The 55859-nt window shown below is 42.1% G+C and carries 68 protein-coding genes (1 of these 68 running past the window's edge); 56 read left to right on the top strand and 12 right to left on the bottom strand.

Annotated features, from left to right (window positions below; all coding sequences use genetic code 11):
• Together gatA and gatC are read right to left on the bottom strand one after the other, a co-directional pair.
• On the bottom strand, positions 1–179 hold the beginning of the coding sequence (gatA, locus tag ACT3QQ_RS05410; RefSeq protein WP_444527199.1) for an Asp-tRNA(Asn)/Glu-tRNA(Gln) amidotransferase subunit GatA. The gene continues 1318 nt to the left of window position 1, outside the view; 179 of the gene's 1497 nt are visible here — the first part of the coding sequence; it begins with the start codon at positions 177–179; the stop codon falls past the left edge of the window.
• 80 nt (positions 180–259) lie between these two features.
• Positions 260–574, bottom strand: a complete 315-nt coding sequence (gatC, locus tag ACT3QQ_RS05405) for an Asp-tRNA(Asn)/Glu-tRNA(Gln) amidotransferase subunit GatC (protein WP_201569441.1) — start codon at positions 572–574, stop codon at positions 260–262.
• Positions 575–1248: 674 nt separating this feature from the next.
• On the opposite strand from gatC, the gene ACT3QQ_RS05400 reads away from it, so the two are divergent.
• The 33 genes from ACT3QQ_RS05400 to rplQ all read left to right on the top strand — a co-directional run bounded on the left by ACT3QQ_RS05400 (position 1249) and on the right by rplQ (position 21066).
• Entirely contained in the window at positions 1249–2286 is a 1038-nt protein-coding gene (locus ACT3QQ_RS05400; protein WP_444521394.1) for a rod shape-determining protein, read from the top strand.
• A 213-nt stretch (positions 2287–2499) separates the two neighbouring features.
• The gene (gene mreC / locus ACT3QQ_RS05395) at positions 2500–3357 is read left to right on the top strand and encodes a rod shape-determining protein MreC (RefSeq protein WP_444521367.1); all 858 of its coding nucleotides are present in this window, start codon (positions 2500–2502) and stop codon (positions 3355–3357) included.
• A gap of 160 nt (positions 3358–3517) precedes the next feature.
• The gene (gene mreD / locus ACT3QQ_RS05390) at positions 3518–4003 is read left to right on the top strand and encodes a rod shape-determining protein MreD (RefSeq protein ID WP_444527198.1); all 486 of its coding nucleotides are present in this window, start codon (positions 3518–3520) and stop codon (positions 4001–4003) included.
• Positions 4004–4099: 96 nt separating this feature from the next.
• Positions 4100–4780, top strand: a complete 681-nt coding sequence (locus tag ACT3QQ_RS05385) for a Maf family protein (RefSeq protein WP_444527197.1) — start codon at positions 4100–4102, stop codon at positions 4778–4780.
• Between the two features lie 123 nt (positions 4781–4903).
• Positions 4904–6505, top strand: coding sequence for an Rne/Rng family ribonuclease (locus ACT3QQ_RS05380; RefSeq protein ID WP_444521370.1), 1602 nt, complete (start codon positions 4904–4906; stop codon positions 6503–6505).
• A 409-nt stretch (positions 6506–6914) separates the two neighbouring features.
• Positions 6915–7226, top strand: a complete 312-nt coding sequence (gene rpsJ, locus ACT3QQ_RS05375; protein ID WP_010196670.1) for a 30S ribosomal protein S10 — start codon at positions 6915–6917, stop codon at positions 7224–7226.
• A gap of 49 nt (positions 7227–7275) precedes the next feature.
• Positions 7276–7914 carry a 50S ribosomal protein L3 gene (rplC, locus tag ACT3QQ_RS05370; RefSeq protein WP_444521371.1) on the top strand — a complete coding sequence of 213 codons (639 nt, stop codon included), beginning with the start codon at positions 7276–7278 and terminating at the stop codon, positions 7912–7914.
• Between the two features lie 14 nt (positions 7915–7928).
• Entirely contained in the window at positions 7929–8531 is a 603-nt protein-coding gene (rplD, locus tag ACT3QQ_RS05365; protein ID WP_444521372.1) for a 50S ribosomal protein L4, read from the top strand.
• The gene (gene rplW, locus ACT3QQ_RS05360) at positions 8528–8878 is read left to right on the top strand and encodes a 50S ribosomal protein L23 (RefSeq protein ID WP_444521373.1); all 351 of its coding nucleotides are present in this window, start codon (positions 8528–8530) and stop codon (positions 8876–8878) included. The genes rplD and rplW overlap by 4 nt, the downstream gene beginning before the upstream one ends.
• Positions 8879–8889: 11 nt before the next feature.
• Positions 8890–9717, top strand: coding sequence for a 50S ribosomal protein L2 (gene rplB, locus ACT3QQ_RS05355; RefSeq protein ID WP_444521374.1), 828 nt, complete (start codon positions 8890–8892; stop codon positions 9715–9717).
• A 12-nt stretch (positions 9718–9729) separates the two neighbouring features.
• Positions 9730–10005: a 30S ribosomal protein S19 gene (rpsS, locus tag ACT3QQ_RS05350; protein WP_010196682.1), complete on the top strand. Its 276-nt coding sequence runs from the start codon at positions 9730–9732 to the stop codon at positions 10003–10005.
• Positions 10006–10015: 10 nt separating this feature from the next.
• Complete coding sequence (gene rplV / locus ACT3QQ_RS05345; protein ID WP_021813373.1) at positions 10016–10345, top strand: 50S ribosomal protein L22; 330 nt, start codon at positions 10016–10018, stop codon at positions 10343–10345.
• Between the two features lie 3 nt (positions 10346–10348).
• Positions 10349–11071 (top strand): 30S ribosomal protein S3, encoded by a 723-nt coding sequence (gene rpsC, locus ACT3QQ_RS05340; RefSeq protein WP_057758704.1) that lies wholly within the window; start codon positions 10349–10351, stop codon positions 11069–11071.
• A gap of 3 nt (positions 11072–11074) precedes the next feature.
• Positions 11075–11488, top strand: a complete 414-nt coding sequence (gene rplP, locus ACT3QQ_RS05335) for a 50S ribosomal protein L16 (RefSeq protein ID WP_025644399.1) — start codon at positions 11075–11077, stop codon at positions 11486–11488.
• Complete coding sequence (gene rpmC, locus ACT3QQ_RS05330; RefSeq protein WP_025644397.1) at positions 11488–11685, top strand: 50S ribosomal protein L29; 198 nt, start codon at positions 11488–11490, stop codon at positions 11683–11685. The genes rplP and rpmC overlap by 1 nt, the downstream gene beginning before the upstream one ends.
• Entirely contained in the window at positions 11682–11957 is a 276-nt protein-coding gene (gene rpsQ / locus ACT3QQ_RS05325; protein WP_021813375.1) for a 30S ribosomal protein S17, read from the top strand. Before rpmC ends, rpsQ begins: the two co-directional genes overlap by 4 nt.
• A 182-nt stretch (positions 11958–12139) precedes the next feature.
• Entirely contained in the window at positions 12140–12508 is a 369-nt protein-coding gene (gene rplN, locus ACT3QQ_RS05320; protein WP_010196702.1) for a 50S ribosomal protein L14, read from the top strand.
• Positions 12509–12516: 8 nt separating this feature from the next.
• Positions 12517–12834 carry a 50S ribosomal protein L24 gene (gene rplX, locus ACT3QQ_RS05315; RefSeq protein ID WP_444522822.1) on the top strand — a complete coding sequence of 106 codons (318 nt, stop codon included), beginning with the start codon at positions 12517–12519 and terminating at the stop codon, positions 12832–12834.
• A 21-nt stretch (positions 12835–12855) separates the two neighbouring features.
• Positions 12856–13392: a 50S ribosomal protein L5 gene (rplE, locus tag ACT3QQ_RS05310; protein WP_444522821.1), complete on the top strand. Its 537-nt coding sequence runs from the start codon at positions 12856–12858 to the stop codon at positions 13390–13392.
• Positions 13393–13404: 12 nt separating this feature from the next.
• Complete coding sequence (gene rpsN, locus ACT3QQ_RS05305) at positions 13405–13710, top strand: 30S ribosomal protein S14 (RefSeq protein ID WP_193006033.1); 306 nt, start codon at positions 13405–13407, stop codon at positions 13708–13710.
• An 11-nt stretch (positions 13711–13721) separates the two neighbouring features.
• Complete coding sequence (gene rpsH, locus ACT3QQ_RS05300; protein WP_101204864.1) at positions 13722–14120, top strand: 30S ribosomal protein S8; 399 nt, start codon at positions 13722–13724, stop codon at positions 14118–14120.
• 222 nt (positions 14121–14342) lie between these two features.
• Positions 14343–14876: a 50S ribosomal protein L6 gene (gene rplF, locus ACT3QQ_RS05295; protein ID WP_444521377.1), complete on the top strand. Its 534-nt coding sequence runs from the start codon at positions 14343–14345 to the stop codon at positions 14874–14876.
• An 11-nt stretch (positions 14877–14887) separates the two neighbouring features.
• Positions 14888–15238 (top strand): 50S ribosomal protein L18, encoded by a 351-nt coding sequence (gene rplR / locus ACT3QQ_RS05290; protein ID WP_057758713.1) that lies wholly within the window; start codon positions 14888–14890, stop codon positions 15236–15238.
• Between the two features lie 2 nt (positions 15239–15240).
• Positions 15241–15756 carry a 30S ribosomal protein S5 gene (gene rpsE, locus ACT3QQ_RS05285; RefSeq protein ID WP_057758716.1) on the top strand — a complete coding sequence of 172 codons (516 nt, stop codon included), beginning with the start codon at positions 15241–15243 and terminating at the stop codon, positions 15754–15756.
• Between the two features lie 20 nt (positions 15757–15776).
• Positions 15777–15956 carry a 50S ribosomal protein L30 gene (gene rpmD / locus ACT3QQ_RS05280; RefSeq protein WP_057758718.1) on the top strand — a complete coding sequence of 60 codons (180 nt, stop codon included), beginning with the start codon at positions 15777–15779 and terminating at the stop codon, positions 15954–15956.
• On the top strand, positions 15956–16396 hold the full coding sequence (gene rplO, locus ACT3QQ_RS05275) for a 50S ribosomal protein L15 (protein WP_444521379.1): 441 nt from the start codon (positions 15956–15958) through the stop codon (positions 16394–16396). The genes rpmD and rplO overlap by 1 nt, the downstream gene beginning before the upstream one ends.
• A gap of 19 nt (positions 16397–16415) precedes the next feature.
• Positions 16416–17747 carry a preprotein translocase subunit SecY gene (gene secY / locus ACT3QQ_RS05270; protein WP_444522862.1) on the top strand — a complete coding sequence of 444 codons (1332 nt, stop codon included), beginning with the start codon at positions 16416–16418 and terminating at the stop codon, positions 17745–17747.
• Between the two features lie 31 nt (positions 17748–17778).
• Positions 17779–17895 carry a 50S ribosomal protein L36 gene (gene rpmJ, locus ACT3QQ_RS05265; protein ID WP_010196721.1) on the top strand — a complete coding sequence of 39 codons (117 nt, stop codon included), beginning with the start codon at positions 17779–17781 and terminating at the stop codon, positions 17893–17895.
• A 247-nt stretch (positions 17896–18142) separates the two neighbouring features.
• A complete protein-coding gene (gene rpsM, locus ACT3QQ_RS05260; protein ID WP_444521380.1) occupies positions 18143–18499 on the top strand; it encodes a 30S ribosomal protein S13 in 357 nt (118 codons plus the stop codon).
• A 20-nt stretch (positions 18500–18519) separates the two neighbouring features.
• Positions 18520–18909 carry a 30S ribosomal protein S11 gene (rpsK, locus tag ACT3QQ_RS05255; RefSeq protein ID WP_045454458.1) on the top strand — a complete coding sequence of 130 codons (390 nt, stop codon included), beginning with the start codon at positions 18520–18522 and terminating at the stop codon, positions 18907–18909.
• Positions 18910–18957: 48 nt separating this feature from the next.
• Positions 18958–19599, top strand: a complete 642-nt coding sequence (gene rpsD / locus ACT3QQ_RS05250) for a 30S ribosomal protein S4 (RefSeq protein WP_444521381.1) — start codon at positions 18958–18960, stop codon at positions 19597–19599.
• Between the two features lie 80 nt (positions 19600–19679).
• Positions 19680–20687: a DNA-directed RNA polymerase subunit alpha gene (locus ACT3QQ_RS05245; protein ID WP_021813386.1), complete on the top strand. Its 1008-nt coding sequence runs from the start codon at positions 19680–19682 to the stop codon at positions 20685–20687.
• Positions 20688–20706: 19 nt separating this feature from the next.
• Positions 20707–21066: a 50S ribosomal protein L17 gene (gene rplQ / locus ACT3QQ_RS05240; protein WP_021813387.1), complete on the top strand. Its 360-nt coding sequence runs from the start codon at positions 20707–20709 to the stop codon at positions 21064–21066.
• Positions 21067–21156: 90 nt separating this feature from the next.
• On the opposite strand, the gene ACT3QQ_RS05235 is transcribed toward rplQ, so the two are convergent.
• Both ACT3QQ_RS05235 and ACT3QQ_RS05230 read right to left on the bottom strand, forming a co-directional pair.
• The gene (locus tag ACT3QQ_RS05235; RefSeq protein WP_444527196.1) at positions 21157–21777 is read right to left on the bottom strand and encodes an L-threonylcarbamoyladenylate synthase; all 621 of its coding nucleotides are present in this window, start codon (positions 21775–21777) and stop codon (positions 21157–21159) included.
• A 237-nt stretch (positions 21778–22014) separates the two neighbouring features.
• On the bottom strand, positions 22015–22761 hold the full coding sequence (locus tag ACT3QQ_RS05230; protein WP_444527195.1) for an elongation factor P hydroxylase: 747 nt from the start codon (positions 22759–22761) through the stop codon (positions 22015–22017).
• A 182-nt stretch (positions 22762–22943) separates the two neighbouring features.
• On the opposite strand from ACT3QQ_RS05230, the gene ACT3QQ_RS05225 reads away from it, so the two are divergent.
• The 6 genes from ACT3QQ_RS05225 (at position 22944) to lysM (ending at position 27454) form a co-directional block, all read left to right on the top strand.
• Complete coding sequence (locus ACT3QQ_RS05225) at positions 22944–23537, top strand: YceD family protein (protein WP_444527194.1); 594 nt, start codon at positions 22944–22946, stop codon at positions 23535–23537.
• Positions 23538–23854: 317 nt separating this feature from the next.
• Entirely contained in the window at positions 23855–24037 is a 183-nt protein-coding gene (rpmF, locus tag ACT3QQ_RS05220) for a 50S ribosomal protein L32 (RefSeq protein ID WP_057758809.1), read from the top strand.
• A gap of 425 nt (positions 24038–24462) precedes the next feature.
• Positions 24463–25431, top strand: coding sequence for an ACP S-malonyltransferase (gene fabD / locus ACT3QQ_RS05215; protein ID WP_444527193.1), 969 nt, complete (start codon positions 24463–24465; stop codon positions 25429–25431).
• Positions 25428–26156, top strand: coding sequence for a 3-oxoacyl-ACP reductase FabG (gene fabG / locus ACT3QQ_RS05210; RefSeq protein WP_444521386.1), 729 nt, complete (start codon positions 25428–25430; stop codon positions 26154–26156). The genes fabD and fabG overlap by 4 nt, the downstream gene beginning before the upstream one ends.
• Before the next feature lie 271 nt (positions 26157–26427).
• Positions 26428–26664 (top strand): acyl carrier protein, encoded by a 237-nt coding sequence (gene acpP / locus ACT3QQ_RS05205; protein ID WP_444521387.1) that lies wholly within the window; start codon positions 26428–26430, stop codon positions 26662–26664.
• Between the two features lie 280 nt (positions 26665–26944).
• The gene (lysM, locus tag ACT3QQ_RS05200; RefSeq protein ID WP_444521388.1) at positions 26945–27454 is read left to right on the top strand and encodes a peptidoglycan-binding protein LysM; all 510 of its coding nucleotides are present in this window, start codon (positions 26945–26947) and stop codon (positions 27452–27454) included.
• Between the two features lie 146 nt (positions 27455–27600).
• Here the strand turns inward: lysM and queG are convergent, their stop codons facing one another.
• Positions 27601–28758 (bottom strand): tRNA epoxyqueuosine(34) reductase QueG, encoded by a 1158-nt coding sequence (queG, locus tag ACT3QQ_RS05195; protein ID WP_444527192.1) that lies wholly within the window; start codon positions 28756–28758, stop codon positions 27601–27603.
• A gap of 244 nt (positions 28759–29002) precedes the next feature.
• On the opposite strand from queG, the gene ACT3QQ_RS05190 reads away from it, so the two are divergent.
• Positions 29003–30826, top strand: a complete 1824-nt coding sequence (locus ACT3QQ_RS05190) for an NAD(P)H-hydrate dehydratase (RefSeq protein ID WP_444527191.1) — start codon at positions 29003–29005, stop codon at positions 30824–30826.
• A 22-nt stretch (positions 30827–30848) separates the two neighbouring features.
• Here the strand turns inward: ACT3QQ_RS05190 and ACT3QQ_RS05185 are convergent, their stop codons facing one another.
• A complete protein-coding gene (locus ACT3QQ_RS05185; RefSeq protein WP_444521391.1) occupies positions 30849–31346 on the bottom strand; it encodes a DUF4124 domain-containing protein in 498 nt (165 codons plus the stop codon).
• A 975-nt stretch (positions 31347–32321) separates the two neighbouring features.
• Here ACT3QQ_RS05185 and ACT3QQ_RS05180 point away from each other — a divergent pair.
• The 8 genes from ACT3QQ_RS05180 (at position 32322) to ACT3QQ_RS05145 (ending at position 40058) form a co-directional block, all read left to right on the top strand.
• Positions 32322–34034 (top strand): acetolactate synthase 3 large subunit, encoded by a 1713-nt coding sequence (locus ACT3QQ_RS05180; protein WP_444527220.1) that lies wholly within the window; start codon positions 32322–32324, stop codon positions 34032–34034.
• Positions 34034–34531, top strand: a complete 498-nt coding sequence (ilvN, locus tag ACT3QQ_RS05175; protein ID WP_444521770.1) for an acetolactate synthase small subunit — start codon at positions 34034–34036, stop codon at positions 34529–34531. Before ACT3QQ_RS05180 ends, ilvN begins: the two co-directional genes overlap by 1 nt.
• A 135-nt stretch (positions 34532–34666) precedes the next feature.
• Positions 34667–35683, top strand: a complete 1017-nt coding sequence (ilvC, locus tag ACT3QQ_RS05170; protein WP_444521769.1) for a ketol-acid reductoisomerase — start codon at positions 34667–34669, stop codon at positions 35681–35683.
• Positions 35684–35964: 281 nt separating this feature from the next.
• Positions 35965–36396, top strand: coding sequence for a hypothetical protein (locus tag ACT3QQ_RS05165; protein WP_444527190.1), 432 nt, complete (start codon positions 35965–35967; stop codon positions 36394–36396).
• Positions 36397–36759: 363 nt separating this feature from the next.
• Positions 36760–36972 (top strand): cold-shock protein, encoded by a 213-nt coding sequence (locus ACT3QQ_RS05160; RefSeq protein ID WP_057758834.1) that lies wholly within the window; start codon positions 36760–36762, stop codon positions 36970–36972.
• A gap of 251 nt (positions 36973–37223) precedes the next feature.
• Entirely contained in the window at positions 37224–37787 is a 564-nt protein-coding gene (locus ACT3QQ_RS05155; protein WP_444527189.1) for a DUF421 domain-containing protein, read from the top strand.
• Between the two features lie 454 nt (positions 37788–38241).
• Positions 38242–38991: an electron transfer flavoprotein subunit beta/FixA family protein gene (locus ACT3QQ_RS05150; protein ID WP_444527188.1), complete on the top strand. Its 750-nt coding sequence runs from the start codon at positions 38242–38244 to the stop codon at positions 38989–38991.
• 134 nt (positions 38992–39125) lie between these two features.
• A complete protein-coding gene (locus ACT3QQ_RS05145; RefSeq protein WP_444527187.1) occupies positions 39126–40058 on the top strand; it encodes an electron transfer flavoprotein subunit alpha/FixB family protein in 933 nt (310 codons plus the stop codon).
• A 210-nt stretch (positions 40059–40268) separates the two neighbouring features.
• Here ACT3QQ_RS05145 and ACT3QQ_RS05140 read toward each other — a convergent pair whose 3' ends face one another.
• Positions 40269–41063, bottom strand: a complete 795-nt coding sequence (locus tag ACT3QQ_RS05140; protein ID WP_444527186.1) for a TrmH family RNA methyltransferase — start codon at positions 41061–41063, stop codon at positions 40269–40271.
• Between the two features lie 105 nt (positions 41064–41168).
• Positions 41169–42152 carry a class 1 fructose-bisphosphatase gene (locus ACT3QQ_RS05135; protein WP_444527185.1) on the bottom strand — a complete coding sequence of 328 codons (984 nt, stop codon included), beginning with the start codon at positions 42150–42152 and terminating at the stop codon, positions 41169–41171.
• Positions 42153–42540: 388 nt separating this feature from the next.
• Here ACT3QQ_RS05135 and ACT3QQ_RS05130 point away from each other — a divergent pair, with 388 nt between their 5' ends.
• The 3 genes from ACT3QQ_RS05130 to ACT3QQ_RS05120 are packed head-to-tail and all read left to right on the top strand — an operon-like array spanning position 42541 to position 45424.
• Positions 42541–43614 (top strand): aspartate carbamoyltransferase catalytic subunit, encoded by a 1074-nt coding sequence (locus ACT3QQ_RS05130; RefSeq protein WP_444522810.1) that lies wholly within the window; start codon positions 42541–42543, stop codon positions 43612–43614.
• A 57-nt stretch (positions 43615–43671) separates the two neighbouring features.
• Positions 43672–44883: a dihydroorotase gene (locus tag ACT3QQ_RS05125; protein ID WP_444527184.1), complete on the top strand. Its 1212-nt coding sequence runs from the start codon at positions 43672–43674 to the stop codon at positions 44881–44883.
• Complete coding sequence (locus ACT3QQ_RS05120) at positions 44876–45424, top strand: DUF2127 domain-containing protein (protein WP_444527183.1); 549 nt, start codon at positions 44876–44878, stop codon at positions 45422–45424. The genes ACT3QQ_RS05125 and ACT3QQ_RS05120 overlap by 8 nt, the downstream gene beginning before the upstream one ends.
• Before the next feature lie 78 nt (positions 45425–45502).
• Here the strand turns inward: ACT3QQ_RS05120 and ACT3QQ_RS05115 are convergent, their stop codons facing one another.
• The 3 genes from ACT3QQ_RS05115 to ACT3QQ_RS05105 form a co-directional block, all read right to left on the bottom strand.
• A complete protein-coding gene (locus ACT3QQ_RS05115) occupies positions 45503–46777 on the bottom strand; it encodes a cation:proton antiporter (protein WP_444527182.1) in 1275 nt (424 codons plus the stop codon).
• 154 nt (positions 46778–46931) lie between these two features.
• Positions 46932–48548, bottom strand: a complete 1617-nt coding sequence (locus ACT3QQ_RS05110; protein ID WP_444527181.1) for a DUF2254 domain-containing protein — start codon at positions 48546–48548, stop codon at positions 46932–46934.
• Positions 48535–50124 carry a YihY/virulence factor BrkB family protein gene (locus ACT3QQ_RS05105; protein ID WP_444527180.1) on the bottom strand — a complete coding sequence of 530 codons (1590 nt, stop codon included), beginning with the start codon at positions 50122–50124 and terminating at the stop codon, positions 48535–48537. Before ACT3QQ_RS05105 ends, ACT3QQ_RS05110 begins: the two co-directional genes overlap by 14 nt.
• A 256-nt stretch (positions 50125–50380) precedes the next feature.
• Between ACT3QQ_RS05105 and wrbA the strand changes: the two genes are divergently transcribed.
• Both wrbA and ACT3QQ_RS05095 read left to right on the top strand, forming a co-directional pair.
• Positions 50381–50998, top strand: coding sequence for an NAD(P)H:quinone oxidoreductase (gene wrbA, locus ACT3QQ_RS05100; protein ID WP_444527179.1), 618 nt, complete (start codon positions 50381–50383; stop codon positions 50996–50998).
• A gap of 109 nt (positions 50999–51107) precedes the next feature.
• Positions 51108–51557, top strand: coding sequence for a hypothetical protein (locus ACT3QQ_RS05095; RefSeq protein ID WP_444527178.1), 450 nt, complete (start codon positions 51108–51110; stop codon positions 51555–51557).
• A 113-nt stretch (positions 51558–51670) separates the two neighbouring features.
• Here ACT3QQ_RS05095 and ACT3QQ_RS05090 read toward each other — a convergent pair whose 3' ends face one another.
• Positions 51671–52453 carry a DUF3108 domain-containing protein gene (locus ACT3QQ_RS05090; RefSeq protein ID WP_444527177.1) on the bottom strand — a complete coding sequence of 261 codons (783 nt, stop codon included), beginning with the start codon at positions 52451–52453 and terminating at the stop codon, positions 51671–51673.
• Between the two features lie 476 nt (positions 52454–52929).
• Between ACT3QQ_RS05090 and groES the strand changes: the two genes are divergently transcribed.
• The 3 genes from groES to ACT3QQ_RS05075 all read left to right on the top strand — a co-directional run bounded on the left by groES (position 52930) and on the right by ACT3QQ_RS05075 (position 55715).
• Positions 52930–53220, top strand: coding sequence for a co-chaperone GroES (gene groES / locus ACT3QQ_RS05085; RefSeq protein WP_057758860.1), 291 nt, complete (start codon positions 52930–52932; stop codon positions 53218–53220).
• A 123-nt stretch (positions 53221–53343) separates the two neighbouring features.
• Positions 53344–54996, top strand: a complete 1653-nt coding sequence (gene groL, locus ACT3QQ_RS05080; RefSeq protein WP_444521753.1) for a chaperonin GroEL — start codon at positions 53344–53346, stop codon at positions 54994–54996.
• A gap of 335 nt (positions 54997–55331) precedes the next feature.
• A complete protein-coding gene (locus ACT3QQ_RS05075) occupies positions 55332–55715 on the top strand; it encodes a hypothetical protein (protein ID WP_444521752.1) in 384 nt (127 codons plus the stop codon).
• The last annotated feature ends 144 nt before the right edge of the window (positions 55716–55859 follow it).

The following is a 55859-nucleotide window of genomic DNA, read 5'->3' as shown; positions in this document are numbered from 1 at the left end:
TCTGCTGCTTTTGCTTGTGCGCGTGCTGTCTCAGAAGTATGAGTGATAAAGCTGTTTATCTTGCCGTCTAGCGCGTCGATACGCTTAATGTAATGATCGGTTAATTCTGCGCTGCTAAATTGTTTGTCTTGCAAGCCAGTAATGAGCTGCTCGGTACTTAATAAATGAAGTTCAGACATAAGGTGTCGTCCGTCAAAATGTTAATAGCATAAAATAAAATAGGATAGTGACAAATACGTGATGTGTTATTTAAACACTATTATTCAATTACCTGAGGCACCAGATACAAACCTTCTTCTACGGCAGGTGCGACTGACTGATTACGCTCGCGATTGATATCGTGTTTTGCCACATCAGCACGCAATTCTTGGCATGCCTCATGGATATTAGCTAATGGTTTGATGTCTGTGGTATCAACGTTAGATAGCGTATTCATCAGTTTTAATACTTTACTGATATCATCAGCATAGCTATCGGCTGTGCTTTCATCGACACCTAAGCGCGCAAGGTTGGCAACTTCTAGGATTTCTTCACGGCTGACGTTGCTATCAGACGTTGTTGGTTGCTGAGACATAGTTTCTCCAGTTAAGGACAGTTTTTTAGAGTAGTTGGATACGAAAACGAAAATACGTAAGCGCTAAAATAGAAATAAATAGTAAGTGGGCTTATTATAAAGCATCTGGCTCAAGTTTACAGAGTATGACGCTTGATTGATGCACAATCCTAACCAAGCGGCTTAATCGACAAAGACGCAGTATTAAATAGGATATAGTGCCAGCCAAGTCATAATGCCAATTAAAGTATAGTGTTTTACGTAGATATTTACATAGAGTTGCAAAACTGACCCCTAATTCATCATTGTTCCTCAATTGCTCTCCAATTGGGCGTCAAAATACGTTACAGTATGCATCTGCTGTTAAGCAAAGCATTCCTTTGCCTGTAGAGCCTTGTTAGTTATCAAATTAAACGTTATTTCATTGAGTTGAATGATATTTATTATTAATTCAAACTTTGTAACAACTTTTGGCGTCTAAGACGAAAATCCTTACTTCCTGATGCAAATATCTATGTTTTTTTTGAGCTAAATCGGTATAATTTAGCCCAGTTTTTCATTTCATCGTTATTGTTCGGATTTTGACTTGTTGGGATGATAACTGTTGCCACAAGTAATGTTTAACGACGACCTGCTCAACACTGACGAGTAACACCTCAGTCAATCTCATTCGCCTCATTCGTAAGACGCTGGATATATTAGTCATGAACCTGTTTGGATTTTTATCAAATAATATCGCTATCGACCTCGGTACTGCGAACACCCTAATTTTTATTCCTAATAAAGGCGTCGTGCTTGACGAGCCTACGGTGGTCGCGTTACGAAGCAATCGTACTCAAAACCCGACCGTCGCTGCTGTTGGTATCGATGCCAAGCAGATGCTAGGGCGTACGCCTGCGAACATCACAGCAATTCGCCCATTGAAAGACGGTGTGATTGCTGATTTTGAAGTGACGCAAAAAATGCTTAAGCACTTTATCGCTAAAGTAAAAGCCAAGCGTTTTATGGCACAGCCTAACGTCGTGGTTTGTGTACCATGCAAGTCTACTTTGGTTGAGCGCAAGGCGATTCGTGAGGCAGTATCATCTGCAGGTGCGAGCAAGGTACTATTGCTAGAAGAGCCGATGGCTGCGGCTATTGGGGCTGGCATGCCTGTTCATGAAGCCAGTGGTTCTATGGTGGTTGATATTGGTGGCGGTACAACTGAGATTGCGGTTATCGCACTGTCTGGCTGTGTGTATTCTGAGTCGATTCGTATCGGTGGTGATATGTTTGATGAAGCTATCATTACCCATGTGCGCCGTACGCATGGCTGTGTCATCGGTGAAACGACTGCTGAGCGCATCAAAAAAGAAGTCGGCTCTGCATTGAATGAAGACAGCCAACTAGAAGTGGAAGTACGTGGCCGCAGCATGGCAGAAGGTGTACCAAAGACCTTTACCGTCAATTCAGAAGAAGTACAAAAAGCGTTAACTGATCCATTGAGCGGTATTGTTAGCGCTGTAAAAGTAGCACTTGAGCAGACACCACCAGAGTTGTCATCAGATATCGCTGAGCGCGGTATCGTATTGACAGGTGGCGGCGCACTATTGCGTGACCTAGACAAACTTATCTCTCAAGAGACAGGTTTGCCAGTGACGGTAGCAGAAGACCCATTAACTTGCGTTAGTCGCGGCGGTGGTATCGCGCTTGATTTCATCAACAACAAAAGTTTGAACATGATTTTTGTCTAAATCATCTTTATCCCTAATTGCCATATTCTATTGGTAATAGATGATAATAATGATTTATGTGACTGATAGATCTGTAAATATATAAAATTAAAGGTAGCCGATTGTGCTACCTTTAATTGCATTCAATTGTGCTAGAACCCAATATCCTCGATAAACACTCATACTGTAAATAAGTGCTATTGTTCCTTTTAGACCTCTCAAATCAGACGACTTATGATTCCAAGTATTTTTGCTCGCCAGCCGTTATCACTTCGTAAGACTGCTATTGTGTTGATAGTGGCCTTAGTTTTGATGTGGTTCGATAGCAAAAACTCCGAATGGTTTGAACCAGTACGTAGCACCAGTCATGCCGCCATGCAGCCTATCTATGAGTTGTCTCTATTGCCAAGCTATGCCAAGCATTGGGCTGGTGGTAGTCTGCAGTCAAAGGAAGCACTGCGTCGCGAAAACATGCAATTAAACTCACAACTGATACACGCGCAGGCCAAGCTACAACAGCAAGACTATATCTTGGCACAGAATGCACGCTTGCAAGGTATCTTATCTACTACTAAGCCTGAGCAATTTGATCTTAATTTGGCGCAAGTTATCGGTACAGATACCAATTTGCTCAGGCAGATTGTGGTGCTTAATAAAGGTGAACAAGACGGTGTACAAGTTGGACAAACGGTTATCGATGAAGATGGTGTATTGGGACAGATTATTAATGTCTATCCTAATACTAGCCGCCTATTATTGATTACAGATGAGCAGCAATCAGTTGCTGTCACGGTCAAACGTACAGGTCAGCGTGCCATCGTCACAGGTCAAGGTATTCCGTCTTCACTAAGCCTCGATTATGTTTTCAAAACATCAGATGTACGAGTAGGTGATGAGTTGGTGTCATCAGGGTTGGGCGGTCGTATTCCAGCAGGCTATCGAGTGGGTCGCATTGCACATGTCAAAGACGAGCAAACCGATAACTTTAGAACGATCGAAGTCACTCCAGCGGCTAACTTTATTGATAATGCCTATGTTTTGATACTTCAAGACAAAGTATTGAATGAGAATAATACGTCTATTTTTCCATAGCTAATGGCGGCACTAGTCTCTACTCTCATTATCAAATAAATGGCTTATCGATACTTCAACAGCTTCCATTTATAGTGCTTCCCACTTATAGTATCCACCTTGCCAATATCCAATCAATACTATAATAGCAATCATCAAACACTCGCTAAGGTAAGTACCTATGTCGTATCCTGACTCTGAGAACTCAACGGTACTATTGATAGTTGTGATTGTTCTGAGTTTTATCGTGGCCTCATCACTCAATGTCTATCCATTGAGTCCTAGCATGGCAACACTGCGTCCCATGGTAATGATCATGGTGTTGATTTATTGGTTGTTATTTCAACCACGTTATGTTGGTATTTTTACTGCATTTACAGTTGGTCTGATTGCTGATTTATTGATGGATACACATTTAGGACAGCAAGCTTTTGCCGCTGTGGTTGTCGCATTGGTCATCAAAATTACCAGTATCTATGTGAGACGGTTGAACACGATTAGCGCATGGCTGATTGCCAGTCTGGGGTTGATCGTCTTCCAGTTGACGCTATGGATACTACAGATGTTTATTCAAGGCGTCTTTGTCGCGCAGTCCTCTTTGTCACTATTAATGAGTATTCTTAGCTGGCCGCTCGTGCTGTTTGTTTTGCGCAAATTTTCGCGTTAATGATCAATCATTATAGCTACTGCTCAGATTAACGGCTTGTCTGCTAGCTCACTGGCAAATACACAGACCATAAATTTATAAATAAAGAGAATAACGATGGATATCATTTTAGCGTCGGGCTCTCCGCGTCGTCGTGAATTACTGGAAAGAGCACAGTTAGATTTTACTATCTTAAGTGTAGATATCGATGAGACACCGTTAGATAACGAGTCGCCAGCAGAATATATTGAACGCATGGTGGCAACCAAAGCTGATGCTGCGATACAGAAATTAAGTGAGACGTTCCAAGCAGATCACGATAGTCTGACATCATCGTTTATTATTTTGACTTCTGATACCATTGGCGTGCTGTCAGATGGTAAAACAGTATTAGTAAAGCCTGTCGATCGCGAGCATGCATATAGCATGTGGCAGCACATGTCTGATAATGTCCATGAAGTATGGACAGCAGTTCAAGCGACGCAAGTACAACTATCACCTATAGCAGAACCAAGCACATCAAAAAATACAACGTCTTTTCAAGTTATCAATCAACAGCGAATTACTGAGCGTACGGAAGTGACTTTTATACCATTGACGACACAAATGATGAGCGATTATTGGGATAGTGGTGAACCAGCTGATAAAGCAGGAGGGTATGGCATCCAAGGATTGGGTGCAGCTTGGGTCAGTCGTATCAATGGCAGTTATACTAGTGTCGTTGGTCTGCCATTAGCGCAGACACTAGCACTAATCAAAAAGATGACGAAAAGTAGTGTCGACACTGTCAACTCGTAATATTGGGATGTGCACATAATGACACGGTAGGGTAATGGGCAAGAGCAAGTCGCATTTGTTACACTGTCAATCTAATAGGCGATGACCGTCTGATAAAAAAGCTGAGAGATAAGAGAAAAAACTATGTCCGAAGAGCTGCTGATTAATATTAGTCCAATGGAGTCGCGTGTTGCGGTTTTAGACAATGGTATTTTGGGCGAGATTTATATTGAACGACATCATAAACTGGGGTTGGTTGGCAATATCTATCTGGGGACGGTCGTACGTGTCTTGCCTGGTATGCAGGCAGCCTTTGTAGATATTGGTCAATCGCGGACCGCATTTCTACATGTCAATGATATGCAGCGTGAACCACGCCCAATTGTAGAAAAAAACAAAGCGGCTAAAATTACTAAGCATGAGATCAATGAGGACGATGCAACTACCAACGCTGCTGCTGACAGCTTGGCTGTGACACCGCCCATTGTTAGTGCACAAAGTACAGAGATAGTACCAGCGTCCAAAACATTGATTCAGCATCGTCTGCATGAAAGCCAGCGCATTTTGGTACAAGTAACCAAAGATCAGTTAGGGAGCAAAGGTGCTCGTTTAACAACCAATATCTCACTGCCATCACGTTATCTAGTATATTTGCCATCGAGTGACCATATTGGTATATCACAGCGAATCGACGGTGATGAAGAGCGTACCCGATTAAAGACAGAACTTAGTAGCCTGATGCAAACCGTCAATTTAAAGGGTGGTCTTATTGCCCGTACTGCCGCTGAGCGCGTCCCTGTCAATAAGTTAGAAGAAGACATCTATTATCTCTTGCAGCTGTGGCGTACTATCTGTGCTCGTCGCCAAGAGATTAATCATCATCAGAGCTCAGAGCTGATCTACCAAGAACTGTCGCTACCATTACGCTCAATACGTGATTTGGTTCACGCTGATACCGAAAAGGTCATTATTGATAATACGCAAACCTATGAGCAAGTAAAATATTTTGCCAAAGAGTTTGTTCCTTTTGTCTATGATCGAATCGTGCATTATACCGCAGAGCAATCGTTGTTTGATGTACACCGTGTCGAGGACGACTTACGTGATGCACTAAAGCGCCGTGTCGATCTAAAATCTGGTGGTTATCTGATCATTGACCAGACAGAAGCAATGACTACGATTGATGTTAATACAGGGTCTTTTGTAGGTGGTCGCTCATTAGAAGATACGGTCTATAAAACCAACCTAGAAGCCACACATGCTATTGCCCGTCAGCTGCGCCTACGCAATCTAGGCGGCATTATTATTCTAGACTTTATCGATATGCTAGAACAACAGCATAAAGACGACGTTTTAGAGAGCTTGCAAGCACAGTTGACCCAAGACTACGCAAAAACTAAAATTACGCAAGTTAGCGAACTCGGATTAGTAGAGATGACACGTAAGCGCACGCGTGAATCTTTAGGTCAGCAGCTTTGTGAACCGTGCTCAACTTGTCAAGGTCGCGGGTTTGTCAAAACGGCAGAGACAGTTTGTTTTGAGATTTTTCGAGAAATTATGCGTTGTGCTCGCACTTATAACTCACCCAAAAAATTCACGGTAGTGGCTCATGCGGCAGTCATCGATTTACTACTCACTTCAGAGTCAGATACGGTAGCCGATCTAGAGTATCTACTAGGTAGAGTGATTACTTTTGATGTAGAGAACCTATATACCCAAGAGCAGTATGATATTGTTTTAGATTGACTTTATTTGAAATAGATAATAATTTTCGATAAAAGCGTCTATGTGATTGGAGGCCAACATGAAAGTGAGTGTCTTTAATCACACTGGAGATTGCTCTTGCAATACCTAAAATACTATGTATAATATACCCCACTGAATTATATATGCGCAGCTGACTAGAAAGGCTGGCGCTATGACAGCTAGAGCATCGTTTCTAGCACTATTTCATTATGCCTTTGCTGCTTTCCAATATATAGGAGGGTCGGCGGGGCTTTAAACTATTTTGCTTTTGGCACGCTATAAGTTCGGATAAAGAACTCATTCTGGTTAAGAACAGAAGGCCGCTTTAAGTGAATATTTAACCAAACTGCTTTTGATCATAGTCTTGCGATGCAAGAATGGCGAAAGCACATATTAGGAGCTTGCTGGCATGGCTAACCAGAGAATCCGTATCCGTCTTAAGTCTTTTGATCATCGTCTGATTGATCAATCTGCACAAGAGATTGTTGATACTGCAAAGCGCACCGGTGCGCAAGTTTGTGGTCCTGTACCGTTGCCGACTCGCATTGAGCGCTTCAACGTTCTAACCTCACCACACGTTAACAAAGACGCGCGTGACCAGTACGAAATTCGTACTCATAAGCGTATGGTTGATATCGTTCAGCCAACTGACAAAACTGTGGATGCGCTAATGAAATTAGATTTAGCGGCGGGTGTTGACGTTCAAATTGCTTTGGGTTAATGCACATTAAACACCCAACCCATTAATATAAGATATAAAGAGGTCTAAAATGGCGATCGGTTTAGTCGGTAAAAAGTGCGGCATGACCCGTGTCTTCACTGAAACAGGCGCATCTATCCCTGTAACAGTTGTTGAGGTCGATGCAAACCGCATTACTCAAGTAAAAAATACTGATGTAGATGGTTATCAAGCCATCCAAATTACCACAGGTACTCGTCGTGACAGCCGTGTAACAGCTGCACAAAAGGGTCACTTTGCTAAAGCTGGTGTTAAAGCTGGCCGTGGTGTTTGGGAATTCCGTGCCAACGAAAGCGATCTTGAAGGTCGTGAGATTGGTGGCGAAATTCTAGCTGACTTGTTCGAACAAGGTCAGATTGTTGATGTGACAGGAAACAGTAAAGGTAAAGGTTTCCAGGGTCCTGTTAAGCGTCACAACTTTAGTATGCAAGATGCTACTCATGGTAACTCAGTGTCTCATCGTGCGCATGGTTCAACTGGTCAAAACCAGTCACCAGGTAAAGTATTCAAGGGCAAAAAGATGGCGGGTCAGATGGGTAACAAACGTGTTACCGTTCAGGGCCTAGAAGTGATTTCGGTTGATGCCGAAAAAGGGTTACTTGTCATCAAGGGTGCTATCCCAGGTGCCACCGGTGGCGATGTTATCGTACGTCCGTCAGTCAAAGCCTAAGCAAGGGGATTAACGTGGATTTAAAAACAGTTACAGGTGCGGCGGTTGAGCTTTCTGATACGGCATTTGGTCGTGAATTCAACGAAGCACTAGTGCATCAAGTCGTCACCGCTTATTTAGCTGGTGCTCGCCAAGGTACACGCGCACAAAAAACACGTGCCGAAGTTTCTGGCGGTGGTATTAAGCCATGGCGCCAAAAAGGTACTGGTCGCGCTCGTGCGGGTTCTATTCGTAGCCCAATCTGGCGTTCAGGTGGTCGCGCATTCGCTGCAAAACCACAAGATTGGTCACAGAAAGTAAACCGTAAAATGTATCGCGGTGCGATGCAGTGCATCCTAGCAGAATTGATTCGTCAAGAGCGTTTGATTTTGGTAGAAGAGTTGAGCGTTTCTGGGCCGAAAACCAAAGAACTGATTGCTAAGTTGAATGATTTGAATGCACCTCGTGCGCTTATCGTTACTAAAGAAGTTGAAGAAAACTTATACTTAGCTGCTCGCAACATTCCACATGTCAATGTACTTGGTACAAACGAAGTGGACCCAGTGAGCTTGATCGCATTTGATAAAGTGATCATGTCAGTTGAAGCTGCGAAACAATTTGAGGAAGCACTAGCATGAATAACGCAAGACTTTATCAGGTCTTAAGAGGGCCTGTATTCTCAGAAAAATCTCAAATGCTTGGCGACTCACTTGGTGTGCAGGTATTTAAAATTGATTCTAATGCTACTAAGCTTGAAGTCAAAAAAGCAGTTGAGTTGATGTTTGAAGGTGTTGAAGTTACTAAAGTAAACACGTTGAATGTTAAAGGTAAGACAAAGCGTTTTGGTAAAAGCATCGGCCGTCGTAACGACTACAAAAAAGCCTATGTTACCTTAAAAGCTGGTCAAGATGTACAAATGGCTGATGCTGGTGAAGACGTAGCGAATACTACTGATTCTACTAGTGAAACAGCGAATAACGAATAAGGATTACACTCATGCCTATCGTAAGAGCAAAGCCAACATCACCAGGCCGTCGTTTTGTTGAAAAAGTAGTGCATCCACACCTTTATAAAGGTCGTCCGTATGCAGCGCTTCTAGAATCAAAAAGCAAGTCAGGTGGTCGTAATAACAATGGCCGCATTACTACTCGTCACATTGGCGGTGGTCATAAGCAACATTATCGCGTTATCGATTTCAAACGTACTAAAGACAATATCCCAGCAACGGTAGAGCGTATTGAATACGATCCTAACCGTACTGCTCATATTGCTCTACTTAAGTATGCTGATGGCGAACGTCGTTATATTATCGCTGCTAAGAAACAAGTAGTTGGCGATACAGTAATGTCAGGCGAGACTTCTCCAATTCGTCCAGGTAACTGCTTACCGCTAAAAAACATCCCATTGGGTACTGTGATTCACAATATCGAACTTAAAATCGGTAAAGGTGCACAGATGGCTCGTTCTGCGGGTGCTAGCGTTCAGTTACTAGGTCGTGACGGTGTATATGCTATTTTACGTATGCGTTCTGGCGAAACTCGCCGTGTACACGTAAATTGCCGTGCTGTTATCGGTGAAGTTTCTAACACTGAAAACAACTTGAAATCACTTGGTAAAGCCGGTGCTTCACGTTGGCGTGGTGTTCGTCCTTCTGTTCGTGGTGTCGCTATGAACCCGGTTGATCACCCACACGGTGGTGGTGAAGGTCGTAACAAAGGTCGCCATCCAACCAGCCCTTGGGGTCAGAAGTCTAAAGGACTTAAAACGCGTAGTAATAAGCGTACTGACAACATGATCATCCGCCGTCGCGCCAAGAAGAAATAAAGGAAGAATTTCATGCCTCGTTCATTGAAAAAAGGTCCATTCATAGACGCGCACTTATTTGCTAAAGTTGAGAATGCATTAGACACCAACTCACGCAAGCCAATTAAGACTTGGTCGCGCCGCTCGATGATTCTGCCACAAATGGTTGGCCTAACTCTATCTGTTCACAACGGCCGTACTCATGTACCGGTTATCGTGAGCGAGCAGATGGTTGGTCATAAACTAGGTGAATTTGCCCCGACTCGTACGTATCGTGGTCACGGCATTGACAAAAAAGCTAAGAGATAAGGTGCTTACCATGGAAGTAACTGCAAAATTACGCGGTGCCGCCATATCGGCACAAAAAGTTAGACTCGTTGCTGATGAAGTTCGTGGCAAATCTATTGAGCGTGCTTTGGATATCTTAACGTATAGCAATAAAAAAGGCGCTGTGTTTGTTAAGAAATGTCTTAACTCAGCCATCGCTAATGCCGAACATAATCACGGCTTAGATATTGACGACCTAAAAGTCGCTACTATCTATGTTGATGAAGGCATCACGCTAAAACGTATCCTACCACGTGCCAAAGGCCGTGCTGATCGTATCAGCAAGCGTACTTGTCACATCACTATAAAGGTAGGAGAATAAGTTATGGGTCAAAAAGTACATCCAATCGGAATTCGTCTTGGTGTTGTAAAAAAGCATAATGCAAACTGGTATGCTAACCCTAAACAATACTCAGAATACCTAATCAACGACATTCAAGTTCGTGAATATCTACGCAAAAAGTTGGATAACGCTATGATCAGCAACATCATGATCGAGCGTCCTACTGGCGCTGCTAAAATTACCATCGCCACTGCGCGTCCTGGTATTGTTATCGGTAAGAAAGGCGAAGATATCGAAAGACTTCAAAAAGAATTGACCAAAATTATGGGCGTACCTGCTCAGGTCAACATTGAAGAAATCACGTCACCTGATCTTGATGCACGTTTGGTAGCAGACGGTATTGGTAGCCAGCTTGAGCGTCGTGTTATGTTCCGTCGTGCAATGAAACGCGCTGTACAGAACAGCATGCGTTCTGGCGCTAAAGGTATCAAGGTTGAGCTGTCTGGCCGTCTAGGCGGTGCTGAGATTGCTCGTAGCGAATGGTACCGTGAAGGTCGTGTGCCATTGCATACACTCCGTGCTGATATTGACTATTCGTCAATTCGTGCAGAGACAACTTACGGCACCATCGGTGTTAAAGTTTGGATTTTCCGTGGCGAAATCCTTGACGGTATGAACAGCGTATATAATCCCGTCAAAGAAGAGCAGACTCGTGCGCCAAAACGCCGTGGTCGTGGAAACCGTCGAAACTCAGACAGAGGTTAAACTATGTTACAGCCAAAACGTACCAAGTTTCGTAAAATGCACAAAGGTCGTAACACTGGGCTAGCTCATCGTGGAAGCACCGTTGCATTCGGACAAATTGGTCTAAAATCTTTGACGCGTGGTCGTATGACAGCTCGTCAAATCGAAGCAGCACGTCGTACCATCACTCGTAAAATTAAGCGTGGCGGTAAGATTTGGATTCGTGTATTCCCAGACAAGCCAATTACCAACAAACCATTAGAAGTACGTATGGGTAAAGGTAAAGGTCCTGTTGAATATTGGGTATGCGAAATCAAACCTGGTAAAGTGCTATATGAAATTGAAGGGGTATCTGAAGAGCTTGCTCGTGATGCTTTAACGCTCGCTGCAGCAAAATTGCCCTTTAAAACTACCATTGTTAAGCGGACGATAATGTAATGAAGATCAGTGAATTACGTGATAAATCATTAGAAGAACTGACCCAGTTACTTGATGAAAAGCAACTTGATGCTTTCCGTATTCGTATGGCTAAAGCAACTGGTCAGTTGGGTAATACCCATGAAGTTAGAGCCAATCGTCGCACGATTGCCCAGCTTCAGACTTTGATTAACGAGAAACAACGAGGCGACTCATGAGCGATAACAATCAAACAGCTACCAATGCTAGCGTATTGACAGGACGAGTTGTCAGCGACAAGATGGACAAGTCCATCACAGTTTTGATTGAGCGTCTGGTTCGTCATCCTTTGTATGGCAAACAGCTTCGTCGTTCTACGAAAATCAAAGCACATGATGAGAATAATGTTTGCCAACAAGGCGACCTTGTCCGCATCAAAGAAACGCGTCCAATCTCAAAAACTAAGTCTTGGACTTTAGTCGATGTGGTTGAAAAAGTAGAAAAAATCTAAGTAAATTGCATTAAAAGCCAGAAGCTGTTAAAATAGCCGCCTTTTTAGGGATGCTGATTGCGCCGAGCGTATATCACTCACATTAAGAGTAAGTGGCGGTTATTTATATCAAAATGCCGTCTACTCATACTGTGCTAGCGGCAGCAACTGGTTTTTATTGCTCATACGTGTGGAGTAACGCTATGATTCAGGTTGAGTCAATGCTGGAAGTTGCAGACAATAGCGGTGCAAGGCGAGTTCAGTGCATTAAAGTACTGGGTGGTTCTCATCGTCGTTATGCATCAGTTGGCGACATTATTAAAGTAACGGTTAAAGAAGCCATTCCTCGTGGTCGTGTTAAAAAAGGCGACGTGATGAATGCAGTAGTTGTACGTACCAAGAAAGGCGTTCGTCGTCCTGATGGTTCTGTGTTACGTTTTGATGACAATGCTGCGGTATTGTTGAACCAAAACAAAGCGCCGATTGCAACTCGTATTTTTGGACCGGTAACTCGTGAACTACGTGGTGATCAGTTTATGAAAATTGTATCACTAGCACCAGAAGTATTGTGAGGTAATCCATGTCAAAATTACGTAAAGGCGATACAGTTATCGTGATTGCTGGGAAAGACAAAGGCAAACAAGGTACTGTACAAGCTGTAAAAAACGATCGTATTAAAGTTGAAGGCGTTAATATTGTTACTAAACATCAGAAGCCAAATCAGGCTACTGGCGTTGAAGGTGGCATCGTTAAGCAAGAAGCTTTTCTGCATATCTCAAATGTCGCAATATTAAATGCGCAAACCCAAAAAGCAGACCGTATTACTTATCAGTTTGGCGAAGACGGCAAGAAACAACGCGTCTATCGTTCAAACGGTGAAGTAGTGGCGACTGCGTAAGACACTAAGGGTGTAATGGTAATGGCAAGATTAAAATCTTTATATAACGATAAATTGAAACAGCAAATCAAAGAAGAGCTTGGTTTGGACAACGTGATGCAAGTGCCTAAAATCACTAAGATCACACTTAATATGGGTGTAGGCGGCGCGTCTCAAGACAAGAAATTGCTTGAAGGTGCTGTAGCTGATATGACTGCAATTGCTGGTCAGAAACCTGTAGTCACAAAAGCGCGTAAATCTGTTGCTGGCTTCAAAATTCGTGAAGAATGGCCAATTGGCTGTAAAGTAACGCTACGCGGTGAGCAAATGTACGAATTTTTAGATCGTCTCGTTGCCATTGCAATTCCTCGTATTCGTGATTTCCGCGGTTTTTCACCTAAAGCCTTTGACGGACGTGGTAACTACTCATTGGGTATTAAAGAACAAATCGTATTCCCAGAAGTAGATTTTGACAAGATTGACCGTATCCGTGGTATGGATGTGACAATCACTACGTCAGCTCAATCTGATGAAGAAGGTCGTGCGTTGCTTAAAGCATTCGGCTTCCCATTTAAATAAGGTAAAGACGTTATGGCAAAGAAGAGCATGATTAACCGCGAATTAAAGCGCGAAAAAATGGTTGCTAAATATGCTGAAAAGCGTATCAAGCTAAAAGAAACTATCAGTGATATGACTGCAAGTGACGAAGCTCGTATGGAAGCGATGTTAGAGCTACAAGCTCTTCCACGTAATTCATCACCAGTACGTCTGCGTAATCGTTGTGCTATCACCGGTCGTCCTCACGGTTACTTCCGCAAGTTTGGCTTATCACGCAATATGCTGCGTGAGCGTGTCATGCAAGGCGATGTGCCTGGTGTTCGTAAAGCAAGCTGGTAAGGAGTAACTATATGAGTATGCAAGATACCGTTGGGGATATGCTAACCCGTATTCGTAACGCACAAATGGCTAACAAAGTATCGGTAGCAATGCCGAGCTCTAAATTACGTAAATCAATTGCTGATTTACTAGTTAGCGAAGGTTATGTGGCTAGCGCTGTTGTTGCTGAAGAAGAAAACAACAAAGCAACCCTTACTATTGAATTGAAATATTTCGAAGGCCGTGCTGTCATCGAAACTATCCAACGTTATAGCCGTCCTGGTTTACGCCAGTTCCGCGGTAAAGACGCTATCCCTACTGTTAAGCAAGGTATGGGTGTTGCTATCGTATCTACTAGCCAAGGTATCATGAGCGATCGTGCTGCACGCGCTGCTGGTATCGGTGGTGAAATCGTTGCATTTGTTGCCTGATTTGCATTTATTGCTTCAGGTAATATGACGATAAAGTCTATTTGTTTCTCCCTAAAGCTATACTAATTTATGATTAATCAGTATAGCTTTAAGATCTAAGTATTTGATGTTAATAAAATTGAATGATGCTTAATGAGAACAACTATGCTAAACTAGCAGGCTTTTTAGCCTGTTAGTTTTTTCGCTAATATAAAGAAGTTAAATTTTTTAAGGAATATTCCTATGTCTCGTGTGGCTAAAGCCCCAGTGACGCTGCCAAACGGCGTAAGCGTTACTTTGAACGATCGGCAGGTCGAAGTTAAAGGCAAGAACGGTACTATGTCTTTACGCCTGCATGAATTGGTCGAGCTGAAACAGGAAGATGATGCTATCATTTTCTCACCTACAGTCGATTCAAAAGAAGCTATGATGCACACTGGCACCATGCGCGCTCTTGTTAACAACTATGTTACTGGCGTAAACGAAGGCTTTGAAAAACGTCTTCAATTGATTGGTGTTGGTTATCGCGCGCAAGTTACTGGTAGCAAAGTAACCTTGAATGTTGGTTATTCTCATCCAGTAGAATATACGTTACCTGAAGGTGTATCAGCTGAAACCCCAACGCAAACTGAAATTGTTTTAAAATCAAACAATAAACAGCAGCTTGGTCAAGCAGCGGCTAACATCCGTGGTTTCCGCCCACCTGAGCCTTATAAAGGTAAAGGTATTCGTTATAGTGACGAGCATGTGATTCGCAAAGAAGCTAAGAAAAAATAAGGTGAGTTGAAATGTTTGATAAAAAAGCAGCTCGTCTGCGTCGAGCTAAGAAAACACGCGCACATATCCGTTTCTTAGGCGTTCATCGCTTAACGGTTAACCGCACGTCAAAACATATTTATGCCCAGATTATCTCTCCAAATGGTGGTGAAGTGATTGCTCAGGCATCTACCTTAGACAGCAGCTTGCGTTCAGGCGCGACTGGTAATGCTGATTCAGCAACGTCTGTAGGCCAAATGATCGCAGAACGCGCAAAAGCAGCTGGCATTACTAAAGTTGCCTTTGACCGTAGTGGTTTTAAATATCATGGTCGAGTTAAAGCTTTAGCAGAAGCTGCTCGCGAAAACGGATTGGAGTTTTAATCATGGCTAGAAATGATAAAAATGATAAAAATGAACAGACTGACGGTCTAGTAGAACGCTTAGTTACCGTTGATCGCGTAGCGAAAGTTGTTAAAGGTGGTCGTATTTTCTCTTTCACTGCATTGACTGTAGTGGGTGATGGCAACGGTCGTGTAGGTTTTGGTCGCGGTAAAGCACGTGAAGTGCCAGCTGCTATCCAAAAAGCACTAGAAGCTGCTAAACGTAATATGATTACTGTTGAGCTAAATGATGCAACTTTGCATCATCCGATCAAAGCACGTCATGGTGCTAGTAAAGTCTACATGCAACCTGCATCTGAAGGTACCGGCGTTATCGCTGGTGGCGCAATGCGTGCTGTATTGGAAGTTGCTGGTGTCAAAGATGTTTTGACTAAATGTTATGGTTCTACCAATACTGCTAACGTTGTTCGTGCAACGTTTAACGGTTTACGTGATATGTCAACTCCAGAAAAGATGGCAGCTAAACGTGGTAAATCTGTAGACGAAATCTTGGGTTAACTTAGACTAGGTGAGTTACGATGAAAAAAATGAAAGTCACTCAATTTAAATCGGGTGCCCATCGCCTAAAGAGCCACAAAGCGAGCTTGAAAGGATTGGGTTTACGCCGTATTAATCATACTGTAGTAGTAGAAGATACTCCTTCGACTCGTGGTATGGTAAATCGCGTTAACTACATGGTAAAAGTGGAGGAAGCGTAATGGGTCTTAGATTAAATGAATTATCACCAGGTGTTGGCGCGAAAAAAACTGCCCAACGTCGTGGTCGTGGTATCGGTTCAGGTCTTGGTAAGACTGGTGGTCGTGGTGTAAAAGGTCAGAAATCTCGTTCAGGTTCTAGTGTACGCTCAGGATTTGAAGGTGGCCAAATGCCTTTATATCGCCGTCTACCAAAATTTGGTTTTACCAGTAAACTGGCTATGAAGACTGCAGAAGTACGTCTTTCTGAACTGAATAAAGTTGAAGGTGATGTAGTTAGCCTTGAAACACTTAAAGCTGCTAACCTTATTCGTCACGATATGACACGTGCTCGTGTAATGCTATCAGGCGAAGTTACTAAAGCTTATACCTTTAAAGGTATTAAAGTGACTAAAGGTGCTAAGCAAGCTATCGAAGCTGCTGGTGGTAGCATCGAGGAGTAGTAACGTGTCAAAACAATCAATGTCATCGGCTGGTATACCGCTTAATCCATTCGCATTTATACGTAAGTATGATGAGCTATGGACGCGTTTATTATTCTTAATCGGCGCATTGATTGTTTATCGTTTAGGGTCACATATTCCAGTTCCGGGTATTAACCCAGTTAACTTGGCTGATCTGTTTTCGCGCAACGAAAACACCATTCTGAGCATGTTTAATATGTTCTCAGGTGGTGCGCTAGAGCGTATGTCCATCATGGCACTTGGTATTATGCCATATATCTCAGCATCAATTATTGTACAGATGATGTCTGCAGTAGTGCCATCGCTTGAAGCCCTCAAAAAAGAAGGTGAAGCGGGACGACGCAAGCTAAACAAGTATACCCGTCAGGGCACGCTTGCTTTAGCACTAGTACAGTCATTAGGAATGTGTGCCGGTTTAATCAGTCAAAACCTTACTTTATCTACTGGTCTTACTTTTTATATTCCAGCTGTTACTTCTTTGGTAGCAGGCGCAATGTTCTTAATGTGGCTCGGTGAGCAGATTACAGAGCGTGGCGTAGGTAATGGTATTTCAATGCTCATTTTTGCGAGTATTGTGGCTGGTACGCCAGGTATGATTTCGCAGTCTATCGAACAGGTCAATCAAGGTCAGATGAACTTGATTGTGCTATTTATTTTTGTACTGCTAGGTATCGCGGTTACTGCAGGTATCGTTTATATTGAACGTGCCCAGCGCCGTGTTCCTGTTAACTACGCGCAAAAACAGCAACAAGGTCGCAAAATTTATGCTCAGCAGCAATCACATTTGCCGCTTAAGCTAAATATGGCAGGGGTCATCCCAGCTATTTTTGCAAGCTCTTTATTGTTGTTTCCCGCAAGTTTAGGGCAGTGGGTTGGTCAATCGACCGATCCTACTTTCGTACAAAAAATACTTCAAAATATGGCATTGGTGTTGTCTCCGGGGCAACCGCTATATTTGGTGCTGTTTGGCGCAATGATTATCTTCTTCTGTTATTTTTATACGGCATTGGTATTTAGTCCGCGTGAAGTAGCAGAAAACCTTAAACGTAGTGGTGCGTATATCCCAGGTATTCGCCCAGGACAACAAACTCAGCGTTACCTCGATCATGTATTAAACCGACTGACCTTTATTGGCGCGATGTATATGACGGTTATTTGTTTAATGCCAATGGTCGTCCAGTCATCGTTTGGTGTGCCGTTTCAACTCGGTGGTACGTCTTTACTGATTATGGTGGTTGTGGTAATGGATTTCATCTCGCAGATTCAAGCGCATTTGATGACCCATCAATATCATGATCAGACGTTAATTCAATCGCCCACTCAACCTTAAATGAGCGGTACGATATTTCAAGGAGCATGCTATGAAAGTTCAAGCATCAGTTAAAAAGATTTGTGGTAGCTGTAAAGTTGTGCGCCGTAAAGGCCGTGTACATATTATTTGTACAGCAGAACCTCGCCACAAGCAACGTCAAGGTTAATATTTAGTATTAGAAAACCATTAGGTTTCATTGCTAATTAAATTAATACTTGAAAAATAACGGCGGATGCGATATCATCCGCCACTTGCCGTGTTTATACAAAATCTTTTATAATAGAATCGATGAGCAGACTTATAGTCACAACATCGAGACTGGCTATAAAAGCTCTAGTATTAACAGCAACAAATCTGAAGAGTAAAGCCTTATCGTTAGATAACGCTTATTTTTCTTTAATGGAGAGAAATCAATGGCTCGTATTGCCGGCGTAAACATTCCGGATAATAAGCATGCTGTTATTTCACTAACTTACATCTTTGGTGTAGGTCGTACGACTGCTCAGAAAATCTTAGAAGCAGTTGATATTGCCCCTACTACTAAAGTTAGTCAGTTAGATGATACACAGTTAGATGCTATCCGTGCACAAGTTGCAAACTACATGACTGAAGGTGATCTTCGTCGTGAAGTTTCAATGAACATCAAGCGTTTAGTTGATCTTGGTTGTTACCGTGGCATCCGTCATCGTCGTAACCTACCAGTTAGAGGTCAGAACACCAAGAACAACGCTCGTACTCGTAAGGGTCCGACACGCCCTCTCAAAAGATAATTAACTTAGGAAGCTAAAAGATGGCAAAAGACACTCGTAGTCGCAAAAAGGTGACTCGTCGTTCAGTATCGGAGGGCATTGCCCATATCCATGCGTCTTTTAATAACACCATTGTTACGATTACCGATCGTCAAGGTAATGCATTGGCTTGGGCCACTTCAGGTGGACAAGGCTTCCGTGGTTCACGTAAATCTACACCATTTGCAGCTCAGGTTGCAGCTGAAGTCGCTGGTAAAGCGGCCCAAGAATATGGTGTTAAGAATATCGATGTTTTGGTCAAAGGACCAGGACCGGGTCGTGAGTCTGCGGTAAGAGCACTAGGTGCATTGGGTTATAAAGTTAACAGCATCTCTGATGTAACCCCAATCCCACACAATGGTTGCCGTGCGCCGAAAAAGCGCCGCGTCTAATATTAAAGACGAAGCTTTTTATATTAAAAGCTTATAGGAGACATAACAATGGCCCGCTATATTGGACCAAAACTGAAATTATCACGTCGTGAAGGTACGGATTTAGGCCTTAAGTCTGGCGTTAAACCGTATGACGTAAAAACGAAAAAAGCTGGTCGTCCACCAGGTCAACATGGCGTAAGCCGTAACAAGACCTCAGAATATGCTCTACAGTTGCGTGAAAAGCAAAAAGTTAAGCGTATTTATGGTGTACTAGAGCGTCAATTCGCTAACTACTATAAAGAAGCTGCTCGTAAGCGTGGTGCTACTGGTGAAAACCTACTAGCAATGCTTGAGAGCCGTCTAGATAACGTTGTATATCGCATGGGCTTTGGCTCAACTCGCGCAGAAGCACGTCAGCTAGTTAGTCATCGTACTATTATGGTAAAAAAAGCTGGCCGTGATGAGTTTGTTCGTGTGAACATTCCTTCAATTCAGCTTCAAGATGGTGATGTCATCGCTATCCAAGAGAAGTCTCGCGAACAGCTACGTATTAAAAACGCTATCGAATTAGCGACACAACGTGGTATTCCAGAATGGCTTGATGTTGACCACAGCAAACTACAAGGCACGTTTAAACATGCGCCTGATCGTATTGATCTACCTGCTGAAATCAACGAAAGCTTGATCGTTGAGCTATACTCTAAGTAATGACGTAACGCTCAATGTTATGAATATAGCATTGAGCAATTAACGTTAATTAAACCAGTTTAATAAATCGAGGTGACATCATGATGCTAAATGCAACTGAGTTTCTAACGCCGAATGCCATTAATGTGGATACGGTTAACGAAACGATTGCGAAAGTCACGCTCGAACCGTTAGAACGCGGCTTTGGGCATACCCTAGGTAATGCTCTGCGTCGCATCTTGTTATCTTCATTACCTGGTGCTGCAGTCATTGAAGCTGAGATTGATGGTGTTGACCATGAATACTCAACGCTTGAAGGTCTGCAAGAAGACGTACTTGATTTGCTTTTGAACCTAAAAGGCTTAGCAATTACACTTCATGACCAAAATGAAGTATTTTTGACCTTGGATAAACAAGGTCCAGGCACTATTACTGCTGCAGACATCGCGTTGCCGCACAATGTTGACATCATCAATCCAGAATTGGTCTTGGGTACATTGAGCGACCGTGGTCATCTTAAGATGCGTTTGCGTGTAGTGATGGGTCGTGGATATGAGCCAGCAAACCAGCGCCGTGAAGATGGTGATACTAAAGCAATTGGACGCTTAAAGCTTGATGCAAGTTTTAGTCCTGTGCTTCGTGTTGCTTATCAGGTTGAGAACGCTCGTGTAGAGCAGCGTACTGATCTTGATCGTCTTATCATTGAGCTTGAAACTAATGGCACTATAGATCCAGAAGAAGCAATTCGTAAAGCAGCCACTATTTTACAACAACAGATTTCTATCTTTGTTGACCTAGAAGCTGAAGAAGCGCCTGAGCCTGTGAAAGAGAAAGAAGAGGTTGATCCGGTGCTATTACGCCCTGTGGACGATCTTGAACTAACGGTTCGCTCAGCCAACTGCTTGAAAGCTGAAAACATTTACTATATCGGTGATTTGGTACAGCGTTCAGAGACTGAACTTCTAAAAACCCCAAATCTTGGTAAGAAATCATTGACAGAAATCAAGGACGTATTAGCGTCTAAAGATTTAGAGCTCGGTATGCGCCTAGATAACTGGCCACCAGCTGATTTACGTGTTGATGATCGCTTTTCTTATCGTAGCCGTTAAACTTTAAGGATTTTTGACTATGCGCCATCGTAAGAGTGGAGTCAAGCTGGGTCGTACCGGCAGTCATCGTAAGGCAATGTTTCAGAACATGACCAACTCATTATTTGAGCATGAACTGATCAAAACAACTTTACCAAAAGCTAAAGAACTACGTCGCGTTGCTGAGCCATTGATCACTATGGCTAAAGAAGACAGCGTTGCGAATCGTCGTTTAGCATTCAGCCGTATGCGTAGCAAAGCTATGGTAGGCAAATTATTTGGCACGTTAGGTCCTCGTTACCAGACTCGTCCAGGTGGTTATTTGCGTATCGTAAAATGCGGTTACCGTGATGGTGACAATGCGCCAATGGCTTATGTTGAATTAGTTGATCGCGACTAATTTTGCACTTAAGACATATTTCAAAAAAAAGCTCCAATTGAATTGGAGCTTTTTTTTGTCTTAAATTTGACCAATTATATTATTGGCCTTTTAGAGTAATAATGAATCTACATCGGCTGCACCTTGTCTAATGACCTCCGGAATACTGCTAGTCATGTCTACGATAGTAGTAAGTTTGGTCGTTTTTATACCTGCGTTGATCAGTCCATCAATTTGGTTATCCAGTAAATCTTCAATCTCAAATGGGTCGTCCAAAATATCGTCTCTATCAGGCAAGATTAAAGAGCTGGTCAAGATAGGTTCATCCATTGCTTCTAATAATGCTTGAGCAATAGGATTGCTAGGTACACGAATACCAATAGTCTTTTTCTTTGCATGAGCTAGTTTTTTCGGTACGTCTTTGGTGGCATTAAGAATAAAAGTAATAGGGGCAGGGGTGTGGGCTTTAAGCTGTTTAAACTGCACGTTATCAACTGTTGCGTAGTTGGCAATCTCGCTTAAGTCGCGGCAAAGTAGTGTAAATTGATGTTTATCATCAAGTTGACGGATTTGTTTAAGCTTAGCTAAAGCGTCTTTTGCACCCAAACGACAACCAAAAGCGTAACTGGTATCAGTAGGGTAAATGATTAATTGATCTTTGCGTAATAGGTTAGCGGCTTGCTCAATGAGACGTGGCTGCGGATTGTCGGGATGAATATAGAAAACTTCCATAGTGGTTCCTTATTTTATAATTATTGATTTTTAATTGAGAAAATTTTTTTCCTAATAGATTAGATGTGATTCAATTACTGAATATTTTAGAAAAGTTACTTTAAAAGTGAAGTAGATTGATATCTCAAAAAATATCACTTCAGTTACCAGTATAGCTTAAAGCGGATATAAGTTTAGTGGTAAGGCGTTACCAACCGTAGAAAATCGTTAATAAGTAGGGAAGCTAAGTAAGTCAAATTAAGCGTTGATTTCAGATGAAGACGTCTTACAAACGCTAAGTAATACAGTTAATAAAGTCTTAGCGTCACGTGGCAGCGTATGAGGTTTGGATATATAGCTTTCTACCTGTTTATAAACATCACTGGCGAAGGTGCTACTACTAGTATCGAAGTCGGCAAACAAGTTATCTTGTGAGACTTGGAAGTGCCGTCCACAAGCCAAAGTAAACAAACACTCCAATGCTTGAGGTTTGATTTCTACACGCTCAAATGCTTGTTGTTGAGCCGCTGACCGTCCATCTGGAGCATACCAGTAGCCAAAATCAGGCAGCTGCCTGCGAGTGACACCAGCTACGCACCAATGACTGATTTCGTGAAGCGCACTTGCAAAAAATCCATGGGCAAATTCAATTCTCGCAGGTTTATTACCCTGAGCAGGAAAATACTCAGGCTCATTATCGCTACGAGCCAATATAACTTGCTGATCAGAAAACAAAGTATTAAATAGCTGCATCAGCCAATCGGTAGATAATCGTTCGCTATCAACTATCGATTCTGTTGAGTGAGTACTATTGGGCTGAGTAGTAGACAATCCTTGCCATTGATTTCTCCACTCGGTTAAATCTACATTTGTATCGAGATACAGTTTACTATTAGGTGTATTTTCAGTACGACTATCTGATTTAGTAAGCTGCTGAAGCAACGAACTTGCTACAACAGCAGGAAGCAAATCAGAAAAATCAATTTTATTATTGGATAGATTCATAGAGAAGACATTGACTTAATAGATACTAAAGACAAAAAACTTTAGATAAAAAGGTAAGTAGTAAAGGAGCTTAAACAAATTTACTATCAAAAAATCTTAACATACTATCGCTAGCAGAATATGGTACTTTCCGTTAGTATGGCAGGCAATATTATACACCGTTTTGATCAATGAGGCCGCGCATGTCAAGCACTCCAGAAACTAAACCGTCAGCATCGCACGATGACAATAAAAAAGCGCCTGCATCTACTGGTATGCCTGAGAACATCTCCTTAGATAAATGGGCAGACACTGGTTATGAATGGTCAGGAGAGGTAAAACCAAACTCGTTTGATCGTCTTGCTACTACTCTAAGTACTGAGCATGAACAGTCAGGCATACAGCTCGATGCCAACTTGTATCGTCACAATAACGTCTTGCACCTAGCATTTACGTTAACTGGTGAGGTTTGGCTAACTTGTCAGCGCTGTTTGCAACCAATCGCTATAGATTTGTCTGATGACTATGACATTGCGTTACTAGAAAATGACAGTCAGGTACGTTTGGTTGATGAAGAGCAAGACTATTTGTTGCTGGATGAGATCGTCACTGAGCAATCTCCAGAGCGTCTATTACCATTTAAGAAATTGGTAGAAGATGAGATCTTGCTCAAAATGCCAATGGCGCCAAAGCACGATGATTGTGAAATGTCTGTTGAGCAGTTTGGCGAGATACCAGAAGAAGAGGAAAGCGAAAACCCTTTTGCTGCCTTAGCCTCGCTAAAAGGCAAACTATAAGCACCAAAATTATCTACTCGATGCATTTAAAAACCTTTTATCAGCTTTGTACAGAAGAGTGCGAGGCAGGGCTTTATTAATTTAATAAACATGCGTATAATGTCCGGTTTATTGCATTCGAGCAACCTGTTGCTTGCTGATAGAAACTAACTGGGTAAATTTTTTATAGAATTCTGCCTTAGCTAGTGTTTTATGTGAGTGGCAATCTATTTAACTAATGATGCTTAAGACTTAGGTTGTTATGATTACATAGCCTCTGTCAGTATCGACTTAAGCTGAATTTCAAGCTTATCCCTTTTAAGTATAGGAGCTATATCATGGCTGTTCAAAAAAGTCGTAAAAGCCGTTCTCGTCGTGACATGCGCCGTTCACATCACCGTATGGAAATTGCTGAACTAAGCGTAGATGCTACTACTGGTGAAAAACATCGTCGTCATCACATGACTAAAGATGGTTTCTACCGTGGTCGTCAACTGTTCAAAGTCAGCCAAGACGCCTAAGACATTGGCTCTATGACAGCTTAGGCGAAGATAATAATAGTGCTGGTGACTATTATTATTTTTGTCTAATTGTTATTAGTCAATAAGTTTTGAGCTAAAAAAAGCCAAGTTATTTCGCTATCATATATTATGTGGCTGGATAACTTGGTTTTTTGTCATTTGTAGCTAGACTCATTGCTCAATTTGCTTGTTATTTTTAGTAGATTTGAAAATGTGCTGATATAATCTGCTCCTCTAATTTGGGCAGCGTTACTATTGCTGTTTGGTTTGCATCCGCTATGATAATAGCGTTTGTCAGTGTATAGTTTACTGACAATCCGTTTTCTTACATAAATAATTTAAGTAGCGGCTTTGTATAACATCTAATAATATAATACACCCCATTGTTTTTAGGGATATTTCTAATCAGATAAGGAATATTGGTTATGGCTTCTGTACCCGATATGGTAAAAAAGCAACCCGCTCGTATCGCAGTTATCTTCCCTGGTCAAGGATCTCAAGCAGTCGCAATGACGAGTGAGCTTGCTGAAATCTATCCAGAGATACGCGATACATTTACCGAAGCGAGTGATGCGCTTGGTGAGGATTTGTGGGCAATCTGTCAGGACGAAGAAAAACTCAATCAAACTCAATACACTCAGCCTGCGCTTTTGACAGCTAGTATTGCTATTTGGCGTGTCCTACAACAAAAAATAGAAGAGACACCTTGTTATTTAGCTGGTCATTCTCTGGGTGAGTACAGTGCCCTGTGTGCTGCCAATGTGATATCGCTGGGTGATGCAGTCACTTTGGTACATAAGCGTGGCCAGTTGATGCAAGAGGCCGTTGTAGGCGTCGATACTGCTATGGCTGCAGTATTGGGACTAGAAGATAACCGTGTCGAAAACTTGTGTGAACAAGCCACCGAGCACGTTGAAGATGCCGTGGTTGGTGCAGCCAACTTTAATAGTCCCGGACAAGTGGTTATTTCGGGTAACGCTGCTGGTGTTAACGCTGTTGTTGATAAAGTCAAAAACACTGGCAAAAAATCTGTTCCTCTAAAAGTAAGTGTACCGTCTCATTGCGCTCTTATGGAACCTGCCAGCAATGCATTGACTGAGATATTAGCGGATATTAAGTTTGATCAAGCAACCATTCCAGTGATACAAAACCGTCATGCGCGCGTTGAAACCAGTGCGGTAGGTATCAAACAAGCATTGACCGAACAGTTAAGCGAACCTGTCCTATGGTCAAAAACCATGCAAGAGCTAGCTGATAAACAAATTAATATCTTAATCGAATGTGGCAGTGGTAATGTACTGAGCAATTTGGCGAAGCGTCAGGCACAGCCAATCGCAAGCTATCCTACTGACAAGCCTGCCCGTCTAGAAAAATTATTGGAGGTGTTATCATGAGCCGTACAATTACATTAGTAACTGGTGCTAGCCGAGGTATTGGTAAGGCAGTGGCCAAACGTTTTGCCAAAGAAGGGCATTTTGTCATTGGAACCGCGACCACAGAGAAGGGCGCTGAGCTGATCGATGATTATCTTCATGATACTGGCGGTATTGGTCGTGTTTTAGACGTACGTGATACTGCTCAAATTGATAAGTTGTTTGAAGAGATTGAAAGCGTTTATGGCGCGGTACAAGTATTGGTCAATAATGCAGGTATTACCCAAGATGGCCTACTGATGCGCATGAAAGATGATGACTGGGAAAATGTTATCGATACCAATTTGACCTCAATATATCGCATGAGCAAACGTGCCGTACGTGGCATGATGAAAGCACGCCGCGGCCGTATTATCAACATCACCTCTGTCGTTGCTCAAATGGGCAATGCAGGCCAATCCAATTATGCTGCGACTAAAGCAGGTGTAGAAGGGTTTAGCCGTACGCTTGCACGAGAGATTGGTTCACGTCAAGTGACCATCAATTGCGTGGCACCAGGTTTGATCGAAACGGATATGACAGATGAGCTTGATGAGCGCCTATTGAACTCTATGTTAGATGCTGTACCTATCAGTCGTCTTGGTCAGCCAGAAGACATCGCTGCAGCGGTACATTTCTTAGCTAGCGATGAGGCCAGCTATATCACAGGGGCTGTTATTCCCGTCAATGGTGGCATGTATATGTAGTCAATATACGAGCGTTACATAGTTATAATAAAAAACTGTGTGAACGAGTGTAAACTATAATAAAGGGTGCTATAATGACGGATACTTTTGAGTCAGAGCCCTGTATGATAGCAGGGCTTTATTAGACATCAGACAGACTGTATAACATGTCATAAAGTACTCAGACAGTAATACTAGTCTGGCAAACGCATTTTATATATCATGCTATAGAGTTTAAATAAGACGCTATGGCAGTTTATTAAAAATAATAGATGATAACGGAGTGATCTACATGAGTAATGATATCGAGTTAAGAGTAAAAGCAGCAGTAGCTGAGCAACTAGGCATGAATGTTGAAGAAATCAACAACGATGCTTCATTTATGGAAGACCTAGGTGCCGATTCTCTAGACCTAGTTGAATTGGTTATGTCATTTGAAAGTGATTTTGGTATCACTATTCCTGATGAAGATTCTGCAGAATTGACTACTGTTCAAAAAGCAATCGATTACGTACAAGCTCAACTATAATTTGCTACTTATTTAGCAAAATTATGATGCCGCCTATCTTATAGATAGGCGGTTTTTTTATGAGCATATGACTAACACTTTAAACAGGACAATCGAAATTAACATTGGCTACGTCAATTCAACATTATTCAACATACTCTTACTGTCTACCTCAGTTTACTTTGTTTATACTCATAATGGTGATTCATAGGAAAAAGCACTAGTCAGATATTTAACATGTTTTTCGACTACGTGCTTTATTGAAACAACGATAAATAACAATATTTCAAGGAGTAGATATATGGGTATGTTTAGCTTTGCAAAAGATATCGGTGATAAGATTTTTAACCGTGATGATGAAAAGCATGACGCTAAGACAGAAACGAAAGCGGATGTTAATACACCAGTCGAGAGTAGTGAGCCGAGTGCGCAATCAGTTGCGAACATTCTGCTGCGCCGTATTCAGCAGCAAAATCTTGATATCAGTAATCTAAAGATTAAATATAATGGTTCTACAGATACTGCAGAAATAAGTGGTAATGCTAAAACCCAAGCTGATCGTGAAAAGGCTATCATCGCTATTGGTAATGTACAAAACGTCGCAAAAGTTATCGACAATATCGACATTGAAGAAGATGCACCTGAATCTACAATGTACACGGTAAAATCTGGTGACAGCCTGTCTAAGATTGCTAAAGAAGTTTATGGTTCATCTGGCGACTATATGAAAATATTTGAAGCGAACAAGCCAATGTTGTCTGATCCAGATAAAATATATCCAGGCCAAGTATTACGTATTCCAAAACCATAGTATTTGAAAAGACGATTATAAAAACAATATATTTCAAATATAGTAGTTTAATTAAAAAAGCCTCTTATTATTAAGAGGCTTTTTGCATACTATACATTTCAAACAACTATCTTGTCTTAATAGAATTTGATGACCGTAAAATGGTATTAATTAACCAAATCCAGCTTACTCTGCTGCTCAGTTAAGGCCCATTCGATATGCTCATCTAGCATGTCATTGTGCATGGTTAGTTTTGAATTCAACTGTTCGATCACTTCTAAGCTGGCATTAGCATTGCCAAGTCCAATAGCGATATTACGTAAAAAATTTACATAGCCAGTGCGTCTTAATGGGCTACCTTGGGTGTTCTTCATAAAATCATCCTCTTCCCACTGCCACAGTTCAAGTAAGCTACTATTATCTAACCCATGCCTTGGGGCGAAGTCATCAACGGTAGTAAGATTGGCATAGCGATTCCAAGGACAGATTAGCTGACAATCATCACAGCCGAAGACCCGATTGCCTATCGCGCGTCGATACTTGGTATCTATAATGCCATCATGCTCGATAGTCAAATAGGAGATACAAGCCGAGGCGTTGAGTTCATGGGGTGCTACAATCGCTTGAGTAGGGCATATATCAATACAAGCGCTACAACTACCACAATGCTCCTTGACTGGTTTGTCATCGGGCAGCTCAAGGCTCAAAAACAGCTCACCGAGTACAAAGAATGAGCCAGCTTGTTTGTTTATAAGTAGCGTATGCTTACCTGTCCACCCAAGACCTGCTGCATCGGCAATAGGCCGCTCAAAGATAGGCGCCGAGTCGCTAAAAGGTCTAAACACAAATTTTTTTTCTGAACCGATATCTAGATGTTGCCATTCAGGGAGCATTGTTTCTATCTTCAAGGCCAATTGCTTTAGACGACTACGCATGATTTTATGGTAGTCGCGGCCTCTTGCATAACGCGCAATGATACCTTTATTTGGATGGTCGTTATCAGTGACAGCGCGCGGCGTCGGTGCTTGAGTTAGGTAATCCATACGTACACTGATGATGGTTTTTGCGCCCTCGACTAGTTGGTCAGGGTGAGCGCGTAGATCATGATTGTTGTGCATAAACTGTAGTTGACCTTCATAGCCTTTAGCAAGCCACTTCTGTAGCTGTTCAATTTGCTTAGTAAATAAAGGATGGTGTACGGATAAAAAGCCACAATCAGCAAATCCCAATGTCTGTGCTTGCGTTGTAATCCATTGCTTAACATCTGCTACGGTTGCAAACACAGTTGGGTTTGTGACGGCAATTTTGTTTTTATCAGTAGACATAGAAAGTAGGTGCTTATTAGGTGATTTCTCGTTTATTTCAGTCAGGTTGTGTATAGCTAATAATCAGAGATAATGTGAATACCGCTATGATAAGCCAGTGAGCAATGAGTGCAAGTATAAAAGACAATAAACTCACATTCATATTGATACATAAGCCGCCGTAAGCTTTTGATAAGCTGTTATCAGAGATGAACAATCAAATTCAGATAAAATAAGAAATTAGTAGAAATACCAAGGATAAGTTATGAAAAATAGTGCCGATTTATCACTTATAAAAAATAGAAAACCGATTGCGCTATACAGTAGTGAGCAGGTTTATGCGATGGAGCAGGCTTGGTTTGCAGAAGGGTACGATAGCTTTGCTTTGATGAAACAAGCAGCTTGGCAAATGGTGCAGCAAATAGAGCAGATTCATGAGCAAAGAGAGGTCAGTGCTAGCCATTCTGCCAGCACTAACGTTTATCACCGTAGTGCTCATTCACGTCGAGTGAGTATCTGGGTAGGGAAAGGTAACAATGGTGGTGATGGCTGGCTTATTGCTCATTATTTACAGCAAGCTGGCTGGCAAGTAGAAGTAATAACGGTTGGCTTTAGCGAAAATGATTTGAATATTGATGTACAGTCAGCAGCTTCTAAAACTCCTAGTGATAAAGACGGAAGTGATAATCGTATAACTGATGCGACAAAAGCATTACGGATAACACTAGCGAGCAGTTGTAGCTATCAACGATTTGAAGACATGATTGATCACAATGACTCGGATAAAATAGGCTTGCCAGCTGATATATACATCGATGCACTGTTTGGTATTGGCTTAGATCGTGCACCAGAAGGCGCTTACAAATCAGCTATTAGTACTTTTAATCGTCTTACTCAGCAAAATGACGCACTGGCAATTGCAGTTGATATTCCGAGTGGATTAGTAGCCTCTACTGGTGAAGTGTTCGATCGAATAGCAATACAAGCTGAAGTGACTTTGTGCCTGATTGCCCGTAAGCTTGGTCTACACACTAAAGATGGTACAGACTATAGCGGAGACGTAGTTGATATACCGTTGATACCTTATCAAATGGTGCTTCACCAAACAGCTAAACATCATATGATAGCTGCGAAAAATTCCAATCAAGCATTTGAGCCAGTTGCTACGCTGCTGACGGCTGCACATAGTATGAAGCCGCGACGCCAAAACAGCTATAAAGGTAGTTATGGACATGTGCTGGTCATTGGTGGAAATCGCGTCGATTGCTCTCAAGGTATGGGCGGTGCTGCAATACTGTCTGCGGCCAGTACGATGGCGACAGGTGCTGGGAAGATTACCGTTGCCTGCCATGAGAATTTTCATGGGTCATTGCTGACCTCACTGCCAGATGCGATGACTATTAATTTGCATGACGCAAGCGGCGTAAAAGACTTAATTAAACAGGCCAGTGTCGTTGCTATTGGGATGGGACTTGGTCGTGACCAAAAAGCCAAAGCGTTATTTATTGATTATTTACAGGCTGCGATAGCAGACGAAAAGTTAATTGTGATTGATGCCGACGGGCTTTATCATTTGGCGTCACTGCATATAGATAACCATAAGCTGGTAACAGAGTTAAGAGAATATAGCGCTCATCATCGGGTTTGCTTGACACCACATAGTGGCGAAGCAGCTAGATTGCTCGATCAGAAAGTCAGTGAGATTGAGTCAGATAGACTACAAGCTATAAAACAGTGTGCTACGACATATGGTGGTGACTGGGTGCTAAAAGGGGCAGGGTCGTTAGTGTTAGAGCAAGAAGAGCAAATATACGTCTGTAATGTAGGTAATGCTGGCATGGCAACCGCTGGTATGGGTGATGTGCTCTCTGGGGTGACCGCTGGGCTATTGGCACAGCAAGATCTATCAGCAGAGGCGTGCAGCTTACATCAAGCAGTTCTTATACATGGGTTTGCAGGAGATGTATTAGTCAATCAGGTGAATAATCACTATAGCGACACCAATACATTGTTAGTAGGGCAACGAGGGCTACAAGCTCAGGATATGCCAGCAGCCATTCGTCACGTAATGCAGCTTATGATAGTTTGATATTTGCTATCAAGAGATCTAACTAGGTAGAAGAATTAGAGCAATACTGCGTGATTGCTTGCTGTACGCGCTCGCGCTTAAGCTCAATCTCACGACCATCTAAATATTCACGTTTACCGTTAGCATCCATCTCGTATATACGTCCGCCTACATTTAGATTGGTCAAGTTGTTACGCAATGACTGGCAGCGTTGAGCATTAGCCTGAGCTTCTTGTTCTTTAATACGTGCTTCAAGTGCCGCCACTCGCTGCTCTTCTGCAGTTTGGGCGTTGCTGCTCTGATTGGGATCTGTTTTTCCTGCCATTTGTCCTGCGTTGTTTTGTCTACCGTCACTACGAAACTCAATCAGTTCGATATTGCTGCCAGTTTGCGGTGCATGTTGGCTGTATTTCACTTCACCGTGCGCGCCAATAGATTTATAAACTTGTATAGCCTGACTGGCATTCATAGATAGCATTAGCATACACGCAGTACTCATCAAAAGTTTAGCAGTAGTATTTATCTTAGACGTATACGCCATAGTAGCGAACCTCATAATTAATAAAAATCAAATGTATATGAGTGTAAATATAACACTTGAACGTTTTATTGGTAGTAATAATGTATCGACATCTGATTTTAGCAAATAATACTTATCAATGTATATTAATTGATAACTAATAGTTTGTAATAGGCTTTAGAAGTTTTTCTTGACAATAACTCGCAAACCGTCGAATATAATAGCAGTTGATTGGTCAGTGAGCGGCTTTTATGATGTGGCCGTGGCACTTGAGAAATAAAACTACGAAGTACTTATCAGTAGCTTACGCAGTTTTATTTCCTTTGTGATAATGATATAGCAAGCATGGTGGCACAATGACTACTATTGTTAGCGATACATTGTCTCCGGACTTATCTGTCTACAATGACTAAGATAAACTTATTATTTGAAATGTGCTAAATGTGCTTTTAGTAGTTGTATCAAATGCGAACTAGTATGCCGTTAAGAGATTTCGCTCAAGCCTATTGTAAGTTTTAAAGATCTTACTGTTTGGCATTGGCTCTGAAGTTTTTTATAGTTTGTACTAATGCATCTGTATAAATAAATTCACAGTAAATACTTACTAGTATGAATTATTCAATAATAAGCGCCTTCTTTTATAGATGCACTCGCATCTTGTCACTGTATATCGATAAACATCTATCACAGAGCTGACCTAAAATACACTGCTATGTTTGATTAGTATTGTCGCACAAGACATTTCTGATGAAACTGACTAGGCAGATATTCTTGATATGGACAAGAATTAGCGATAATTCAGGTAGTGGGAATAATGACGATAAGTGATTATTTTTGCTCATAGAATCCCGCAAATTCTCGCCGCAAAAAAAGGTGATGACAGTGACGCAAACCACGCAAAGTCCGAACATGACGGGACACACCCAAACGGGTAATGCCGCCAAAAATTTTGAGCAAAAGCAACAACGTCTTGCAGAAGGTAGTGCACAGCCTGTGATGCTATCGGGTGCTGAAATGCTGGTGCAAGCACTGACTGACGAAGGTGTCGAGTACATCTTTGGTTATCCAGGTGGTGCCGTCTTACACATTTATGATGCACTGTTTCAGCAAGAAGCAATCGAACATATCTTGGTACGCCATGAGCAGGCGGCCGGTCATATGGCAGATGCGTATTCGCGAGTAACGGGTAACACGGGCGTTGTATTGGCAACCTCAGGACCTGGTGCTACAAATACTGTGACGGCGATCGCAACAGCTTTTATGGATTCAGTACCGATGGTCGTGATTTCAGGTCAGGTACCAAGTAGTCTGATCGGTGAAGATGCCTTCCAAGAAACAGATATGGTTGGGGTATCTCGTCCGATCGTTAAGCATAGTTTTCAAGTACGCCATGCAAGCGAGATTCCTGCGATTGTCAAAAAGGCATTCCATATCGCGCAGTCTGGACGTCCAGGTCCTGTTGTTATCGACGTGCCAAAAGATATGACTGCGCCTAGCGAAAAACACGCATACGAGTATCCAGAAGAAGTATTCATACGTTCATACCAGCCTTCACTCAAAGGTCACAGTGGACAGATAAAAAGAGCTGTTGAGACGCTATTAGCAGCGCAGCGTCCTGTTATTTATGCAGGCGGCGGTGTGATTTGGAGTAAGGCGCACGAAGAGTTAACAGATCTTGCGCATCGCCTGAATTTACCTGTGACCAATACCTTGATGGGTCTTGGTACGTTCCCTGGCTCAGATCGTCAGTTCTTAGGTATGCTAGGTATGCATGGCACTTACGAAGCCAATATGAGTATGCATCATGCTGATGTAATTTTGGCTGTCGGCGCGCGTTTTGATGATCGTGTGACTAACAACGTTAAAAAATTCTGCCCTAATGCCACCATTATCCACATCGATATTGATCCAGCGTCAATCTCAAAAACGATTATGGCGCATATTCCTATCGTAGGCGATGTAAAATCTGTCTTAACGGACATGCTAGATATCGTTGGTCACGATAAGCAATTAGAGCAACACGCATTGCTAGACTGGTGGTCACAAATCAATGAGTGGCGCAAGCGTCATGGCTTACGCTATGACACCAGCACAGACAATGGCATCAAACCACAGAGCGCCGTACAGGCGTTGTGCAAAGTCACTGATGGCAAAGCTATTATCACTAGTGATGTTGGTCAGCATCAGATGTTTGCAGCCCTTTACTATACATACGATGAGCCTCGGCAGTGGTTGAACTCAGGTGGTCTAGGTACGATGGGTGTTGGTTTGCCATATGCAATGGCAGCGAAACTTGTTAACCCTGAGCGTGATGTGGTGTGTATTACAGGTGAAGGCTCTATTCAGATGAATATCCAAGAGCTATCGACTTGCCTACAGTACAATCTACCAGTCAAAATCTTGAACCTGAACAATGCGCAGCTTGGTATGGTGAAGCAGTGGCAAGATATGTTGTATGAAGGTCGTCATGCCCAGTCTTATATGAACTCCTTACCAGATTTTGTCAAATTGGCTGAAAGTTATGGTCACGTAGGTATTAAAATCACTGATCCTGCGACCATGGAAGCACAATTGGCTGAAGCAATGGCTATAAAAGACAAACTGGTATTTATCGATGTTTATGTCGATCGTAATGAGCATGTATATCCAATGCAAATCGCTGGACAGGCCATGCGTGATATGTGGTTAACAAAAGGGGAGCGTACCTAATGCAACAACAACATCTGATTTCGGTATTGATGGAAAACGAAGCGGGTTCGTTGTCGCGTTTAGTCGGCTTGTTCTCACAACGTGGCTATAATATCGAAACATTGAACGTCGCACCTACTGATGATCCAAGTATCTCACGTCTAACGGTCACGACCATTACATCACCTGAAAGAATTGAGCAAATCACCAAACAATTGCATAAGTTGATTGAAGTGGTTAAAGTGCTTAATCTGACCGAGAATGTACACGTTGAGCGTGAATTGATGCTCATCAAAGTTCGTGCAACAGGCAGTATTCGTGAAGAAATTAAACGCAGCGCAGATATTTTCCGTGCACAAATCGTTGATGTAAATTCGAACCTATATACGATTCAAATCGTGGGCGACAAAGCCAAACTTGATGGATTTATCGATGTGCTTGGCCGTGAGCGTATTATGGAAGTGGTTCGCTCAGGTGTCATCGGTATAGCCCGTGGTGAAAAGACACTCAGCATTTAGGTATTTATTAAAACCAGTTTAATTAAGATTTATTTTTCTAATCAACAAAGCGCTTATCTTGGTTATATTATATTGACTGTAGCATAAGCGCTTACTATCCATGGCAAGCCATGATTGAGAACAAGGACTCTATTTATGAACGTTTATTATGACAAAGATTGTGATCTATCAATTATCCAAGGTAAAAAAGTTGCTATTATTGGTTATGGTTCACAAGGCCATGCACATGCGCTTAACCTACAAGACTCAGACGTCGATGTAACTGTTGGTCTACGCGCCAACTCAGGTTCATGGAAAAAAGCAGAAAATGCTGGTCTAAAAGTTGCTGAAGTAGAAGACGCGGTAAAAGCGGCTGACGTCGTCATGATTTTGACGCCTGATGAGTTCCAAAAAGAGCTTTATAACGATGTGATCGAACCAAATATCAAAGAGGGCGCTACGTTAGCTTTCGCTCATGGTTTCGCCATTCATTATAACCAAGTTGTACCACGTGGTGATCTTGATGTCATCATGGTTGCTCCAAAAGCACCAGGTCATACTGTACGTTCAGAGTTTACTAAAGGCGGCGGTATCCCTGACCTTATCGCTATCTACCAAGATGCTTCTGGACAAGCCAAACAGTTAGCATTATCGTATGCTGCTGGTGTTGGTGGCGGTCGTTCAGGTATCATCGAAACAACGTTTAAAGATGAAACTGAAACGGATCTATTCGGTGAGCAAGCCGTACTTTGTGGTGGCGCAGTAGAGCTGGTTAAAATGGGCTTTGAGACGCTAACAGAAGCGGGCTATGCACCAGAAATGGCTTATTTTGAGTGTCTACACGAGCTAAAGCTTATCGTTGATTTGATGTATGAAGGCGGTATCGCTGACATGAACTATTCAATCAGTAACAACGCTGAGTACGGCGAATATGTTACTGGTCCTGAAGTCATCAACGAGCAGTCACGTGAAGCCATGCGTAACGCACTAAAACGCATTCAGTCTGGTGAATACGCGAAGATGTTCATCTCTGAAGGTGCAACCAACTACCCATCAATGACGGCGCGTCGTCGTAACAACGCGGACCATCAGATCGAAACCACTGGTGCTAAGCTACGTGGCATGATGCCATGGATCGGTGGTAACAAAATCATCGATAAAGACAAAAACTAAGGCTCATATAGATAAGAGTCTGCTTTAGAATTAAGTAGCCCGTGTTATCACTTGATAGCACGGGTTTTTTTATGCGGGTTGATCCATAGGTTTTTTGAACTTTGATTTGAATAAGGATTATTGGTTGAAAATCAGTAATCACTACCCAATATAAGCAGGCATCTTGACATTGGTCAGAGCGTCTTTGCTGCTAACATTCGTCATTATTTTCATCCATTTTTGAGTATGCGAAGCAGATAAATGCTTCATTCCCACTTTCTATAGATAATAGGTTGTATGCTGTGCAAATATCTTATCCAGACTGGCTAACGCCGCAATTCGTATATATTACTCTTAGCGCTGTGGTAGCAGTTTTAATTTGGATAGAAGGAGAGATGCTCAAACAGACTGATGGCAAACTGCCTCAATCTAAATTTTTTAAAGTCAGTTCATTGTTAGATACCTTATGGTTCTTTGTATCAGTGGTGGCTTTATATGTCATCGATTTGACCCCGTTAGCGATTGCGGTTCCTGCGGCATATGGTATCTACACGACCTTTGGCTGGATATATGGCACCAAGTTATTGAAGCGCAAAGGCATTCCTGATTCTCCTAAAGATCTGGTCATTCCACCCAAATATATTGCCTACAGTCAGTCATTTTCGTTGGTGTTTTTTGCGTTATGTTTGCTCGTATTGAGTTCAGCATGGTTGCCAACATCGCCGTTACAATAATCAGTATTTCAACATACTATTTTTTGTGCTGATCTGATCACTTATAGATATACCTGTAAATCTGCAGCGTATTTAAAAATAAAAAATGTTTTATATCAATAAGATATAAAACTAGGCGCTATTGATATTAGCTTAATGCAATGGTTAGTATTTATTTACAAAAATCAGCAATTTAGACTGTTACTCCTATGGAAAGCTGTTATAATCAGACTGTACTCAAAATATTTAAGGTAAAAAATCCAAGTTTTCTTTATGGTTATTTTGTATTTTTGACCGCTGCATTTAGCAGAAAGTATTAGGGTATATATCAATTAATCGGTGATGACACACGTCTCGCCAACAGTTAAAGAGTCAGGAAAATTTATGTCAGATAAAGTTGAAGGCACTGTAAAGTGGTTTAATGAAGCTAAAGGTTTTGGTTTTATCGCTCAAGACAATGGCGGACAAGACGTATTTGCTCACTACAGCGCTATCCAAGGTAACGGTTTCAAAACTTTAGCCGAAGGCCAAAAAGTGTCTTTCATCTTAGGTGATGGCAAAAAAGGCCCACAAGCTGAGCAAATCGAAGCTATCTAATCTTATGAATTATTGAGCTAACTGAATTTCAGTTGGTTTGATTGCTACAAGATTATCAATTTGCATTGATTACTTTGTTTGTTAAAACAATAAAAATACTGTACCAACTTTAAAAAAAAGCAACCTCTTATCAGGTTGCTTTTTTTATGGAATCTTTTCGCGATTACAAAGTGCTATTGATTTTAAGAATTAACATCATCAGGTAATGACGAATGCTGGTTTAATAGAGATGTAATGGATAAGGTTGTATTATGAAATGGGAAAATTGGCTTTCAATTGACTGGCAACAGGTGCTTGGAATTTCTTTATCTGCAGTAGGTTTTTATGCAGGGCTCATGCTGTTTACTCGGCTAATGGGTCTGCGTAGTTTTTCTAAGTTATCAAGCTATGATTTTGCAATGACCGTTGGTATTGGTAGTATATTGGCGTCGACTGTGTTGTCAGATAAGCCGTCTCTATTTCAGGGATTATTTGCTGTTGCGGTGTTATTTTTAATTCAGGGTATTATTTCAGTCATCAGGCGCAGGATAAAGCCACTAAAAGCGCTGATAGACAATCAAGCTATTATTATAATGGCTCACGGTAAATACTTAGAAGATAATCTTAAGGAAGCCAATCTTAGCACTAGTGATGTCCAAGAAGTTCTACGTAAAAACGGCATCAAAGCGAAAACAGAAGTATTTGCGGTAATTATGGAGACGACAGGTGATATGAGTGTCATTAAGAATAATAATGTCGAACCTGATTGGTCTTTATTTGATGATATACGTGACAGTGAATTATTAATTAACTCTAGTAAGAATAGTAAATCATAGGTCTAGATGAGCTAGTTATTCTTATCTATTAACTTCAAAGAGATAAATAATAACAAAATATTAAGTAACCTCAAGGCTGAGAATGCTATAAAGGTACGAGTATTTAAGATTATTGAACCCAAAAGTTGTAGAACAAAGTGCTTATAGACTATCTATTGTAGAATGTTGACAAATTTATGACGCATTATTCACGGCGGTGTCTTGACCTTATCTGCCTGCTCACGCAAGATACATAGGTCTGATAATAACGGTTGGCTTAGCTTTAACAGATTTCATTAGTAAGAGATACAATGCTAATATGCTCTTAGATATTGGCTCAAATCTCTTAGTTAACTATATTCTGTTGATGTAGTAATAACCTTGAGCAGTATTTTGAACGACAATTTGAACCACAACGAAACTTTGGTTCTTAACTGACAAATTTTAACTCATAACATTAATAAACGAGGAACGTATGAAAGCATTAGTAGCGGTCAAGCGTGTCATTGATTATAACGTAAAAGTTCGTGTAAAAGCCGACAACACTGGCGTTGACTTATCAAACACTAAAATGTCAATCAACCCTTTTGATGAAATCGCAGTAGAAGAAGCGGTTCGTCTAAAAGAAGCTGGCGTCATTGATGAGATCATTGTTGCCTCAATCGGTCCAAAAGAATCACAAGAGCAGATTCGTGCAGCCTTAGCGTTAGGTGCTGACCGCGGTGTGTTAGTAGTAAGTGACGAAAAACCATATCCATTACAAGTTGCTAAGATTCTAAAAAATATCGCTGAAACTGAAAGTACTGATATTATCTTACTAGGTAAACAGGCAATCGATGATGACAATAACCAAACTGGTCAGATGCTAGCAGCATTGATGGGTATTGGTCAGGGTACGTTTGCATCAGAAGTGAAAGTTGAAGGCGACAAAGTAAACGTAACACGTGAAATCGATGGCGGTCTACAAACGGTTGCTCTTGATTTGCCAGCAGTTATCACGACTGATCTACGTTTGAATGAACCACGTTATGCCAAATTGCCTAACATCATGAAAGCGAAGAAAAAGCCACTTGATGAAAAAACACCAGCTGATTTCGGTGTTGATATGACATCTAAGCAAGAAATTATTAAAGTTGTGCCACCTGCTGACCGTAAAGCTGGTATTACAGTAGGTTCAGTAGATGAGTTGGTTGAGAAGCTAAAAAACGAAGCTAAAGTAATCTAAGACTTCGCTACGGCATATCATGTACAGAGTTACCCGTTTGATTAGGTTGATTTAATATTCGCCATACCCGTAATTTTGTACACAGACAATCTCATGACGTGAATAGACGATACGAATAAAAAAGGACTAAAACCATGGCAATTTTGGTATATGCAGAACATGACAATGCCAGTCTAAAAAAGGCAACTTTGAACACTATCGCTGCTGCTAAACAAATGGGTGATGATATCCATGTATTGGTTGCTGGTAGTGCTGCACAAGCAGCAGCTGACGAAGCGGCAAAAGCGGAAGGCGTGACTAAAGTACTATTGGCTGACAACGCTGCTTATGAGCATCAATTGGCAGGTAACGTGGCGCTATTGGTTGCCGATATCGCTGGTGATTACAACCATATCTTAGCGGCTGCAACCACGACTGGTAAAAACTTTATGCCACGCGTTGCAGCGTTACTTGACGTAAGCATGTTGTCTGAAATCTCAGGTGTGGTAGATGCGCAAACGTTTGAGCGTCCTATCTATGCAGGCAATGCGACAGCAACAGTGAAAACAACAGAAAACAAAGTTGTACTAACCGTACGTACCACTGCGTTTGACCCAGTGGCAAGCGAAGGCGGTTCAGCGACTGTCGAAACTATCGATAACGTACAAGAAACTGGTAAAGCTAGCTTTGTTAATGAAGAAATGGCTAAGTCAGATCGTCCAGAGTTGACTTCAGCTGGTATCGTGGTTTCTGGTGGTCGTGCACTAGCAAACGGTGAAAACTTCACTAAATACATTGAGCCATTAGCTGATAAGCTAGGCGCTGCTGTTGGTGCATCACGTGCTGCTGTCGATGCAGGATACGTACCAAACGATATGCAGGTCGGTCAAACGGGTAAAATCGTTGCACCGCAGCTATATATCGCAGCTGGTATCTCAGGCGCGATTCAGCACTTGGCTGGTATGAAAGATTCTAAAGTCATCGTTGCTATCAACAATGATCCAGAAGCACCTATCGCTAGCGTTGCTGATTACTTCTTAGAAGCGGATCTATTCGAAGCACTGCCTGAGCTAACTAGCAAGGTTTAGTATATATTCAAAGAAGTACTAAACCGCTACGGTGTTACCCTTCTTAGATGTACTACTCGTACAATCTGCAGTCGGCTGCCTTGTATCGGTTTTAGACTTTTTTGACTATTATTATTAGTAATATACGTATAACGAAAAACCCACTATCAATTGATAGTGGGTTTTTTTATGCTTGATAGGCAGGGTTTTAATGGCAGTTATAAATGGATGCTAAGAGTATTGTCTTTGACGTAAGGTCTCATACAGACATAAAGAGCCAGCAATTGCTACATTTAAGCTCTCTTGACCATTCGGCTGCGGTAAGGCTATCGGTGATGCGCACTGCATTAGATCGTCGCTGACGCCTTGACCCTCATGACCCATAACCCAAGCCACGGGCGCAGATAAATCGTGATCGTAAATGATAGTGTCTGTGTGAGAGCTAGTCGCTAGCAGTGGTACTTGTACTTGATCCAAAATATCTTGTGTACTCAAGCCTTCATAGATAGTCAGGGCAAACTGTGCACCCATACCTGCTCGTAGCGTCTTAGGTGACCAAGCTTGCGCGGTAGCACTGGTACATAAGATGTTGCGGATGCCGACGGCTGCTGCTGTACGTAGTAGTGTACCAACGTTTCCACTGTCCTGCACGTCGTTCAATATTAAGCAGTCTTCATTGATTCTCGCTAGGCTAGGCGTTGGCACCTTAATAACTGCCATGATATCGATGCCAGTACCTAAGCTACGGATACTCTCATAAAGTGAATCTGACAAAGTAAGAGTAGGTGTATAAGTCGGCAGACGAGTGAGTACCTGTTGAACTTCAGGGTGGCTACGCGCTGATTCGGACAGTAGTATCTGGGCGAAAGGGTAGTCACTGCGTAGCGCAGCATCTATCAAATGGACGCCTTCTATGACTGTCTGACCGTTCTTTTTACGCTGTCGTGCTTGTGACAGTAGTGCTTTTACAAGCTTCACGGTTGTGTTTTTATCTGAGGTAATCAGCTCGGTGGGATTTAATACCATAGTGGACCGCTTAGAGAAGGATAAAAGAAACGTTTAGATAATCAGCAAAATACCTATTATGGATTTAGCATTCTGCTGATTGTGCTTAACAGGCGCGTAAATCAATTATTTTTCAGAATAATTTACGTGTAAGTCTTTCACGTAATCAACTTCGTTTTTGCTACCGAGTACCACAGGAACACGCTGATGGATATCAGTCGGTTCGATATCTAGGATACGATTGACAGCGTCTGTCGCACCGCCACCTGCGCGTTCAATCAATAGGCTCATTGGGTTGGCTTCATACATTAAGCGCAGTTTACCCGCTTTATGAGCGTATTTGGTATCAAACGGGTAGGTGAATAAACCACCACGGCATAAGATACGATGCACATCACCTACCATAGCAGCGACCCAGCGCGTATTAAAATCGCGTCCACGTACGCCAGTTTCACCAGCGATTAGTTCGTCAATGTACTGCTGCATAGGCGCGCGCCAATAGCGATAGTTTGAGCTATTGATAGCATACTCGCTCGTATCGGCATCGATTTGAACATTGCCTTCTATCAGCACATAGTCAGAAGTATCTGGATCTAGGCTGAACATCACAACTTTATCAGCGATAGTCAATGCTAGGACAGTAGAGGTACCATATAGCAGATAACCTGCTGCTAGCTGTTTAGTGCCTGCCTGTAGGTAGTCGCTGTTTTCACTGGTTTGACCTTGACGCTCATACGGTAAAACAGAAAAAATTGTACCCACTGCCATATTGATATCAATATTTGATGAGCCATCTAATGGGTCAAATAATACCAGTAGGCTACCATCATCATTAGCAGGAGTCGCGTCATCAAGTTCTTCTGAAGCAACACCAGCGCAATGTGTGTTTTTTGCCAATGCATCTAACAGTAAGTCATTGGCTAGTACATCAAGTTTCTTCTGATCTTCGCCTTGAACGTTTTGGTTACCGGCTTCGCCCAAAATATCTGCTAACGCCCCTTTTCTGAGCAATTGTGAAATCGTCTTACCGACATCAGTGACAGTGGTAATTACGTCGTTGAGTGCAGGGTTAGTGGCATGTTGGTTTAGATAGTCTGCTAAGGTCGTCATAAAGCTTCCTAATAAATGGTATGGAAATAAAAGAACGGATAGATGTCAAAGTAAAGGAGTAGGCAGGATTCAGCACACCTAAAATAGGTAAATTCTCAAATAGCTAATACGGTATCTTTGTCCCGACCACAAAATCGGCTACACTATATCTATTGTTATTCATTTATAGTTTTGTCAGAATTATTCTCTATGAGAATACAGCATGTCTATTCACGCTTTCTGATTGTCTGCTGAGGCTATTTTTCGGTCGAATTTTATTACGGTAAATTGTAGCAAATAAGCGTCAAAATGTCCTTTGTATCTATGCCTATCAGTGATAAATGATCGAACAAAGATGAATAAGTGATTACTATAGACTCATATAAACCCACAATAAAGACTCGCCATTATGTCAAATTCTATCGATAGTAGCGCTACACAACCAGTCTCACCGACTGATTATGCAAAATTTGATCCCAATACGATTCATCAAAGGCTCAATACGTCACTGAGTCGTCCGCAGCTCAACACCGATGGCGGTATCAGGCATTTCTTAGGTGTTGAAGGTCTCAATAAAGCACAGCTCAAAGCTATTATCGCAAAAGCAGAGACTTTTTTTGATGAAAATGGACAGCTAATCAATCGTCCTGAGTTGGATGGCTATACAGTAATGAATCTGTTTTTTGAACCATCGACTCGTACACGAACGACATTTGAGGTTGCAGAAAAGCGCTTGGGTGCCAATGTACTCAATATCGACATCGAACGCTCTAGCACCAAAAAAGGCGAGAGTCTACGCGATACGCTGTGGAATCTACAGGCGATGACCGCAGATATTTTTGTGGTTCGACATTCAGCATCGGGTGCTGCACATTTTATGTCAACAGAAGTTACGCCTGATATTGCTATCATTAATGGCGGTGATGGTTGGCATGCGCATCCTACTCAAGGAATGCTTGACATGTTGACCATCCACCGTGAGGCACCGCGCCCATTTGAGGAACTGTCTGTTGCAATCGTTGGTGATATCAAGCATTCACGTGTGGCACGTTCTGATATCAGTGCACTGCAAACATTAGGTGTGACAGACATACGTGTTTGTGCGCCGCGTACTCTACTGCCTAAAGGTATCGAGCGTTTTGGCGTAAAAGTATATGAAAACATGGACGAATGTGTCACTGACTGTGATGTGATCATGGGACTAAGAATACAAAACGAGCGTATCGGTTCGCCGCTATTGGCATCATCAAGTGAATACTATAAGCATTATGGGATTACGCCAGAGCGAGTAGCACTTGCCAAGCCTGATGCATTGGTGATGCACCCAGGGCCAATGAACCGAGGTGTTGAGATTGCCTCTAGCGTGGCCGATGGCGCACAGTCCGTTATTTTAAAGCAGGTGAATAACGGTATTGCCATTCGCATGGCGGTCTTATCGCTTGCGATGGAAGGTCAGCGTGCTCATCAAGCGGCTGGCAAGTAACCGTCTACCGCGCGACTTATTCTCATTTATTTCATTTATTGATACGGTAATAACGTTATGTCTACCATGCTTAATACTGATGCACCTATTCTTGACCATTTACCAAAAGCATTCAAAGATGCATTACCGCAAACCGCGTCAGAAAAACTGTCTACACTCGATTCTGGACGTGAGATGTGGATACTACCACCACTAGTAGATCTGTGCGCGCGCTTGCGTGAGCCAGGCCAACAGCAACACGGTACGCTAAAATCAGAAGGCAGTGCTGCCCGTGGTAATGGGTTCTTGCATGTGGTTACACCGCCCGATACCAATCCTATTTTAGAAAATGGCTCACTCTTAAAAGGTTTGCGCGAGCGCGCCTTGAGTGATGGCGGGATTTACTTGCATATTTTGGGTGCGTTGACCACAGGACTAGAGGGTGAACGACCATCTAACATTGCAGGGCTTAAAAAAGGCGGCTGTATCGCAGTATCCAATGCGCGTAGACCTTTTCGCAACGACTTAGTATTGCTACGCACACTAGAATATGCAGCAACCTTTGGCATGAAAGTATTCTTTTATCCTGATGAACCAAGTCTGTCTGGAGATGGCGTAGCACATGAGGGCTATATCGCCTCTTACCATGGTCTGCAAGGGATTCCTTGGATTGCGGAAACTGTTGCTTTGTCTACGCAGCTATTAATGGTTGAAGAGACTGGAATCGCTGCTCATTTTAGTCAGTTATCATGTAAGTCTTCCATTGAGCTTATGCGTTGGGCAAAAGACAAAGGCCTGCCTGTTACCTGTGACGTTGCAATGCATCAGCTTTACTTAACCGATGACAATCTTGAGGGCTTTAATGCTCAGGCGTATGTGTTACCACCGCTACGTAGTAACACTGATCAGCAGGCAATCCGCCGCGGACTAAAGGATGGTACTATCGATGCTATCTGTAGTCATCATGAGCCGCTAAATAGTACGGCTAAAAAAGCACCGTTCGCTGAAAGTACACCCGGTATTTCAAACTTCGATACCTTTATGGCGCTGGCGTGTCAGCTAGTACATGATGAGGTATTAACCTTGGAGCAACTCGTTGATAAAATCTGCCTGAATCCTGCAAAAATCGCTGGTATTAGTGAGCAATACGAAGCGATAGGCGGTGCAGTATTAATCGACCCCAATCTTGAGTGGCAAGTAACCGCGCAATCTATGCTATCGAGCGGTAAAAACACGCCATTTTTCAATCAGCAGTTGCAAGGACGTGTTGTGGAGACATTTTTTGGCTAATTTGCCCCGACAGGATGACCGTCTGCCGCCATCCTCGAAGGATAAAGGGGTTGCCATGAATGGTCAGCAAGAAAAATCGCGCAGTACGGCGAGTGAGTCTATTAAGGCGGTGGCCATTTATGAGGCAGTCAAAGGTATTGGTGCGTTACTAGGAGCAGGGGCGTTATGGTGGTGGCATACCAATCTTGAGCATTGGCTGACGACGGCCACGGTTACTTGGCAGCGCAGTTTCGGTCATCTGCTTGGCCCGCAAATCGACAGTGCAGTACGTATCGCTCAGCAAGCAAGTAAAAACTGGCCGATGTTTTTATTATTGATATTTGCTTACGCCAGTTTGCGCTTCCTAGAAGCGTATGGCTTATGGCATGACAAAACATGGGCGTATTGGTTTGGGGTATTAGGTTACGGGGTATTTATTCCTATAGAAATCTATTATCTGATCGTTAGCCCATTTGACTGGTTTAAGCTTGGAATATTGGTCTCTAATCTGCTCATTGTTATTGTGGTTTATCGCAATATGAAACGAAAGGGCTTGATATAGCGTTTAAATTTAAGTTAAAAAATCCAGCATAGGACAAGTATCTTATGCTGGATTTTTTGTGCTTGATATATTTTTGGCTTATACGTCTACTGTGTTTTCATCCTTACGAATGCTTTTAGCGACTTTTCCAACGCTCAGACCTTGTATCAAGATAGAAAAAATCACTACCGCATAAGTGAGTGCCAATAAAATCTCGCGTTCAGCCCCGATTGGTAGCTGCAATACTAGCGCAACTGAGATCCCTCCGCGTAAACCGCCCCATGTCAAAACTTTCCATGCGCCCGTAGGCAAATCAAGCTGATGATGAAAAGTCTTGGTCGTCATACCTACCACGATAAACCGTGCAACGAGCGCAATCAAAATCGTCAAACCACTAGCAATAAATAAATTGCCAGAATAAGCAATCATGACGACTTCTAGACCGATGAGTACAAACAAAATCGCATTTAAAATCTCATCGATTAATTCCCAAAACAAATCAATATAGTGACGTGTCCTATCACTCATCGCTAGCTCGCGACCACGGTTACCAACCATGAGACCCATCATGACCATGGCTAGTGGCCCTGATAAATGCCAATGACTGGCCAGCGCGTAGCCACCGATAACGCCTGCTAATGTCAATAACACCTCTTCTTGATAGCTATCAATACTCTTGAGCAAGTAATATAAAATTGCACCAAGTACCAGTCCGAATACCACGCCGCCGCCAGCTTCGACTGCCAATGTATGTGCGACGTAGTTGGCAGTCGGGATATCGCCACTAGATAAAATACCCAGCAATAAAACAAAGATAACCACGCCGATACCATCGTTAAACAATGATTCGCCCGCGATGACGGTCTCGATGCTTTTTGGCGCACCTGCTGATGACAGGATACCCATGACGGCAATAGGATCGGTAGGGGAAATAAGCGCACCAAACAATAGACACCACAGAAATGGCAGATCAAAACCGAACAATGGCAACATAAAGTAAATCGCGGTCGCGATGAGCATCGCTGATATGATCGTACCAAGACCAGCAAGAATGCCAATAGGTAACTTATATCGTCTTAAATCACCAATATTGACGTGTAAGGCGCCTGCGAATAGCAACATCGACAGCATGCCGTCTAATAATACTTCGGTAAAATCAAGTTGCTCCAATAAACTGACCTCGTAATCAATCAGATGATCAAATCCTAAAAAGCCCAAAAATATCGCACCGATTGACAGTAAGATAGAGATGACCATGACACCAATAGTGGTCGGTAAACCAATAAAGCGGTGATTAATATAAGTTAATGAAGCAGTGATCGATAAGAATATGGCGCTGATTTCTAGTATGGTGAGGCTGGTTGCAGATGCCATAAGGAGTAGGTCTCATATAAATATAAAAATTATCCAAAGCGCGTGGCTTATAGGGACGTTATAAGTGTTTTTAGCTACAGGTATTGTGATGATAATTAATGTGTTTACAAGGGCTGATACGGCCATCTATTTAAACGATTAATTGGTTATATCATTAACTAGACTGTGTCTGTAACGCTTGACGAATATCTGCTTCAAACTCACTGACATAATTGAAGTGCTTGTGCTGTGCATCATTATCAAGGATGAACTGCTTAGCTTGTTCGCACATAGCAATTAAATCATCGACCAACTCTTGATAATTTAAATTCTCTTCTCCAGCTCGCTGAATCAGATGTAATTCATGTAATAGCGTTTGCTGCTGCGCGCTGTTTACCCGTGCATAATCCAAATTGACCATTGCCTGACATAATGCCTTTAAAACCATCAAGTCAGTCGCTGCATAACGACGTATCTCACCGAGCGATATATTGATAAAATCAGAGATTTTGGGGGCATGAGTGACCAGTGCCAGTATTACCAGTCGTTTTTGCTTAACAGAGGTTTCAGAAGCATTGTCGGTGTCTGACTGCGGTATATGAAAATGATAAGGACTTGGCGGCTGGCGACGCATCATGATACTCAGACAGCTGGTTAGAGACTGAACGCAATTGACCGCAGTCTTTGGATCATTGATACCGGGGGATAATGCACGCACAGCAATTTCTGTCATCTGTCCTAAGCTATAGGCAATATCGTTAGAGTGCGCCAATCGTTGCTCAAGTCGCAGACAACCTGCAAGCCGTTGCCAAAACAGTCCGTCAGGCGCTCGCGGTATCACAGCAAGATGCGGGGTTGCTGTTCTTTGTTGGTTATTTGGATGAGACGCAGGTCGCTGATAGAAATAACCAATGATATTTCTGTCAGTAATGTAATTACCAATATTGACATGCATCTGTACCACGCCGCCGTACTCTTGTGACAAGGCAATCAATGACTCAAGATAAATCTGTTGTAGATAACCAGTTTGAGGTGAGTAGATAGGCATGGCAGGCCAGTTTTGGAACTGCTCGATATCATGGTGCTCAGCATCGCGTTGATGTTGGATATCGCACCTATCGTTGTACCAGTAATGAATGTTTGCAAGCGCATCGTTGCTAGCGTTTTGAATGACGTGTGACGCTTGAATGGCATGAACCATATGCTGCACAAAATAAACTAAAAGTAGGGCACAGACAATCGCCATGATAATGGCAAAAGTCACTGCTAACTGGGGTACACCAAAAGCCACATCAGATTTATGGATAGACTTCAACACCAGTAAGCTATAGCTAAAGGTACCGATAAAAGCGCCAAGGACAAACTGATTTGGGGTGTCAGTCAAAAAATTACGTAGCAGTCTTGGACCAAACTGTGAGGATGCCATCGATAGTACTGCGATCGTAATCGAAAACGTCGTACCTGCCACGCCCAATACGGCACCAGCAATAGCGGTCATAATAGCGCGTGCAGCTTCATCATCACCAGTGAAAGCAAAGGAGATCTCTTTTACCGTTTCACGATCGAAGTTTTGGTCAATAGTGACTAATAAAGGGGCAAGTAAAATACCGACAATAACGCAAGCTGTCGGGATAAACCAGTAGGTACCGATAAGCCATTGCCAAAAATTATTTAAGCGATCAGGGAAGTCGGTTAGCGTTTGTATCGACCACAACTTTGTGAACTGCTTAAGCCTAGTTTGACTTGCATTAATAATACGTGTCCAGACACTGTCTCCATTATCTTTGTTCACTGTGATTAGCCTTAGGGTTATCTGCTTCTGTAATAATAGCGTTTTTATGCGAACGTCTGGTCGTATCTGTCTCGCTATGACTATCACTTGTCCCTAGAGGTATGAGGGCTTCATTGTCGTGATCATCATATTCAATATCACTGTCTTTATCATAAGCCATAGGTTCAAGATGCGGTGAAGATTCGAGGTTTGCGTTATTACTGTTATAGATACTTGCACCATGTCCATCTAGCTTATCATGTCGTGATACATTTTCAGTTGCGTCAGAGGTTTTTCTAAATAACTTACCATCATCGTCATGTTTACTGATAGATTGTTTACGAGGTTCGCTATTAGCAAAGATAGTATTCAGTGGCAAGTGTAACTGCTGTTTGGCATACGCTTCGGTGTTTTCAAAACGTTTTACCAGTAAACTCAGCCAAGGTTTCTGACCTTCTAATTTCATCTCATCCAACTCGTCCTTGATAGGAAGCGGATAGGGCAAGGTACGATAGAAGTCCCACAATGTCATTCGACTCAAGTCTCTTTTGAGTACGTAGTCATCATTATCTGTCATGGTGATAAGATTACAGTCTTGCAGGTAATTGATATAGGTATACCATTTTGGCAGCTCTTTACGTCCTAAGACATTACGCAGGGCTTGCTCGCTAACGGCTTCACCTTTTAAATGGTGGGTATAGACTAAGTTCAACATATCTAACAAACTGAGTAATGGGTGACGAGGATAAACTTCTTCTGTCTCAAAAATCGTCAAGGTGTAACTAATTTCAACACCCAATAAAATCAAATTCCACGATAAATAAATCCATAGTAAAAAAATAGGCAATGCAGCAAAGGCGCCGTAAATCGCTTCGTAGCTGGTAAAGTTAGTCATCACTGTACCAAACAGATGCTTCATTAATTCGAAAATAATAGCCACGAACACGCCAGCGATGGCTGCATTTTTTGCTGGTACGCGTGCCTTTGGAATAAACCAATACATACCGATAAAGCCTGCCGTCGTAATACCAATCGACGCCATTTGTACCCAAAAGCTCCAGTCGATACCGTAACCTGCAATTTGGCGGTTAAGAAAACTCAGACTCTGTACAGCACTTGACGCGATAAAAGCGGTACCCAGTACTAATGGCCCTAAGGTAACGATAGTCCAATAGCGCAGCATGCTTTTGATACCGCCAGACCGATCTTCCACCCGCCAGATTTGGTTAAACGCACGCTCGATAGTGGTCAATGTCATGATAGTCGTCAAGAATAAAATCATGGCACCAATAATGGTTAGGTTAGATGATTTTTCGGCAAAGTTATTGATGTACTCACTAACTTGCATGCTCGATTGAGGCAATAGATTGCTATAAATGACGTCATAAATCTGAGCTCTAACGGACGCGAGTGCTGGTACGGACGACAAAATCATCAGTAATACCGTCAATACAGGAACAATTGATAGCATAGTGGTATATGTCAGTGAAGCTGCCTTTTGTTGGCAGTTATCTTCAAAAAAGTGCCGAATTAAAAACCGTAAGAACTGAAACCAACGCTGCTGTAAAAACGGGAATTTTTGAGATAATTTTTCCATGTCGACCATTAAGCAAAAGTAAGAGTGACAACAGTGTAACAAAGATGAGTAGTTATCATCTGCGGTTTAATTGTGTCTACATGCACTATATAGAGCATCAGATACAATATAAGTCAGGTTATCAATCATGGTTGTTTGCATGACAGTGAATGACTCGGGCATAATATGCACATATTCTACAATGCCAGTTAGTCATATATTTCACCGCATTTTTGGTGGTTAGTACGGCTAATGATTTTATAAGGAAGCTTTGCTAATGAGTCAGACCGCCCCTTATGTTTTAGTGCTTTATTATTCTAATTACGGTACGACTAAGACATTAGCATATGCTATTGCTCAAGGTATTGAAGATGCTGGCATGACTGCGCGTATTCGTACGGTACCGACAGTGGCACCTGAAACCACGTCAAGTAAGCCTGCGATACCTGATGAGGGTGACTTGTACTGTACGATGGACGATCTTAAAAACTGTAGTGGTCTTGCGCTTGGTAGCCCAACGCACTTTGGTAATATGGCAGCACCTATGAAGTATTTTTGGGATAATACCGTGACCTTATGGCTGGCAGGAAACCTACAGAACAAACCTGCATCAGTGTTTACGGCCACAGGTTCTATGCATGGTGGTCAAGAGACTACATTGCTGACAATGATGTTGCCGCTAATGCATCACGGTATGGTCATCGTAGGTGTACCTTATGCAGAGCCAGCGCTGAATCGTACGCATCGCGGCGGTACGCCTTACGGTGCCAGCCATGTCAGTGGTGCATCGCATGATCAGCCAATATCTGCTGACGAACGAGACTTGGGTATTGCGCAGGGTCACCGTTTGGCGATTACCGCGGCGGCATTAGCACAGGCTAATTGGAACCGATAAGTAGTTTTTATAAACCTGCTACCTCGAATTGTCTAAGTCTAAAAATCTACGAGAGTTACATTATTAATGTTCAGCAGTATATTATTCATTTAGGAAATCAAAATATCTAATGGCTACCAACCGCTCTACTACAAAGCCTCAAAAAACGGCTAAGCCTATCACACCCATCGCACGGCGTTTGATGGTGACATGGTTGATTTGGCTAGCATATAGACTGCTAGGATTGCCTATATTTATTAGTGTCTTTAATCCTAGTAGTCCTGATATTGTGGGCGGTATTGCTTGGCAGGCATTATGGCTTGTGCCAGCATTGATTTTGACCCCATGGATACTGCGCGGTCGTTCACCTTATGCATTGTTGATAAGCAGTATGTTTACCCTAGTATATTTGGGTGCGAGTGGTGTGGTGCTATTTACGCGTATATATGGCAGCAGCTGGGCTGAAATTGCTGTGTATGCAACGGACTTCTTATTACTGCTGGCCATTAATGTTTGGCTATTCATTTTACTCAAACGTTTGCCTTCAATGAACAACGTTGTGAAGAAACCTCGTCAATGATCTGATCTATTTGATACTTATTAAGTTATATCTAACCATTCAAAATCATAAAAAAAGCGGCGCTTCAAATAGAGCGCCGCTTTTTTTATTTATCACTTTAAAAAATAAATAGATTAGTTGGCTTTAGTCAATTCTAAATCCATTTTTTTACCATCGTTAATTTGGCTAACTTTGACGGGTAGGTAGTCTAAGCTTGGTGCTAACCAAAAGCTGGTAGAGCGACTATTGTCATCATGGATGCGGTCAACACGAACCGTATCAAATGTACCCGCTGGTACGGTCACTTTAGTGTTGCCTGATTTTTTAAATGGTGTCTTCTCGATTTTGTCTTTTTTCGCCATGTAGTAGTTACCAGAGAATTTACCGTTTAATAAGTCCTGACGAATCTGTACCTCAAGGCTCAAATCATCAAAGGCTTGTTGCGACATGTTCATAGTCGTCGACTTGCCCTTATAGTTGCTGGTAACTTTTTTGCTGCTCGGATTAAAGTCTAGTTTATGTGTGCGACCCATGCCAAGTAATTTATAAGTGGTGCTAGCTTGCGTCGGACTGACATTGTTGCTATTAATCGTAAAGGTACTGTTTTGCGAAGCGCTAGCCACACCAGCAACGCGAGCCTTGACGTTATACTTCCAAGTATTGCCAGATTTGCTTAGCGTACGAGTTGCTGTGCCTTTGTATTTGTCTTCAACGGTAAAGCTATAATTGGCAGTTGATGGTTGAATAGTTTTTGCGCTTGCAAGGGTAGGTGCGGTCATACTTAAAGCTCCAACAGTAGAGATACTAATGCCTGTTACTAAGGCAGATAAAAATTTAGATGGACTACGTTTTGCGTTATTAGCCGACTTATTAGCATTGCCGCTTGATAGTTTTTTGTGCATTGATGAAAAACTCATAGATACCCCTTTATTAATTTATTGCCGATACAGCAGTTTTTTCGTTCGTTCTTATTATGTTTACCAGACTTATAATGGTCATACGCTGTTACATTTTCAAGCGTGGTGTTATACCGCTTCGTGTAGTGCATGTAGCAAATGTTTCTATAGCCAATTTCGTATTAATCAAAATATAGGCTTAGACCGATAATATTTTTGAATATCGCTGTTTCTTATCCTTTGTTTTATTAGTCTCTCGACCTTAGTAAACGTTATTCATTGACATGGAATGTTGATCGATAAATTTTTGCAAAATAATCTTGTAAATTTTTAGGCTTTACACTTGAACCAAACTCATCTTGCCCCCACTTTTTGATACAAGCTCAAGGCTTATCTACAAAGCATTGTTTTTGTCAGTGTTCCCTATAGATACTGGTGTTGAGACATTAATTCAAATAAACCCTTAATTTTATCAATCAACTTTTGGAGTCATATCGATGAACATTCGTCCTTTACATGACCGTATTGTCGTCCGCCGCATAGAAGAAGAAACAAAGACTGCTGGTGGTATCTTGCTTCCTGGTTCAGCACAAGAGAAACCTTCACAAGGTGAAGTGCTTGCTGTTGGTAATGGTCAAGTTCGTGATAACGGTGAAACTCGTGCGTTAGATGTAAAAGCTGGCGACAAAGTGTTGTTCGGTCAATATGCTGGTCAAACCGTCAAGGTCGACGGGGAAGAATTATTGATTATGAAAGAGTCTGATGTATTGGGTGTGTTAGAAGGCTAGTCCTTGTGAGTATTATTTGATACTCAGCACATTTTAATCACAGTTTCTGATAACCGCTTTTGATAAGCAAATATCAAATCAATCAATTGTATTCTCATACTTATAATAGTGGAGTAATTTAACATGGCAAAAGACGTAAAATTCGGCATTGATGCCCGTAAACAAATGATGGACGGCGTAAACGTTCTAGCGAACGCAGTACGTGTAACATTAGGTCCTAAAGGTCGCAACGTAGTTATCGACAAATCATTTGGCGCACCTACCATCACTAAAGATGGTGTTTCAGTTGCCAAAGAAATCGAGCTAGAAAACAAATTTGAAAACATGGGCGCTCAGCTAGTACGTGAAGTAGCGAGTCGCACTAATGATGTTGCTGGTGATGGTACAACTACTGCGACTGTATTGGCTCAGTCTATCTTGCAAGAAGGCATGAAGTCGGTTGCTGCTGGCATGAACCCAATGGATCTTAAACGTGGTATCGATAAAGCGGTACGCGAGGCAGTTAAGGAAATCCATAATTTATCAACGCCAGCTGACGATCACAAAGCAATCGCTCAAGTTGGTTCTATCTCTGCAAACTCAGACACCAAAATCGGTGAGCTGATCTCGCAAGCGATGGAAAAAGTTGGTAAGCAAGGTGTTATTACTGTTGAAGAAGGTTCAAGCTTTGAAGATACCCTAGAAGTTGTAGAAGGTATGCAGTTTGACCGTGGTTATATCAGCCCATACTTTGCAAATAAGCAAGATAGCCTAACGGCTGAATTTGAAAACCCATATATCTTATTGGTTGACAAAAAAATCAGCAACATCCGCGAAATCGTGCCACTACTTGAGCAAGTCATGCAGCAAAGCAAGCCATTGCTAATCATTGCTGAAGATGTAGAAAATGAAGCATTGGCAACATTAGTTGTAAACAACATGCGTGGCGGCTTGAAAACTTGTGCTGTTAAAGCACCAGGTTTCGGCGATCGTCGCAAAGCAATGTTAGAAGATATCGCGACTCTAACTGGCGGTACAGTAATTTCTGAAGAAATTGGCCTAAGCTTAGAGACTGCTACTCTAGAGCAACTTGGTACCGCTAAGAAAGTCACTGTCGGTAAAGAAAACACCGTGATCGTTGATGGCGCTGGCAACAAAGCTGACATCGAAAACCGTGTTGAGTCTATCAATCGTCAGATCGCTGAATCTACTTCTGATTACGACAAAGAAAAGCTACAAGAACGTGTTGCTAAACTAGCAGGCGGCGTAGCAGTGATCAAAGTCGGCGCAGCAACCGAAACAGAAATGAAAGAGAAGAAAGACCGTGTTGACGATGCGCTACATGCAACTCGTGCAGCAGTTGAAGAAGGCGTTGTACCTGGCGGCGGTGTTGCCTTGGTACGTGCGATCAGCGCATTGTCTGAACTTCAAGGTGAGAATGACGATCAAAACGCAGGTATGAATATCCTTCGTCGTGCGATGGAAGCGCCATTGCGTCAAATCGTGACCAATGCTGGTGAAGAAGCATCAGTTGTGGTTAATGAAGTGAAAAACGGCAGCGGTAACTATGGTTACAACGCGGCAACTGGTGAGTACGGTGATATGCTAGAGATGGGTATCCTTGATCCAGCTAAAGTATCACGCTCAGCACTAGAGAATGCAGCATCTGTTGCAGGCCTAATGCTAACCACTGAAGTGATGATCACTGATCTACCACAAAGTGATGACGGTATGGCTGCTATGGGTGGCGGTGCTGGTGGAATGGGCGGTATGGGTGGAATGGGCGGCATGATGTAATTTTACTTCTGCTACAAAGTGGTTTATCTGAGTTAGATACGCTCAATGTACAATAAGTATGATTTTATCATAAAGTCTATTTGACTATTAAAAGCTCTGTTATCGAAAGATAGCAGGGCTTTTTTGTGTTTGTTTTAAGGCAATAATTCGCATTGTACAGAAAACCAAAATAAGGATAACTGAGTAAAATTATCCATCACTTAATAATATTAGTATTACTAATATTAATTTAAATTTTCAATTAATAATTTATTAGGATATAGTTGATAGAGCGAATATATTCGCTGATGGCGCTTTGGTTCAGAAGTAATAAATTAACTCAAAAGGAATTCACAATGAAGATTTTATCGATTGCAATGGTAGCATCAGCCTTAGTGTTAGCTTCTGCTAGTAGTTCAGCTGATCCTAGCGTAGATAGATTCAAAACCCAAAAGCCAATGGAGATGTCTAGCGTTGCTCAGTCTAAAGTTATGCAATTATCATTTGATAATAAAGAGCGTAATATAGGTGAGAAAGAGATTTATGAACAAATTATGAAAGGTGCTAAGGAAAATGGTTTTGAGCTTAAGGAAGTAGAAGCAATGAAAATCGCTCACATCGTTGACGGCGCTTTAGAAAATGAACCACCAGAAGCGGCTTCTATTAGTATAAAAATCACATTAAAAATTTATTTGAAAAGACCACTTAGGATAGATCTTGAAGTGGATATCACGCCTTAAGTACTGCAGCTAGAAAATACCATAGCACTATTTAACTGACAGTTATTACGCCGCCGTAGGTTTGCTTACGCCGGCTTTAACTCTATAATGAATAAAAAAATCTATGGTATCAATTTAAAGTAAGTCAAAATTCTATTGTTGGTC

This window comes from Psychrobacter sp. AOP7-A1-24, from assembly GCF_052376235.1.
In the GTDB taxonomy this organism is placed as follows: Bacteria; Pseudomonadota; Gammaproteobacteria; order Pseudomonadales; family Moraxellaceae; genus Psychrobacter.
The sequence above is the reverse complement of the archived record's forward strand: the minus strand, read 5'-3'. Positions and strand labels throughout refer to the sequence as shown.

Excerpts from the sequence above, each read along its gene's own strand:
- rplB (WP_444521374.1), top strand. The coding sequence starts at position 8,890 with ATGCCTATCGTAAGAGCAAAGCCAACATCACCAGGCCGTCGTTTTGTT.
- rpsS (WP_010196682.1), top strand. The coding sequence starts at position 9,730 with ATGCCTCGTTCATTGAAAAAAGGTCCATTCATAGACGCGCACTTATTT.
- ACT3QQ_RS05160 (WP_057758834.1), top strand. The coding sequence starts at position 36,760 with ATGTCAGATAAAGTTGAAGGCACTGTAAAGTGGTTTAATGAAGCTAAA.
- gatC (WP_201569441.1), bottom strand. The coding sequence starts at position 574 with ATGTCTCAGCAACCAACAACGTCTGATAGCAACGTCAGCCGTGAAGAA.
- lysM (WP_444521388.1), top strand. The coding sequence starts at position 26,945 with ATGGGTATGTTTAGCTTTGCAAAAGATATCGGTGATAAGATTTTTAAC.
- fabD (WP_444527193.1), top strand. The coding sequence starts at position 24,463 with ATGGCTTCTGTACCCGATATGGTAAAAAAGCAACCCGCTCGTATCGCA.
- ACT3QQ_RS05140 (WP_444527186.1), bottom strand. The coding sequence starts at position 41,063 with ATGGTATTAAATCCCACCGAGCTGATTACCTCAGATAAAAACACAACC.
- ACT3QQ_RS05115 (WP_444527182.1), bottom strand. The coding sequence starts at position 46,777 with ATGGCATCTGCAACCAGCCTCACCATACTAGAAATCAGCGCCATATTC.
- rplW (WP_444521373.1), top strand. The coding sequence starts at position 8,528 with ATGAATAACGCAAGACTTTATCAGGTCTTAAGAGGGCCTGTATTCTCA.
- ACT3QQ_RS05380 (WP_444521370.1), top strand. The coding sequence starts at position 4,904 with ATGTCCGAAGAGCTGCTGATTAATATTAGTCCAATGGAGTCGCGTGTT.
- ACT3QQ_RS05105 (WP_444527180.1), bottom strand. The coding sequence starts at position 50,124 with ATGGAAAAATTATCTCAAAAATTCCCGTTTTTACAGCAGCGTTGGTTT.
- rpsE (WP_057758716.1), top strand. The coding sequence starts at position 15,241 with ATGGCTAGAAATGATAAAAATGATAAAAATGAACAGACTGACGGTCTA.
- ACT3QQ_RS05385 (WP_444527197.1), top strand. The coding sequence starts at position 4,100 with ATGGATATCATTTTAGCGTCGGGCTCTCCGCGTCGTCGTGAATTACTG.
- rplC (WP_444521371.1), top strand. The coding sequence starts at position 7,276 with ATGGCGATCGGTTTAGTCGGTAAAAAGTGCGGCATGACCCGTGTCTTC.
- ACT3QQ_RS05145 (WP_444527187.1), top strand. The coding sequence starts at position 39,126 with ATGGCAATTTTGGTATATGCAGAACATGACAATGCCAGTCTAAAAAAG.
- rpmC (WP_025644397.1), top strand. The coding sequence starts at position 11,488 with ATGAAGATCAGTGAATTACGTGATAAATCATTAGAAGAACTGACCCAG.
- ACT3QQ_RS05230 (WP_444527195.1), bottom strand. The coding sequence starts at position 22,761 with ATGAATCTATCCAATAATAAAATTGATTTTTCTGATTTGCTTCCTGCT.
- rplR (WP_057758713.1), top strand. The coding sequence starts at position 14,888 with ATGTTTGATAAAAAAGCAGCTCGTCTGCGTCGAGCTAAGAAAACACGC.
- queG (WP_444527192.1), bottom strand. The coding sequence starts at position 28,758 with ATGTCTACTGATAAAAACAAAATTGCCGTCACAAACCCAACTGTGTTT.
- rpmD (WP_057758718.1), top strand. The coding sequence starts at position 15,777 with ATGAAAAAAATGAAAGTCACTCAATTTAAATCGGGTGCCCATCGCCTA.
- rplF (WP_444521377.1), top strand. The coding sequence starts at position 14,343 with ATGTCTCGTGTGGCTAAAGCCCCAGTGACGCTGCCAAACGGCGTAAGC.
- ACT3QQ_RS05225 (WP_444527194.1), top strand. The coding sequence starts at position 22,944 with ATGTCAAGCACTCCAGAAACTAAACCGTCAGCATCGCACGATGACAAT.
- rpmJ (WP_010196721.1), top strand. The coding sequence starts at position 17,779 with ATGAAAGTTCAAGCATCAGTTAAAAAGATTTGTGGTAGCTGTAAAGTT.
- rpsK (WP_045454458.1), top strand. The coding sequence starts at position 18,520 with ATGGCAAAAGACACTCGTAGTCGCAAAAAGGTGACTCGTCGTTCAGTA.
- groES (WP_057758860.1), top strand. The coding sequence starts at position 52,930 with ATGAACATTCGTCCTTTACATGACCGTATTGTCGTCCGCCGCATAGAA.
- ACT3QQ_RS05155 (WP_444527189.1), top strand. The coding sequence starts at position 37,224 with ATGAAATGGGAAAATTGGCTTTCAATTGACTGGCAACAGGTGCTTGGA.
- ACT3QQ_RS05090 (WP_444527177.1), bottom strand. The coding sequence starts at position 52,453 with ATGAGTTTTTCATCAATGCACAAAAAACTATCAAGCGGCAATGCTAAT.
- rplQ (WP_021813387.1), top strand. The coding sequence starts at position 20,707 with ATGCGCCATCGTAAGAGTGGAGTCAAGCTGGGTCGTACCGGCAGTCAT.
- rplP (WP_025644399.1), top strand. The coding sequence starts at position 11,075 with ATGTTACAGCCAAAACGTACCAAGTTTCGTAAAATGCACAAAGGTCGT.
- ACT3QQ_RS05185 (WP_444521391.1), bottom strand. The coding sequence starts at position 31,346 with ATGGCGTATACGTCTAAGATAAATACTACTGCTAAACTTTTGATGAGT.
- ACT3QQ_RS05245 (WP_021813386.1), top strand. The coding sequence starts at position 19,680 with ATGATGCTAAATGCAACTGAGTTTCTAACGCCGAATGCCATTAATGTG.
- secY (WP_444522862.1), top strand. The coding sequence starts at position 16,416 with ATGTCATCGGCTGGTATACCGCTTAATCCATTCGCATTTATACGTAAG.
- fabG (WP_444521386.1), top strand. The coding sequence starts at position 25,428 with ATGAGCCGTACAATTACATTAGTAACTGGTGCTAGCCGAGGTATTGGT.
- ACT3QQ_RS05075 (WP_444521752.1), top strand. The coding sequence starts at position 55,332 with ATGAAGATTTTATCGATTGCAATGGTAGCATCAGCCTTAGTGTTAGCT.
- rpsQ (WP_021813375.1), top strand. The coding sequence starts at position 11,682 with ATGAGCGATAACAATCAAACAGCTACCAATGCTAGCGTATTGACAGGA.
- ACT3QQ_RS05235 (WP_444527196.1), bottom strand. The coding sequence starts at position 21,777 with ATGGAAGTTTTCTATATTCATCCCGACAATCCGCAGCCACGTCTCATT.
- rpsN (WP_193006033.1), top strand. The coding sequence starts at position 13,405 with ATGGCAAAGAAGAGCATGATTAACCGCGAATTAAAGCGCGAAAAAATG.
- rplN (WP_010196702.1), top strand. The coding sequence starts at position 12,140 with ATGATTCAGGTTGAGTCAATGCTGGAAGTTGCAGACAATAGCGGTGCA.
- rplO (WP_444521379.1), top strand. The coding sequence starts at position 15,956 with ATGGGTCTTAGATTAAATGAATTATCACCAGGTGTTGGCGCGAAAAAA.
- rplX (WP_444522822.1), top strand. The coding sequence starts at position 12,517 with ATGTCAAAATTACGTAAAGGCGATACAGTTATCGTGATTGCTGGGAAA.
- ilvN (WP_444521770.1), top strand. The coding sequence starts at position 34,034 with ATGCAACAACAACATCTGATTTCGGTATTGATGGAAAACGAAGCGGGT.
- rplE (WP_444522821.1), top strand. The coding sequence starts at position 12,856 with ATGGCAAGATTAAAATCTTTATATAACGATAAATTGAAACAGCAAATC.
- wrbA (WP_444527179.1), top strand. The coding sequence starts at position 50,381 with ATGAGTCAGACCGCCCCTTATGTTTTAGTGCTTTATTATTCTAATTAC.
- ACT3QQ_RS05180 (WP_444527220.1), top strand. The coding sequence starts at position 32,322 with ATGCTATCGGGTGCTGAAATGCTGGTGCAAGCACTGACTGACGAAGGT.
- ACT3QQ_RS05135 (WP_444527185.1), bottom strand. The coding sequence starts at position 42,152 with ATGACGACCTTAGCAGACTATCTAAACCAACATGCCACTAACCCTGCA.
- mreC (WP_444521367.1), top strand. The coding sequence starts at position 2,500 with ATGATTCCAAGTATTTTTGCTCGCCAGCCGTTATCACTTCGTAAGACT.
- ACT3QQ_RS05125 (WP_444527184.1), top strand. The coding sequence starts at position 43,672 with ATGTCTACCATGCTTAATACTGATGCACCTATTCTTGACCATTTACCA.
- rpsH (WP_101204864.1), top strand. The coding sequence starts at position 13,722 with ATGAGTATGCAAGATACCGTTGGGGATATGCTAACCCGTATTCGTAAC.
- ACT3QQ_RS05150 (WP_444527188.1), top strand. The coding sequence starts at position 38,242 with ATGAAAGCATTAGTAGCGGTCAAGCGTGTCATTGATTATAACGTAAAA.
- ACT3QQ_RS05130 (WP_444522810.1), top strand. The coding sequence starts at position 42,541 with ATGTCAAATTCTATCGATAGTAGCGCTACACAACCAGTCTCACCGACT.
- mreD (WP_444527198.1), top strand. The coding sequence starts at position 3,518 with ATGTCGTATCCTGACTCTGAGAACTCAACGGTACTATTGATAGTTGTG.
- ilvC (WP_444521769.1), top strand. The coding sequence starts at position 34,667 with ATGAACGTTTATTATGACAAAGATTGTGATCTATCAATTATCCAAGGT.
- rpsC (WP_057758704.1), top strand. The coding sequence starts at position 10,349 with ATGGGTCAAAAAGTACATCCAATCGGAATTCGTCTTGGTGTTGTAAAA.
- ACT3QQ_RS05190 (WP_444527191.1), top strand. The coding sequence starts at position 29,003 with ATGAAAAATAGTGCCGATTTATCACTTATAAAAAATAGAAAACCGATT.
- rplV (WP_021813373.1), top strand. The coding sequence starts at position 10,016 with ATGGAAGTAACTGCAAAATTACGCGGTGCCGCCATATCGGCACAAAAA.
- groL (WP_444521753.1), top strand. The coding sequence starts at position 53,344 with ATGGCAAAAGACGTAAAATTCGGCATTGATGCCCGTAAACAAATGATG.
- acpP (WP_444521387.1), top strand. The coding sequence starts at position 26,428 with ATGAGTAATGATATCGAGTTAAGAGTAAAAGCAGCAGTAGCTGAGCAA.
- rpsD (WP_444521381.1), top strand. The coding sequence starts at position 18,958 with ATGGCCCGCTATATTGGACCAAAACTGAAATTATCACGTCGTGAAGGT.
- ACT3QQ_RS05095 (WP_444527178.1), top strand. The coding sequence starts at position 51,108 with ATGGCTACCAACCGCTCTACTACAAAGCCTCAAAAAACGGCTAAGCCT.
- rpsM (WP_444521380.1), top strand. The coding sequence starts at position 18,143 with ATGGCTCGTATTGCCGGCGTAAACATTCCGGATAATAAGCATGCTGTT.
- rpmF (WP_057758809.1), top strand. The coding sequence starts at position 23,855 with ATGGCTGTTCAAAAAAGTCGTAAAAGCCGTTCTCGTCGTGACATGCGC.
- rpsJ (WP_010196670.1), top strand. The coding sequence starts at position 6,915 with ATGGCTAACCAGAGAATCCGTATCCGTCTTAAGTCTTTTGATCATCGT.